The organism is Haematomicrobium sanguinis DSM 21259, assembly GCF_000688395.1.
GTDB lineage: Bacteria > Actinomycetota > Actinomycetes > Actinomycetales > Micrococcaceae > Haematomicrobium > Haematomicrobium sanguinis.
The window spans coordinates 1-56,510 of record NZ_JIAG01000003.1; the positions used below are offsets into that span (position 1 = coordinate 1).

Here is a 56,510-nt window from a genome sequence, read left to right on the forward strand (position 1 = left end):
CGGTTTGAAGAATGACTCGCTGCTCAAAACTCAACCGCGAATACGCCCTCCCCCGCGCCCTCACGCCCCCGCCGCTCTCCATCAACGCCGTGTCCGGTACACGAGGACCCGTCATGCCCCCGCGGGAGCCATACACCAGTTCCATACCAGCCAGTCTGGCAAACCTGTTCACACTCGTGCGCGCCACCCCGACACGCTCAGCCACCCGCACCGCGGAAACACCCCGAGCAAGCAAATCAAGGCACAACGAAACCTTCCACCACGGAATCACAGCAGGCACGACACACACTCCAAAAAACTCAGGTGTTGCACTAGCCCCTTGAAACCACTGACGTTGTTCGCGTTGCATGTGGCAACTCGCGCGTCGCGTGGTGGCAAGGTAGGTCAGGTCGCGTGTGCTGAGAGCAACCGCAACCCCGTTCCCCGGGTGCGCGTCGTCGCGCGAACTGGATACGCGGTTTCGAGAATCTTGGTGGGTGCCCCGACCTGATTGCCTCGTTGCCGAATGAGCGTCACGACAATCCCGCCTTCAATGCCGAGGAAATCCGTGTCGCCGAGGCTGTTCGTCCAGGGGTATCCCCGCTCCATGCCAAGCTGCGTTCCCGGTTTGGCACGTACCCAGGTGAGACACTCACGGTAGGTGTCCTCGCGTTGGTGACGCTCGAACAGTGGCGAGTTCGCTGCCGCCGAGAGTGCGTCGATTGTCGAAAGAAAGCCGACGTCCGTGTAGTCGACTCGGTCGTTGAGTAGAGCCGTGGCGCGGTCCAAGACCGCTTCGGCCAGGCCTGGCTCCGCCTCAAAAACGACGGTCCCATTGGTTTGGAAGGACGCCGCCGACATCGCCCCTGCGTCAGTGAACGCTTGTTCGAGGTCCCCTCGACGCGGCGACCCGCGATGCCCCAAATTCATGTTTCGGAAAAGCGCAACGTATTTGATGGCAGACTCCTTCACCGTGACGGTCCTCGCATCACACGCTACCTGCGCGAGTTGCCACGTCGAAAGGGTTTCGCCGCGCCATTCGCGTCGCAAGTGGCAAGTCGCGGTAGTCGCGGGGCGGCCTGTGGATAACGTCTGCGCGAAATTTTCGAACGCGCTTCAATGGGGTGATGAATCCACGCACACCACGGCCGCTTCCCGATGCGCTCTCCGGCTACGCGTTCAGAACGAAGAATGCCTTTGAACTCGGCGTCACCCCAGGCGAACTGCAACGCCAGGAGGTCAGCACCATCAGCCGAGGCGTTCGGGCGGTCCACAAGCATGAATCTTTGGAACTCGCGGAATACTTCGAGGTCGCGGCAAGTGTCGTTGGCGAAACTCTCCACGGAGTAGCAAGCCACATCACGGCAGCGAGGCTGCACGATATTCCCCTACCGTGGCGCCTACCAAGCGTCGAGAAGCTCATTTCGGGCCGGCGCGTTCGGTGTCTGGTCAGGAGCGTCATCCATGTTACGGTGCCCGCTGGACAGCGAACCCCACGACGCAGGGAAGCACTGGGGTACTCCAAAGCAATACAGCAATCAGAAATTGTTGACGCTTTCGGCATCCCCACCACCTCACTGCCGCGAACGTTGCTTGACCTCACTCGGTGGCTTGATGATCACAGCTTGGTGGTGGCACTCGATAGCTTGTTCTCAGGAGGCGCTCGCTCGCCGAAGCACAGCAAGATCGCCCGATTGACCCGAGCCGAAATGCAGGCATATCTCAAAGGAAAATCGGGCCAACGGGGGATCAAACGATTGCGCTTCACGATGGATCGAGCGGTCACCGGAGCCGATTCCCCGCCGGAAACCGAGCTGCGGCTGGCGCTGGAGGAGGCCGACCTTCCCCCGTTCCTCGCCAACGTCCCCGTTCTCGACGAAACGGGGTACCCGGTCATCTGGCCCGACCTGTCCAACGCGGAATTCCGAGTCTGCATTGAATACGAGGGTGCCGTGCACCTGACGCCAGAACAGCTTCATCGCGACACCAACCGAGATCTGCGGGTGCAAATGCACGGCTGGCTACAGGTTCGGATCACGAAGATCGACATGAAAAACCCGCACATCGCGGTTCTCAAGGTACGCTCGGCACTCCTCCGCAATGGCTGGAAACCGAATTAGCTCGCGACTTGCCACATCCAACGCGAAAGGCGCCGCGAAAACCGTCGCACGTGGCAACTCGCGGAAGAGGGGGGACTAGACGTCATGTTCGGCGTAGAAAATCGCCGCCTGTACCCGTGACTGCAGACCCAACTTCGTCAGGACGTTGGACACATGCGTTTTGACCGTCGTCTCCGCAATACCCAGCTGACGAGAAATCAACCTATTCGAAAGGCCCTCACCCAGAGCGCGCAACACCGCACGCTCGCGCGAGGTGAGGGAGGCAATCAGGTTGGCATCGCCGTCGTAATTCAGCTCAGGCTCCACGCGAGGCGGCGAAACGGACGCGAACTCGGCAATCAGCCGACGCGTCATTTCGGGGTCCACGGCACCGCGCCCGGCCGCGACATCCCGCACGGCGCGCACCAAATCCGCTGCGTCCGCGGACTTCAACACAAACCCCGCGGCACCGGCGCGCAAGGTCGCGAAGAGATATTCGTCCAGGTCGAAGGTTGTCAGGATCAGCACCGGGGCGAGGGATTCGGCCACGATCCGGCGGGTCGCTTCCACACCGTCAACACCGGGCATCCGCACGTCCATGAGCACCACGTCGGGGCGCAGCGAGCGGACCATGGACACGCCGCGTTCGCCTTCGGCCGCCTCGCCGATGACGCACACGCCGGCCGACTCGAGGATCATCCGCATTCCGGCCCGCACCGGCGCGTGATCATCGATGAGCACCACCTGAATCGCCGCGCTCACGCCACACCGCCGGGCACCACCAGTTGCACCCGCCAAGCATGCGGACCCTCCGGCCCCACGCTGAGCCGCGCCCCCAGTTGGTCTGCGCGCAACCGCATGTTGCCGAGCCCATGGCCACCGGCGTGCCCCTGCTCGGCGCCGGGCGGTACGGGATTGCGCACGTCCAGCTCCACGCGCTGGCCCTCGGAGCGCACCGACACCGAAATCGGCTCGCCCGGCGCGTGTTTCATGGCATTCGTTACCGCCTCGCTGGCAATCCGATACACCCCCGCGTCGGTCAGACGGGGAAGTTCAGGGACGTCGCCGATACTCAGCGACACCTCATGCCCGGCCGCCCGAGCCCGTGCCGCGAGAGTGCCCAGGTCCGCCAGTCCACCGACGGGGTCTGGCTGCGACCGCTCGGCCAATACCGTGACCATCGAGCGCATGTGCGCAAGCGCCTCCACCGACTCGCGCCGAATTTCGGCCAGAATTGCCGTCCGGGCGGGCCCATCGGGGGCGGCAAGCGCGGCCTGTGACTGCAGCGCGATCGCGGACAGGTTGCCCGAGACGGTGTCATGGAGTTCGGTGGCCATATGGTTGCGCTCCCGGTTCACCGCGAGCTCACGCTCTTGCTCGGCATTGTGAAGAACGACGGCGGTACGCGCCTTTTCGAGTTCGGCCAGTTCGCGTTCCTTACGGATATTGTCCGCCCACTCGATCGGGAGCCAATATGTCAGGGCGGACTGCATCGCCACGAGTAGGGCATACCGAAACTCTTGGCTGAGCGCCCAGGTGACGCCGGTGGTCGCGATGGACAGTGCCACGGCCACGATGTGCGCAATCTGGCGCACGCGGGGGCTTCCGCTCAAGGTCGCCACGAAGAACGCTTCAAACAGAAATACAAACATGGCTAGCGTGCCGCCAGTGGCCAGTCCCAGTAGTGCTCCAATGGTCAGGGACGGTAGCGCAACCTTTATATTCCGTTCCCGGAATAGAACGCCCACGAGTCCTATAGCCAACGAAGCATATAAGATGACCGGCGAATCCCAGAGCGGTGGCACCGTCCCGAGCCGCATCAAATCGGTGGCGATCAGCAAGACGAAAAGCACCAGGTACGCGCCGACCCAGTACATCGAGCTGCGCATTGTCACCGGGATCATGTGGCCATTCTTCCCGGTTATCCCCCCCAGTCCAAGAGCCAACGGCTGGTACTTAAGGATGACCAACAACCGGCACTTTCGCCCTAACCGTCACCGCGCGCGCCGGGACAGGCTGGACCCATGACACACGAACAACCTCCCGCCGGGCCTCCCACAAACGCCCCCGCCACCGCGAAACAACCCAAGACCGCAGGCGTCTACCTCCGCAATTTCGCGATTCACGCCGGCATTTTCGCCCTCGCCAATCTCGTCCTGAGCTTTTCCGGCAATTCCTGGATCTCAGGGGTCATCAGCGGCGAATGGCCTGTCAACACCCTGCTCGCCGGTGTCGACGGCCCATTCCTGGTCAACACGACCCGCATCTGGACAATCGTCCTGGCCGTGGACGCGATCTACGCTCTGGTCAAGGCCGGGAGCGCCGCCTCGCGCACCGGCGCCTAGACCGGCACGATCGTGAGCCTGGAAACCGCGCTGCAACTTGGCGTTCTCGCGCTTATCGACTCGACCAGCATCGGAACTCTGGTCATACCGCTGTGGCTGCTGCTCCGCCGGAACACCGATGCCATGGGCGGCAAGGTCATTGCCTATCTCGGGGTACTTGGCACCTTTTACTTCGGTGTGGGCATCGCTCTGCTGCTCGGCGCAACCGCACTCTGGGAATCCATGAGTAGCGGCGCCGAAAGCCTCGGCGACCTGCCGGCCGTGCGATGGGCCGCCACGGCGCTGGGGGTCGGGCTCATCATCTGGGGCTTTACGACCAGCAAGAACAAGCGCGCCGCCTCACCCGACGCCCGTTGGGGCACCCGCATCGACACCGCGCTGGCCAGCCCCGCAGGCCTGGTGAGCCTGGCGCTCGTGGCGGGCGCGCTGGAACTGCCAACAATGCTGCCCTACCTCGCAGCGGTGGGAATACTGACCAACGCGAGTATCGCCGTCGTACCTTCCATAGGCGTGCTGGCGCTCTACTGCCTCATTATGCTCGTCCCGGCGCTCGCGCTGACCGCCGCGCGCCTCGGGTTCAAAAACACGCTCGACCCGCTATTGACCGCGCTCTCCCAAAAGCTGAGCGCGTGGACCAAGGACGCTGCGAAATGGATCGCCGCGATTGTGGGCATCCTGGTTCTCCGCTGGGCCGCGTTCAGCGCGGGCAGCCCGCTGCTGGAGATCCTGCAACAGTGGGAGAGGCCGCGCTAGGTTTCGCCGACAGGCAAAACCTGCTTGGCCCGCCGCCATATTTGGGACAATTAAGGCATGACGAACCCCGTGAACCTCCCCGGCGCCGCGGCGCAAAAGCGGCCCGCGAGCCTGCGCATGTCCACTATCGGCATGGCCGTGATGGCCGTCGTGCTGTTGGTCGCGATCATTTTTGCGGCGAATCAGAATGATGTGATCGGCTGGCTTGTGGTGATCATTTCCGGCGGCTGGCTCGCCCTGTTCGCGTTCATTGTGTTCGGGGTCAAGCGCGCGGCCAAGAGCGCGAGCGCCAAGTTTGAGGCGGCGCAGGCCCAGTTTGCCGGGGGCATGAAGAACGACGGCGCGCCAAGCCCCGATCCCGTGCGTGACCAAAAATTGGGGCACAGTTTCAAGATTGTCCAGGTTCAGGAGCGGGTTATTCGCGAGGAACTAGCCAAGGGGGACGGCGGCGACGCCGACCAGGTGGCACGCGCGCTGGAGACCATCCAGATCACCTCGCACAACGCGATGGAAATGCTCAAAACCAAACCGAAAAGCGGTCCGGTCGAGGGTGAGGTTATCGACTAACCGGGCGCGCGCGGGTTCGGCTGAAGTGTTAGTTTAGGTGAGTGAGTTCCCAGGAGAGCGCAGTGCGCATTGCCAGTGTCAACGTCAACGGGCTTCGTGCCGCGTACCGTAAGGGCATGGCGGAGTGGCTGGCGCCGCGCGAGGTCGACATTTTGACCCTGCAAGAGGTGCGCGCACCGGACGAAATTGTGCACGAACTTTTGGGGCCGGATTGGGCCGTGGTGCACGCCGAGGCCGAGGCGAAAGGGCGTGCCGGCGTGGCTATTGCCGCACGCGTCGGTGCTGTCACCCCCACCGATACGCGCATCGGCATTGGTGAAGAATACTTTGCCACCTCCGGTCGCTGGGTCGAGGCCGATTTTGATGTCAACGGCAAGAAGTTGACCGTGGTGTCCGCATATGTGCACTCCGGTGAGGCCGATACGCCGAAACAGGTCGATAAATACCGCTTCCTGGACCGTATGATCGAGCGCTTGCCGGAATTGCGCGCGGGCGCCGACTACGCCCTTGTCACCGGCGACCTCAATGTGGGCCACCGCGAGCTCGACATTAAGAACTGGCGCGGAAACACCAAGAAGGCCGGGTTCCTCCCCGAAGAGCGCGCCTATTTTGATCGTTTCTTTGGCGAGGAGATCGGCTGGGTCGATGTTGCTCGCCGCCACGCGGGCGAGGTTGAAGGCCCGTACACCTGGTGGTCCATGCGGGGCCAGGCTTTTGATAATAACACCGGTTGGCGCATCGACTATCACATGGCCACCCCCGAGCTGGCCGATGTGTCCGGCAACCCCACGGTTGACCGCGCCGGCAGTTGGGACACCCGATGGTCCGATCACGCCCCGCTCGTTGTTGATTATCAGCTCTAGAACCCAAGGATTTACCCGCTCATGAACGCAAAACCTCGCGCGCTTTCTGGCGTCAAGCCCACCGCGTCCTCGCTCCACCTCGGCAACTACATCGGCGCGATTAAAAACTGGGTGAAAATGCAGGAGGACTATGACTCCTTCTACTTCATTCCGGATCTGCACGCCATCACCGTGGACTTCGACCCGGCCACGCTGGCCGAACGCACCCGCAATACGGTGGCTCAATACATTGCCGCCGGGGTGGATCCGAACGAGTCCACCCTGTACGTCCAGTCCCAAGTTCCCGAGCACGCGCAGCTTGCCTGGGTCCTCAACTGCATCACCAGTTTTGGCGAAGCCAGCCGCATGACGCAGTTCAAGGACAAGTCGCAAAAGGGCGGCGCCGATTCCTCCACCGTGGGGCTGTTCGCTTACCCAATGCTCATGGCCGCGGACATTCTGCTCTACAACGCCAACTTTGTCCCGGTCGGCGAGGACCAGCGCCAACACCTGGAGCTCACGCGCAACCTTGCGGGCCGGTTCAACAACCGGTTTGGCGAGGTATTCACCATGCCGGAGCCGCTGATCTTCAAGGAAACCGCGAAGATCTATGACCTGCAAGAGCCCACCAGCAAGATGTCCAAGACCGGGCTCTCACCCAACGGCGCGATCGATTTCAGTGACGAGCCCAAGGTCGTTGCGAAGAAAATCAAGTCCGCGGTGACCGATGACGGCTCGGAAATCGCCTTCGACCGGGACAACAAGCCCGGCGTGTCCAACCTGCTCACGATCTACTCGGCGCTGACCGACCGACCGATCGAGGCCATTGTCGAGGAGTACCGCGGCAAAATGTATGGGCACTTGAAGGTGGATCTGGCGGACATTGTGGTGGAAGCGATGACCCCGATCCGCGAGCGCGTCGCCGAGCTCAAGGCGGAGCCGGAGAAGCTGGATGAGATCATTGCGCACGGCGCCGAGAAGGCCCGCGCCATTGCGCAGGACACGCTCAGCAAGGTCTATGACAAGGTCGGATTCCTCGCTGCGGCGAAGTAACTGCCATGACTCCAATTGCCTCGACGTCGCCGACTCCGTCTATGGACGGGGCCGGGTCGATTGGTGTCATCATCGAGGTCCCGGAGCCTTTGCGCGCCACGATCCAACGCTGGCGGGAGCGGTACGGGAAGCACGACGGCGTTGCCCCCGTTCCACCGCACATCACCTTGATCACCGGTGCCCAAATACATGATTGGGCGCAGACCATTTCGCATATTCGCGAGGTTGTTGCCTCTTGGGGTTCGTTTAACGTGGGCTTGCGCGGGAGTGCGACGTTCCGGCCGGTCAGCCCGGTGGTGTACTTGAATATCACCGACGGCTTTGCCGAATGCGAGTCCTTGCACGCCGCATTGCGTACCGGGCCGTTGGGGCGGGAACTGGAGTTTCCCTATTACCCGCACGTGACGATTGCGCACCATGTGGGCGACGCCGATCACGAAACGTTGGACGCGGCGCAGGAAAAATTAGCCGATTTTGATGCAGAGTTTAAAGCAAGCACCGTTGGCGTCTATGAGTTGAACCCTGACGGTGGATGGAATTTGCGCGAGGAGATTGCGCTGGGGAACTAACGGAGGCAAAAATGGCGCGGCAGCGTAAGCCTGATAAGCCCGTGGCAATTGACCCGATCGATCGGCCCAAATTGATCTTGGCGAAGGTGGAGGCAAAGCGGGCGCTCGGCCGGGCGCGGTTGTCTGGGGCCAACGTCTTTGGGCTAATCGGCCCGCTCTTCGGTTATCTGATGGCGTGGCTCAACGCGACCAAACCGATGCGCGCGTTCACGGTGTACAACATGCGACACGGCCCGCTCATGGCCGCCGGTTGCGCTTACAACATGTTCTTTTCCATTGCCGCGCTCTTGGTTGCCGGGTTCTCGATCCTGGGCCTGGTGGTTTCAGGCAACACCGACCTACAAAACGCGGTGGTTAACGCCGTGGCCTCAACCACGCCCGGACTGATTGACACCGGCAACGGGGGACTCGCAACACCAGACCAGTTATTCAGCCAGCAACGCGGCTTCTCACTCGCGCTGATCATTTCCTTGGCGACCCTGCTATTCACTTCCCTCGGCTGGATCGCCGGTTTGCGCGAAGGCATCCGCGGGATATTTGCGCTGCCACCGGTATTCATGAACTTTGTGCTGCTGAAACTGCGCGACCTGGGCATCCTGCTCGTCTTGGGCGTCGCACTTGTCGTCACTACGGTCATAGCGGGTGTCGCAACGGCCGGCCTCGACTGGATACGCTCCACCTTCAATCTCTCCGGCCCGGTCGCGACTCTTCTGGCCGCCGGCGTGACCCCTCTGGTCTTGTTAGCACTGGACATGATTGTCGCCGTCGTTCTTTTTAAAGGTGCGTCCATGGTGAGCATGCCGGCTAAGGCGATGTGGCACACTGCCCTCATCGCCGGTGCCGGGAGCACCATCCTTCGCATGTTGAGCGGCGTGCTGTTGGCCAACGTCGGCAAGAATAATCCGGTGCTCGCCTCGTACGCGGTGGTCATTGCCCTGTTCGTGTGGTTCTTCTTCTTGTCGCAGGTGTACCTGATCGCGGCTGGCTGGGGGACAATCACCACCGCCGATGTCAAGGCTCGCGACCACAAGGACGTCCAGAGGCGCCGCGGGTCCCTGCGCCAGCGTGCCCGCCGACCGCGCGCGGCCCGGCAGGGTGCCGGCTAGGTCAATGACGACGGCGTTGCCTCCCTTGGCCTTCGCCGTCACCGCCTCCCCGTCCCCGTCTATGTAGCGCGACACGCCGAGGAAACCCGTGTTTCCTCGGCGTGTCGCGCTACATAGATGAGGAGGGCTAGGGGGCGTAGCGGACCGTAATGTCTCCCGTACTGCTATCAGCGCGGATCGAACGGTCCGCGTTCGGCTCATTGGTCACGCCGACGTTGACACTACCGACGGCCGTATCCGTTTGAACCCGATACGCGGCATTGGGCACCTCAAGAGTCACGTCACCCGTACTCGTTTCGGCGACAGCGCCTCGGAGCGAGCCAGTCACGGTTGCGTTGATCGACCCGGTGGACGTGCCGAGTTTGAGGTTGAGATTGTCTCCCGTGCCTCTCAGAGAGACGTCACCGGTGGAGGAGGCGACCTCCACATTGACCGGCAACGCACCAGCCCCGGACGCATCGAGCGTGATTGTTCCCGTGCCCGAACCTGCTTTGATGCGCTCCAAATCGTTGAGCGGGATTTCCACGCGCACCGTGCCGGAGTCGAAGCCACCGATCAGGGGATTGAGCTGAAAGAAGCTGAATCCGCCGCGGTAGCCGACCTTCAAGGTGCCGTTCTCCACGGCGGCGACAAACTCGCGGCCGCCCCAGGATGAGGTGACGCCCTTGCTGACAACCCGCGCGGTGCCATCCGGTGAGGCCACAATCTGTACATCCTCCGAGTTGACGGCAAGGTCCAACGCCGTGATGTTGTCGCTGAATTCTCGGGCGACATCGGTCTTGGTGGCCGCCAACGTATTGAAATTGGAGAGCGTCGATTGGGTCAGCAAGAGAAGCGCAATGAGCGCGCCGATCGATAGCAAGATCGTTGCCAGTGAAGTACTTCGTTCCGGCGGGGGCGGTTGTATTTCCCGGAAGTTGGGTGGTGTTGGTTGCGTGGGCTGTTGCGGTGTGTAGGTGCTCATGATTCTCCTTGTGAATGCTGACTGCTGCCTTCCAGATAGCGCAGCACGGCGAGGACGCGCCGGTTTTCGCCGGCAACGGGGACTAGGCCGAGCTTGGTGAAGACGGAGTTGACGTGTTTTTCCACCACGGACGCGGTGATGTAGAGCCGCTCGGCGATCGCGGAGTTCGCCAGGCCCTCCGCCATGAGTCCCAGCACTTCGCGTTCGCGCGGACTGAGCGAGGCCAATTGCTCGGCGCGCCGGGAACGGACCAAGATTTGCGCCACTACTTCGGGATCCAAGACGGTTTCTCCTTGTGCGATTCGGGCAATCGAGTCGAGGAACTGGGCCACGTGGGCTACCCGGTCTTTGAGGAGGTAGCCGAAGCCGCCGCCCCCATCGCGAATGAACTCGGACGCGTAACGTTCCTCCACGTATTGGCTAAAAATCAGCACCTTGAGTTCGGGGTACCGTGAACGCAACATGGCCGCTGCGCGAATCCCCTCGTCGGTGAAGGTCGGCGGCATTCGCACATCCATGAGCGCCAACGCGGGGGAGTGAGCCTCCACAATCTCGCTCAGACCCTCCACGGATGGGATGGAAGCGACTACCTCGTGACCGGCGTCGTCGAGAAGTCGCTCCAGACCGGCGCGAAGTATCTCGGAATCCTCAACGATTAGGATGCGCATGGAACCTCCACCGTCAATGTCGTGGGTCCACCCGTCGGGCTCACCAGAGCGATGGAGCCGCCCAAGGCTTCTACCCGATCCCGCACCCCATCGAGACCCGAGCGCCCAAGCCGCCGCGCGCCGTCGTTCATCTTTGTCGGGGACGAAAGCCGCGCGCCTCCGGTGCCACTGTCGAAAACGGACGCGGACAGCCGCCCCGGTGTGCCCGAGCAGACCACGCGGACCTCGCAGTTGGTAGCGCCGGCGTGCTTGGCGACGTTGGTGAGCGCCTCGGCGACGCTGTAATAGATCGCTTCCTCGCTTACCGGACTGCAGTGGCTGCTGACGCTAATGCTGAGCGTCACGGGCATGGGCATGGAGGCGACTAGCGCGGACAACGCCGCGTCGAGTCCGCGGTCGGTCAGCACGGCCGGCCGGATGCCGCGAGCAAGTTGGCGCAGTTCGGTGATCGCGTCGGTTGCGTCCTTGTGCGCGGCGTCCAGCAGTTCGGCTGCGCGTGCCGGGTCTTCAGCCAATTTTGTGCGCGCCATGTCCACGCCCATTGCCACCGACACGAGCCGCGGCTGCACGCCGTCATGCAGGTTGCGCTCAATCTGCGAGCGGTCCTGCGAAGCGACGTTGAGCGCGCTGGAGCGTTGGGCGCTCGCCGCATCGCGTTGCTCTGTCAACTCCTGCACCTGTAGCTTGCGAGAGGGGCCAAGCAGTGCACGGGCGAGTGCCGGTTCCACCTTGGAGTACATGAACAGCAACCCCAGCGCAGCCAAAAGTACCGCGATTCCGATCAGGACGAGCCCCCAGTTGGGCAGGTCCGCCCAGTACGCAGCCTGCGCTTGGTCCCGGTACAGCGGCGAAAAGAGCGCCGCAACGGACCAGGCGGTGCCGCCGTAGACCAGCACGATCAGCGCCGAGGTCAGCGCACAATTGGTGAGCACGTAGAGCAGTGTCTTCCACGTCGGCGCCTCGGTGAATCGTAGCCACAGGTTGTGTGCGAAACCCTTGAAACCGGGGTAAATGCTCACGCGCGTGGTTGGCGCCTCGATGATGTCGCCGTACACGGAGGGGATCCGCGTCCGGCCAACCCGCGCGATTGGTCCGACCAGCAGCAATGCGGCCGCGAGCGGGATCACGCCGAAGCCGAGCGCCACCAGGGTGGACACGCCGGTGGCAATGAGCACGGTCATGATGATGAATATTGCGAGAGAAATGACCCAGGTGATCGCGAGATCCGCCCCGGCCTTGGCGAAATTGAGTGCTGGATGTGTCTTCACACCACTCAATCTATCCGGCGCCGGCGCGGGACCGCTCTGGTGCACGCCCCTCTTTTTCACCGGGGGTTAACCCCCAGCCTCCCCGAATACCCTCGGCCCGTGAATGACGACGGCGTTGCTCGCCCCAAGCGTCTCGGTGCACCTTTGCGATTCGCGCACCCAGGCGAGGAGAAATAAAAGGAGGTTGCCTTAAGAAGGCAACCTCCCGCCGTCGTGCATTACCAAGGTGCGTCCGAACCCTGCCGCGACCCGCGCGAAATCTGCACACTCGAAATCCACTGTGCAGATAATGCACACTTTAACGGCGTGTCGCGCGCGTGTTTTGCACAGTCGATTGTGAGGAGTTAGACGGTGCGGTTGAGGATCGCGGCCTTGACCTCTTGGATCGCCTTGGTGACCTGGATGCCGCGCGGGCAGGCGTCGGTGCAGTTGAAGGTCGTGCGGCAGCGCCAGACGCCTTCCTTGTCATTCAAGATTTCCAGGCGCATGTCGCCGGCCGAGTCACGCGAATCGAAAATGAAGCGGTGCGCGTTCACGATCGCGGCCGGGCCGAAGTACTGGCCGTCGGTCCAGAACACCGGGCAGCTCGTGGTGCAGGCGGCGCACAGTATGCACTTGGTGGTGTCATCGAAGCGCTCGCGATCCTCGGGGGACTGCAGGCGTTCCTTGGTCGGCTCGTGTCCGCTGGGGATCAAGAACGGCATGATCTCGCGGTAGGACTGGAAGAACGGTTCCATGTCCACAATGAGATCTTTTTCAATCGGCAGGCCCTTGATCGGCTCCACCGTGATCGGCTTGGAGGTGTCCAGGTCCTTCAGCAACGTCTTGCAGGCGAGGCGGTTACGCGCGTTGATGCGCATCGCGTCCGAGCCGCACACCCCGTGCGCGCAGGAGCGGCGGAAGGAGAGCGAACCGTCGATGTCCCACTTGATCTTGTGTAGCGCATCCAGCACGCGGTCCGTGCCGTACATGGTGAGCTGGTAGTCCTCCCAGTGGGCCTCGTCGCTGACCTCGGGGTTGTAGCGGCGGACCTTCAGGGTGATGTCAAAGGACTCGATCGCGTTTGAGCTGGATTCGCCCAGATCGACCTTGGAGGCTGGTTCAACGGTTTCGGTAGCCATCAGTACTTACGCTCCATCGGCTGGTAACGGGTGAACACCACGGGCTTGGTCTCTAGCTTGATGCCCTTGATGCCGTCGGTTTCTGCGTTCGGGTCTTTGTACACCATGGAGTGCTCCATGAAGTTTTCGTCGTCACGCTCGGGGAAGTCTTCGCGGTAGTGTCCGCCGCGGGACTCTTCGCGGGAGAGGGCAGCCACGGTCATGACCTCGGCAATGTCCAGCAGGAAGCCGAGTTCCACGGCCTCGAGCAGGTCCAGGTTGAACCGCTTGCCCTTGTCCTCGATCGAAATGTTTTTGTACCGCTCGCGGAAGGACTCGATGTCATCCAACGCCTTCTGCATGGTCTCCTTGGACCGGAATACCTGCATGTTGGCGTCCATGGTGTCCTGTAGTTCCTTGCGGATTTGCGCGACGCGTTCGGTGCCGTCGGCGTTGAGCACGTGGTCCAGAAGACCCTTGGTGTAGGCCTCGGGGTCCTCGGGGAGTTCCACGAATTCGGCGTCCTTGGCGTATTCGGCGGCGGCGATACCGGCGCGCTTACCGAAGACGTTAATGTCCAGGAGCGAGTTGGTGCCCAGGCGGTTAGACCCGTGCACGCTCACACAAGCGACCTCGCCGGCGGCGTACAGGCCCGGAACAACGGTGTCATTGTCCTGCAACACCTCGGAGGAAATCTTGGTCGGGATGCCGCCCATCGCATAGTGCGCCGTGGGGAAGACCGGAACCGGCTCGGTGTAGGGCTCCACACCCAGGTAGGTGCGCGCAAACTCGGTAATATCCGGGAGCTTCGCGTCAATGTGCGCGGGCTCCAGGTGGGTCAGATCCAGCAGCACGTAATCCTTGTTCGGGCCTGCGCCGCGGCCCTCGCGAACCTCGTTGGCCATCGAGCGAGCCACAATGTCACGTGGAGCAAGGTCTTTAATGGTCGGCGCGTAGCGCTCCATGAATCGCTCGCCCTCGGCGTTACGCAAAATCGCGCCCTCGCCGCGGGCGGCCTCGGAAAGCAGAATGCCGAGCCCGGCAAGACCGGTCGGGTGGAACTGGAAGAACTCCATATCCTCCAGCGGCAGTCCGCGACGGAATGCGATGCCCATGCCGTCACCGGTCAAGGTGTGCGCATTGGAGGTGGTCTTGAAGACCTTGCCGACGCCGCCGGACGCGAACACCACGGACTTGGCTTGGAACACGTGCAGTTCACCGGTCGCGAGCTCATAGGCGACAACGCCGGCAGTGCGCTTGACCTTCTTGCCGTCAACTTCCTCTTCGGCCAAAAGCAGGTCCAGCACGTAGAACTCGTTGTAGAACTCCACGTTGTGCTTCACACAGTTTTGGTACAGCGTCTGCAAAATCATGTGGCCGGTGCGGTCCGCGGCGTAGCAGGCGCGGCGAACCGGGGCCTTGCCGTGGTCGCGGGTGTGGCCGCCGAAGCGACGCTGATCGATCTTGCCTTCGGGGGTGCGGTTGAACGGCAGGCCCATCTTTTCCAGGTCCAGCACCGCGTCGATGGCCTCCTTCGCCATGACCTCGGCGGCGTCCTGATCCACCAGGTAGTCGCCGCCCTTGACCGTGTCAAAGGTGTGCCACTCCCAGTTGTCCTCTTCCACGTTCGCCAACGCGGCGCACATACCGCCTTGCGCGGCGCCGGTGTGGGAGCGGGTGGGGTAGAGCTTGGTGAGCACGGCGGTCCGCGCGCGCTGCCCGGACTCGATGGCCGCGCGCATACCGGCGCCACCGGCGCCGACAATCACCACGTCGTACTTATGTACCTGCATACTTGCCGCTCTTTTCTCAATATTTCTGGTGCGTGAAGTTCAGGCGAGCCGACACGCTTAAAGGAGGCATCGCCGTCGTAGGTAATTAAGGTGCCGGACAGAAGCTCGGGAGCAGGCTCGGGTCGGCGCTTGGCGGGCACGGGTCGAAGGTGAAGATGACCAGCGTGCCGAGCACAATGATGGTCGCGGACGCCACGTACAGGATGCCCTTGAGCCAGGCGCGCAATGTGGTGCTTTCCGCGTAATCATTAATAATCGTGCGCAGACCGTTGGTGCCGTGCAGCATGGCGAGCCACAACAAAACCAGGTCCCAAATTTGCCAGAACGGGCCCGCCCATTTACCGGCAACAAAACCGAAATCAATTTGCTTGACGCCCTCGCCCGCAACCAGGTTGGAGAACAAGTGCGCGAAAATCAGGACAACCAAAACCACGCCGGAAATGCGCATGAACAGCCAGGCGATCATTTCAAAGTTCGGGCGAAGTCCGGGGATGCCGGCGTTAGTGCGCTTGTACTCGCTCGGGATTTTTCCGCCGGATCCGGAGGCGCTGCGCGGTGCTTCAATGGTGCTCATGTGCCTACTCCCCGAAAATCACGAACATTTGACGGATGGCGAAAGGAATCATGACCAGCGCCCAGGCGATCATGACGCCCCAGAACATTTGACGCTGATACTTGGGGCCCTTCTTCCAGAAATCCACGGCCACCAAACGCAGGCCGTTGAATGCGTGGAACACGATCGCGGCAACCAATCCCAATTCACCGAAACCCATGAGCGGGTTCTTATAGGTGGAAATGACCGCGTTATACGCCTCGGGGGAAACTCGCACGAGGGCCGTATCAAGAACGTGAACCAGCAGGAAGAAGAAAATAACTACACCAGTAATACGGTGAGCCACCCAGGACCACATGCCGTCGCGGCCGCGGTAGAGTGTGCCGACCTTCGTGTCGATCACGGTAAATCCTCTCTGCGAAGCATGAGGCGAGCGCCCGAAATCCCGCACAGATTCAGCATCGTCGCAACTGCTTAAACTCAAGAATAATCTAGGCTTGGCGCGTGCACTGCTTCAATTTAGGCTCGCCTACCTTTTCCCATTGAAGCACGACGGCGTTGCTCGCCTTGGCCGCGTTGCGCGCCGGGTTTTTGGGCTGAGCTAGTGCCAGGGGTGGGCGCCAGTATTGCTAATGTCACCCATGTGAATGAGGGCGGAGTTGCCCGCGGTGCACTATCGTTTAGCGGGATGGAACCTACAACGAGCGCGCAAACTGGGTCTTCCCAGTCAGCGGGGGCGCAGCGCAATGACGAGATTCTGGACCGTTTCTATGGGGTGATTCCGGCCGGGGGCGTGGGCACCCGGCTGTGGCCCTTATCACGTGCCGCGGCGCCAAAGTTCCTGCATGATCTGACCGGATCCGGCTCCACCATGATTCGGGCCACTTATGATCGCCTGTGCCCGCTGGCCGGAGATCGCATCATGGTGGTGACCGGGAAGGTGCACCGACACGCGGTGTTGGCGCAGCTGCCCGAGCTGCAGGACGAGAACCTGGTTTTGGAGTCTGAACCCAAAGACTCGGGGGCGGCGATTGGTTTGGCCGCCGCAATTCTGCACGAGCGGGACCCCAATATCATCATGGGTTCTTTTGCGGCCGACCATGTCATTGCCCCGATCGAGGCGTTTCAGGAAGCGGTGCGCGAGGCCATTTTTACGGCGGCGACCGGGAAGATCGTGACGATCGGCATTGAGCCGACGCACCCGTCGACCGGGTTCGGCTACATCAAGTCCAACGGGGCGCTGTCCGTGCCCGGGGCCCCGCACGCGCGTGCGGTCGAAGAGTTTGTGGAAAAGCCGTCCGAGGCGGTGGCTAAGGAGTATGTTGCGAGCGGGCAATACAGCTGGAACGCCGGCATGTTTGTGGCGCCGGTTGCGCTGATGCTCAAGCACTTGGAGGCGAATCAGCCGGAACTCTACGCCGGGCTCATGGAGATCGCCCAGGCGTGGGATACCCCGCAGCGGGTGGAAGTGGCTAAGCGCGTGTGGCCGAGCTTGCCGAAGATTGCGATCGACTACGCGGTGGCCGAACCAGCGGCGGCGGTCGGTGACGTGGCGGTGATCCCGGGGACGTTCACCTGGGATGATGTGGGGGACTTTGCCGCGATTGGGCGGCTCAACCGTGCCACCGAGACCGATGGCATTTCGGTCATTGGCGACGGTAACCGGGTTTTCGCCGAGGACGCCACCGGTGTGGTGGTGGCAGACACCAAGCGCCTGATTGCGCTGATCGGTATCGAAGATGTGGTCATTGTGGACACCCCGGACGCGCTGCTGGTCACCACGACCGAGCATGCACAGCGGGTTAAACAGACCGTCGAGTCGCTCAAGGCGAGCGGGGAGACCGAGGTTCTCTAGCCGCACCTGCGCCCGTTCATCCGCTAATTGCGTTTTCATCCCGCAATTGCGTCATGAAAACGCAATTAGCGGATGAACGGCAGGATGGGTTGGCTGTCATGGGGTGACATATGGCATGACTCGCCTGCCGGAGAGCGCTAGTGTTGTGGGGTGGAAAGTTCGACGTTGACGACGCACCAAACAGGCGATCGGCCTGAGAACCGGTCAGAGAATCAGCCCGGCACCGTGGCCGCCCTCGTAGCGCCGCTGCTCGACCAATTGCGTGCATTCCGGCGCCAGATGCACCAGGATCCAGAACTTTCCCGCCACGAAGAGCGCACCACCGACCGCATTGTCGAAACCTTGGAGTCCGCGGGCCTGGCGCCGCAGCGGCTGGCCGAGACCGGCGCTTTTGTGGACATTGGAAACGGGCCTATAGCCATTGCCTTGCGCGCCGATATCGATGCGCTCCCCGTCCTGGAAGAGACGGGACTCGAGTATGCCTCGCAGAACCGCGGCATCACCCACGCCTGCGGCCACGATATCCACACCACGTCCATGCTCGGCGCGGCGCTCGCCCTGCACCGTTACCACCAAGAGTTCGGCCTCGGGGCCACCGTTCGGGTGATTTTCCAACCCGCCGAGGAGACCATGCCAGGCGGCGCGCTGGACGTCATCGAGCAGGGGGTCTTGGATGAGGTGCCACGGGTATTGGCACTACATTGCGATCCGCGCATCGATGTGGGTCAGGTGGGAACCCGAATCGGGGCAATCACCAGTGCCTCGGACACCATTCGGGTGGAACTCTCCGGGCACGGCGGCCACACCTCGCGCCCGCACCTGACCGAGGACCTGGTTTTTGCTCTCGCCCAGATTGCTACTAACGCCCCTGCCGTGCTCTCCCGCCGCATCGATGTGCGTTCGGGTGTGTCTGTGGTGTGGGGACACATCAACGCTGGGAGCGCTCCCAACGCCATCCCGGGCACCGGCTTTATCGCCGGAACCATGCGCTGCCTCGACGCCGAAGCCTGGACCAGCGCGGGCGACCTGCTGGACGAGGTCGTCAAGGACATCGCCGCACCCTATGGAGTCGACGTCAAACTCCAGCACGTGCGCGGTGTGCCGCCGGTGGTGAACCGCGAGGAAGAAACCGCGCTGATTGAAACCGCCGCCCGCGCGGAAATTGGACCACACGCCGTCGTACTCACTCCGCAGTCGATGGGTGGCGAGGATTTCGCGTGGATGACCCACAAGGTGCCCGGCGCCATGATGCGCCTGGGCACCCGGACGCCGGGCGGGGAAACCTATGACCTGCACCGCGGCGACTACATCCCGGACGAGGGCGCCATCGAGGTCGGCGTCAAGGTCATGACCGGGGCCGCTTTGCGCGCCGCGGCCGAGCTCGTGGACGCCAAGCGCGCACAGTGATGCCGAACCGTTAGCGTTTCGGCGACGGTGTGCGCCAGGTCACCCGGTATGGTTATGCTTATACGCCTGAGGCATTACGAAACCAGAACGCCGACACGCGGCGTGCGGACAACGCGGTCCGCGCGACTGCGCACCAGAGTCGCAGCGAAGTCATTCCACTGACGCCTTGGGGAAACCACTCGAATCATCAACGGAGGCCATCTTGACTACCTCTTTCGTGCCCAAGAAAAAGTGGGGCATTGCATCTCTTTCGCTGATCGCCGCCTCGGCACTTGTCCTGTCCGGTTGCGGTGCGCCCCCAGGTGAAGGCGGGGACGGCGGATCCACGGCCGCGGCCACCCAGTATGGCGATTTCCTGGGGTGCATCGTTTCCGACTCCGGCGGATTCAATGACCAGTCCTTCAACCAGTCCTCTTATGAGGGTCTGGAGCAGGCTAAAGCCGAGTTCGGCATCAACGTCAAGGAAGCTCAGTCCAAGGCCGACTCGGACTACGCGCCCAACATGAATCAGATGATGCAGGCCGGATGCGACTTGACGCTCTCCGTTGGGTTCAAGCTGGCCGACGCCACCAAGGCCGCAGCAACTGAGAATCCCGATGCCAAGTTCGCGATCATCGACTTTGGCGACCTCGGCGTTCCCAACGTGAAGCCGATCCAATACGACACCGCGCAAGCAGCATTCCTGGCCGGGTACTTGGCTGCCGGGCAAACGAAGACCGGCAAGGTTGGCACCTTTGGAGGTATCAAACTTCCCACCGTGACCATCTTTATGGACGGCTTCTATGACGGCGTGCAGTACTACAACGAGCAAAAGGGGAAGAACGTCGAGGTGCTCGGCTGGAACAAGGACACCCAAGAAGGCGCCTTTGCCAACACATTTGAAATCATCCAGGAAGGCACAAAGGCCGCCCAAAACCTGATCAACGAGGGCGCCGACATCGTTCTTCCGGTCGCTGGACCGCTCGGCTCCGGTGCAGGTGACGCGGTTCTTGCCGCTAACGACGCCGGCAAGGACGTGTCTCTCATCTGGGTTGACTCCGATGGATACGAATCGGCACCGAAATACAAGAGCATCATCCTGACCTCGGTCATGAAGCAGATGAAGAAGTCCGCATACGAGGTCACGAAGGAAACCGCAGAGGGCAACTTCTCCGCCGAGCCCTATATCGGCACGCTGGAGAATGATGGCGTGGGCCTTGCCGAGTTCCACGACTTCGACTCCAAGGTCAGCGACGAAATGAAGAAGGAGCTTGAGGACATCAAGGCCGGAATCATCGATGGCTCGATCAAGGTCGAATCGGCGGCCAGCCCTAAATAGTTGGAATCATGTCACCGTGAGCGTCCCGTCCGGACGCTCGCGGTGACATGTGTTTTCACCGCAAAGATTGCTCAACCATGAAACTTGAACTTCAAAAAATCACCAAGAAATTTGGTGATTTCACCGCCAATGATGCTATTGACCTGGTGGTGCAACCACGCCAAGTCCACGCGCTTCTGGGAGAGAACGGTGCCGGGAAATCTACCCTCATGAACGTGCTCTACGGCATCTATGAGCCGACCAGCGGGGACATCCTCATCGACGACAAACCGGTCACCTTTGCAGGTCCGCGCGAGGCGATGAAGGCGGGCATTGGCATGGTGCACCAGCACTTTATGCTGGTCGAACCATTCACTGTTGCCGAGAACGTGGCACTGGGCAATGAAAGCACCGGATTTGCTGGCGCTTTGGACCTGGAATCCACCAGAAAGCGGATTCGCGATATTTCGGACCGATACGGGTTCAACGTTGACCCGGACGCTGTGGTGGAGGATTTGCCCGTCGGCGTTCAGCAGCGGGTGGAAATCATTAAGGCGCTGGTGCGGGACGCCGACATTCTCATCCTGGACGAGCCCACCGCCGTGCTCACCCCGCAAGAAACCGACGAGCTCATCGAGATCATCAAGCAGCTCAAGGACAGTGGCAAGGGCATTGTCTTCATTTCGCACAAACTGCGCGAGGTCAAGGCGCTTGCCGACGTCATCACCGTGATCCGCCGTGGCAAGGTGGTGGGCCAGGCATCTCCCGACGCGAGCCCCACCGAACTCGCTGAAATGATGGTTGGACGAGCAGTCAGCCTCACCTTGGAAAAGGATGCTCCGAAGCGCGGCGAGGTGAACTTCGTCGTCGAAGGACTCACTGTCGCCAACAACGCGGGCACCACTGTCCTCGACAATGTGTCCTTCGACATTGCCGACGGTGAGGTTCTCGCGGTCGCCGGAGTACAAGGTAACGGACAGACCGAACTCACCGAAGCCATCATGGGCATGCAATCAAACGTCTTCGGTTCCGTGAAACTGCACGGCAAAGAACTCATCCACCAAAGCGTCCGCAAGACCTTGCGCCAAGGAGTCGGCTTTGTGCCCGAAGACCGGTCCGTGGAAGGTCTCGTCGGGCCGTTCAGCATTGCTGACAACCTGGTCCTGGATCTTTACCAGAATCCCGAATTCTCTCACCTGGGCACCATGAAGCGACCGGAAATCGATCGCAACGCCACAGAAAAAGTCGCCGAATTCGATATTCGCGCTCAGAGCCCGCAAGACCCGGTGGCCTCGCTCTCTGGCGGAAATCAGCAAAAGGTCGTCATGGCGCGTGAACTCTCCCGGGACTTGAAACTCTTCATCGCATCCCAGCCCACGCGCGGCGTGGACGTGGGATCTATCGAATTTCTACACAAACGAATCATTGCCGAACGCGACAAGGGTGTGCCGGTCTTGATCGTTTCCACCGAACTAGAGGAAGTCAGCGAACTCGCCGACCGCATCGCCGTGCTCTACGCAGGGCGGCTCATGGGCATTGTCCCCGGCGACACCCCGCGCGAAGTTTTGGGTCTCATGATGGCCGGAATGAGCGCCGACGAAGCCTTGGAGGCACACCGTGTCTGAGACTGTCATGACGCCGCAAGTGGCACCGGAAACCGCGCCGAAAGCGCCCAAAGAGTTTTCCTGGCACAAGGTTTTCCAACAAATCGTGGCCGGACCCGTGCTCGTGTCCTTTTTCGCTGTGGTTGTTGCGCTGGTGATCGGAGCGCTGCTGATCGCGGTCACCGATGAACAGGTCGCGCGTGCGGCGGGCTACTTTTTCTCGCGGCCCGGGGACACCTTTGCCGCCGCGTTCAAAGCGATTGGTAACGCCTACGGCGCCCTTTTCCAAGGGGCCACCTATTACCCGAGTGCGAGAACCATTGGCGGACAACTCGCCTTCATGGAAACCCTGACCCAGGCAACCCCGCTGATCCTTGCGGGCCTTTCGGTGGCCGTCGCTTTCCGTGCGGGTCTCTTCAACATTGGCGCCCAGGGCCAGATCATTCTCGGCGCGATCTTCGGCGGCGCCGTCGGTTTTGGCACGAACCTGCCGCCGGTTATCCACCTGCTTCTGGTGATTATTGCAGGCGCACTGGGCGGCGCCATCTGGGGCGGTATTGCTGGACTGCTCAAGGCCCGCACCGGCGCCCATGAGGTCATCGTGACCATCATGCTCAACTACATTGCGGTTTCACTCCTCGCCTACATGCTCAACAACCCGTTCAAGGCCGAAGGGGGAGTTGAACCTATTTCAGAGCCGATGGGCCCGAACGCCATGTTCCCGGCGCTCTTCGGTAGCGAATTCCGGCTCAACTGGTCCTTCGTGCTCGCGATCCTGGCCGTGATCGGCACGGCATGGTTCTTGAACCGCTCCACTTACGGCTTTGAATTGCGCGCCATTGGCACCAACCCGCACGCCGCCCGCACCGCCGGCATGAACGTTCCCTTAGGCTTCACGCTCGCCATGGTGATCGCGGGTGCGCTCGCCGGCGTCGCCGGAGCCTCTCAACTGGCCGGGACGGAAAGCCGGCTCACCGGCGGCATCGCCGGCAGTATCGGTTTCGACGCGATTACCGTGGCGCTCCTTGGCCGATCCAAACCATGGGGCACCTTCTTCGCGGCGCTGCTTTTTGGCGCGTTCAAGGCCGGCGGTCAAACGATGGAAGTTCAGGCAGGTGTCTCCAGCGACATTGTGCTGGTTGTCCAGTCGCTCATTGTGCTCTTCATTGCAGCCCCGCCTCTCATCCGCGGACTTTTCGGTATGAACCGGGCGGCTCGAAAGCAGGCGAGAAGACTCGCTGTAGAGCGCGCCGACGAGGCCGAGAGCCAAGCCGCAACAGTCGCGGCCGACAGCGCGCTCGCCACCACCGAAGCCGCCCAGGCCGCAGATACCGCAGCGCCGGCACCGGACCCCCACACGAACAACCGCTCCGGCAAGGAGGCCGGCAAATGAGCCACGTAGCCACCACGCCGGAGAACCCCGGCACCCCTGACAACCCCGGCACCCCGGACGCCACGACAAAAACCGCGCCACAAGGCGTCCCCCTGGTGCGCCACTGGAAGGCGCCGATTGGCTTCGCGGTGCTCACCGCCGTCGCACTTCTCTTCTTTGCGATCCTCGGCCCGGACGGAACCGCAACCTTCCGCCTCAGCCGTGACCAGGACGCGGTCCAGCTTCCCGCGCTAGTCATCCCGGCGAAGGCCGCCGGGTACGTCATCGCGGTCATTTGCGCGCTCATCACGGTGCTCGCGTACCGCAAGGTCCGACAGACCGGCAAGACGCCCGGCTGGATGAGCGCGGTCATTGCCACCGTCTTTGTCGCCGGGTTTTTGATTTGGCTCGTCGGCGGCACAAACTCGACCACGATCTCCTTGGTTGGCCTTTTGACCGGCGCCATGCTGATCGTGGTGCCGATCGCGTACGGCGCGCTCTCCGGGATCATGAGCGAGCGCGCGGGCGTGGTCAACATTGCGATCGAGGGGCAGCTGCTCGGCGGCGCGTTCACCGCGGCGCTGGTCGGCTCGATGACCGGAAACGCGTTCGCGGGGCTCGTCGCGGCCGCGCTCGCCGGGGTCCTCGTGTCACTGGTGCTGGCAAGTTTCGCAATCAAATACCTGGTGAATCAGATCATTGTCGGCGTGGTGCTCAACGTGCTCGTGTCCGGACTGACCGGCTTCTTCTACGAAAAATTCATGGCGAGCCCCACCTCACCGCTCAACCAGCCGCCGCGCATGCCCGCGATCAAGATCCCGGTGTTGGGCGACATCCCGGTCATCGGCCCGCTGTTCTTCGACCAATCGATCCTGGGGTACCTGTTGCTGGTGCTGGTGGTCGGCATGTGGTGGGCGCTCTTCCGCTCCAAGTGGGGTCTGCGCGTGCGCGCGGTCGGCGAACACCCGCAGGCGGCCGACACGCTCGGCATTAACGTCAACCGCACCCGCTTCTGGAACGTGGTCCTTGGCGGGGCGATCGCGGGTATCGGCGGCGCATATTTCACGCTCGTGGCGACCAGCGCGTTTTCCAAGGACATGTCTGGCGGGCTCGGCTTCATTGCGCTTGCCGCGATGATCTTTGGGCGCTGGAATCCGATCGGCGCGTTCCTGGCGGCCATGCTTTTCGGTGTGGCGCGCAACCTCGAGTCCAACCTGTCCGTGGCCGGTTCCGCGGTGCCGGGCGAGTTCCTCAACATGCTGCCCTACGCGCTCACCATTCTCGCGGTGTCCGGGCTCGTGGGCCGGGCGCGTCCACCGGCTGCCAGCGGCGTCCCATATGTGAAAGGCTAGGGGCATGAGTACGACGGCGAGTGGTCGCCCAGGCGAGGAGGCCCAGGTGGATTGGGGTGCTTTGCGCGCCCTGGCCCAAGAGGCGATGGGCAAGGCCTATGTGCCGTATTCGAAGTACCCGGTAGGTGCGGCAGCGCTGTTGGACAATGGGCGTACCGTGTCCGGTTGCAACGTGGAAAATGCGTCCTATGGGTTGACGCTGTGCGCCGAATGCTCGCTGGTGTCCGCGATCCACATGGGCGGGGGCGGGCGTATTGTCGCGTTCACCTGCGTGGATGGGGCGGGCGAAATTTTGATGCCGTGCGGACGCTGCCGTCAGCTCCTGTATGAACACCGTGCACCGGGGATGGTGCTGGAAACGGTGTCCGGTCTGCGCACCATGGACCAAGTGCTCCCGGACGCGTTTGGGCCCGAGGATTTAGAAAAGTAGAAACGCGTTCCGGCCTCAGACGGGTTGGCGCGTGGGAGTTGAACTCAAGGAGAGATAAATGGCCGAGCAATTCGACACCGTAGACATCATCCGCACCAAGCGCGACAAGCACACCCTCACCCCGGAGCAGATCAAGTGGACCATTGACGCCTACACGCGCGGAGTCATTGCCGAGGAGCAAATGAGCGCGTTGGCGATGGCGATCTTCCTCAATGGCATGAATGACGAGGAAATCCTGGAGTGGACCCAGGCCATGATCGCCACCGGTGAGCGCATGGACTTTTCCGGGCTCACCTTGCCTAATGGCGCACAAAAACCGACCAGCGACAAGCACTCCACCGGCGGCGTTGGGGACAAGATCACCCTGCCCTTGGCGCCCCTTGTTGCCGTGTATGGCGTTGCGGTTCCGCAGTTGTCCGGGCGCGGGCTCGGGCACACCGGCGGCACCCTGGACAAGCTCGAATCCATTCCGGGCTGGCGCGCGAACCTCTCTAACGAAGAAATCATGAACCAGCTGCAGGACGTCGGTGCCGTGATTTGCGCGGCAGGCACCGGCCTGGCCCCGGCGGACAAGAAACTTTATGCACTCCGCGACGTCACCGCGACGGTGGAGTCCATCCCGCTGATTTCTTCCTCCATCATGAGCAAGAAAATCGCCGAGGGGACCGGCTCCTTGGTGCTAGATGTGAAGGTTGGCTCCGGCGCGTTCATGAAGGACGAGGAGCAGGCCCGCAAACTCGCCGAAACCATGGTGGCCCTTGGCAAAAACGCCGGCGTTCACACGGTGGCACTGCTGACAAATATGAGTACCCCGCTCGGCTTGACTGCCGGTAATGCGATCGAGGTGGAGGAGTCCGTCGAGGTGCTCTCCGGCGGCGGGCCCGAGGATGTCGTGGAATTGACCGTTGCGCTGGCGAAGGAAATGCTCGCTGGAGCCGGCATCACCGACGAGGATCCCCGGGAGGCGCTCAAGGACGGACGGGCGATGGATGTCTGGAACAAGATGATCCGCGCCCAAGGCGGCGACCCGGAAGCACCGCTACCGCAAGCAAAGTATTCCGAGGACATTCTCGCTCCGGCCGACGGTGTCATGACGAAACTGGACGCCCTGGACGTGGGTGTCGCCGCGTGGCGTCTCGGTGCTGGACGCGCCCGCAAGGAGGACGAGGTCCAGGCCGCCGCGGGCGTGCGTATGTACGCGAAACCCGGGGCAACGGTGAAGGCAGGGGAGCGCATCATGACCCTGTTGACCGACAAGGAAGACACTCTCCCGCGTGCCAAAGAAGTGCTGGAGAATGCGGTGGAGATCGCGCCGGAGGGCACGCGCGTCGATCAGCGCCTCATCCTGGGGCGGGTGGACTAAGCCGCATCTGGTTCCCCACGTCCAAGGAGGGGACGGTAGGGAAGGCGAGTATCGCCGTCGTGCTTCAGCCTTTGTAGGGTTGTTTCGACAAAGTAGGGCCGTATACGCCCCTGCAATGTCAAAACAACCCTACAAACTCGCCCCGCAACGAAGCCCAGACGCGCCGACCCTGGTCCCGCGGATGGAGACCCGCCCCGCCAATCTCCGGCAAAAGGATGAGGGCGCGGCCAGCATGCACATGGCTACCATGGAATAACCCCGTATTCGCGGGGGAAATCAACGCTGAAAGTACCCGCTCCGCATGCAATGGCTCAACGATTTCTTCGGCTCCATCTCCGGTGCCTTCTCCTGGCTCGGCGACACGATGGACACGCTGAACAACGTCGTGATCGAGTACTCGGGCGCGTGGTGGGTGCTGCTCGCGGTGTTCCTCTTCTGCGCGATCGACGGCTTCTTCCCGCCGGTCCCGAGCGAATCCGTGGTGGTCGGTCTCGGCGCGATCGCGGTCTCCAGCGGCAACCCGAATATTCTGCTGCTGATCCTGGCCGCGGCCGGCGGCGCGTGGGTCGGCGACAATACCGCCTACCTCATCGGCAGGGCAATCGGCACCGACAGGTTCAAGTGGATGCGCCGGGAACGAGTGCAAAAGTCCTTCACCTGGGCCGGCGAGGAGTTGCGTAAGCGCGCGGTCTCGCTCATTTTGGTGGCCCGGTTCATCCCGGGCGGCCGTGTGGCAGTGAACTTCACCGCGGGCGCCACGAGCTTCTCGCACCGAGCGTTCATGCTGCTCACCGTGCTTTCCGGCGTCTGCTGGGCCGGGTATTCGGTCGCGATCGGCGCGTTTGCCGGCGCCTGGATGCATGACAATCCGCTCCTCGGCGCGCTCATCGCCATCATCCTGGCGATCATTCTCGGCGTCGCTTTGGACCGCATCATCATGCGCATCCACAACCGCCGGGCCGCCCGCCATGACGCGTACCTCGCCTCCCGCGCACGTGCGGCGCAGAAGAACGACGGCGATGCCTCCAATAGCGTGCTGCGCACCGATGCGCGGGGTGACTCGGATGCGCTCGACGAAACACGTGCGGGGGCCAAGTCCGCTCACGTAGAGTAGGGATCGTGAACGAAGAAATTGAAGCCATTGACTCTGCCCTGAACGTCGATTTTGATATCCGTTCGCTGCCCAAGGTGTCGCTCCACGACCACCTCGACGGCGGGCTGCGCCCGGCGACGATCATCGAACTGGCGGCCGAGATCGGGCACGAGTTGCCCTCAACCGATCCGGTGGCCCTCGGCGAGTGGTTCCGCACGGCGGCAAGTTCGGGGACATTGGAGCTGTATCTGGAAACCTTCGATCACACCATTGCCGTGATGCAGAGCGCGGCGAATCTGTCTCGTGTGGCGCAAGAGTTTGTTGAAGATCTCGCCGCCGACGGCGTGGTCTATGGCGAGGTTCGGTGGGCGCCCGAGCAACACTTGGCTGGCGGTCTGACTCTGGATGAGGCGGTGGACGCGGTGCAGGCCGGGCTGGAGGCCGGAGTCGCCGCGGTTGAGGCCGCAGGCGGGGTCATCCAGGTGGGGCAGTTGATTACCGCGATGCGTCATGCCGATCGCAGCATGGAAATCGCGGAGCTGGCTGTGCGTCATCGCGGCCGCGGCGTGGTCGGTTTCGACATTGCTGGCGCCGAAGCCGGTTTTTCCCCTTCGCGTTTTGCTGAGGCGTTCACCTATCTGGCCGAGAATATGATGCCCTGCACCGTGCACGCGGGCGAAGCCGCCGGTTTGGACAGCATCCGTGACGCGATTGTTGACGGGCGAGCCTTGCGCCTGGGCCACGGTGTACGGATCATTGAAGACTTTGAGATCGAAACGGTTCCCGCCGATGAGGTGGATGCCGCGGACGGGGCTAGTGGCAGTGCCGATGAGCCGGTAGAAATGGTGACGTTGGGGCCGATAGCCTCCTGGGTCCGCGACCGCGGAATCGCGCTGGAAGTGGCACCGTCCTCCAACCTGCAAACCTTGGCCGCGACCGGCCCGGGAGAGGGAATCGAGAAGCACCCCATCGACATGCTCTACCGCACCGGGTTCAAAGTGACGGTCAACCCGGATAATCGGTTGATGTCGGATGTGAGCCTGACGAGCGAGTTCGAATTGCTGGTCGACGCCTTTGGGTTTGACCTGGATGACGTGCTGTACCTGACCTTGAACGCGGTCGAGGCGGCGTTCTTGCCGCTGGACGAGCGTGAAGCCCTGGCCGATTACATTGTCGAAGCGTTCAACGCCGCCCGGGCCTAGCGGGCCGAGCGGGCCTAGCGAGCCGAGCGAGCCCGATCAACTCAGCGGCCCAGACGCCGCGGCGATTCGGGACTTCACGCAAACAATCGCGCTTTTGCGCGAGCGGTGCCCCTGGATGGGCCGGCTGAGCGCCGAAACGCTGGTGCCGTACTTGCGCGAAGAAACAGAGGAACTGGCCGAGGCCATCGAAGAGGGCCACCCGGATTCAGAACTCATGGGCGAACTCGGTGACGTTTTATTGCAGGTCGTGCTGCACGCGCGCCTGGCCGAGGAACGCGGCGCCTTTACTTTCGCGGATGTCGTGAACACGATCGACGCGAAAATGAAGCGCCGCAACCCGCACGTCTTCCATGCCGATGGGACTGCGCGCCCCGCCGACGATCCGATCCCGAGCATCGCCGAGATCGAAGTGGCCTGGGACCGCATTAAGGCCCAAGAGCGCTAATCCCTCCGCCGAGTCGGCACGTTTTCCGCTATAAGGAGTGCCAATAGCGGAAAACGTGCCGACTCGGCGTGCGGGGACCGCGTGGAAGGCGTGCGGGGACCGCGAGAGGTGGCGCGCGGGCAGACGTACTAGGCTAGACGTGGACGGCGTTGTCCTGAGATTTCCACCGAAAAACACCACGCTCAAGCGAACAGGAGCTACCCATGGCCATTATCGACGCCTTGCACGCCCGCGAGATTCTCGACTCCCGCGGTAACCCGACGGTGGAGGTTGAAGTCCTCCTCGACGATGACTCCTTTGGCCGCGCCATGGTGCCCTCCGGCGCCTCCACCGGCGCTTTCGAAGCCAACGAACGCCGTGACGGCGACAAAAACCGGTACGGCGGCAAGGGCGTCCTCGACGCCGTGCAGGCCGTGATCGACCAGATCCAGCCCGCCATTATCGGCTTCGATGCCGCCGATCAGCGCAGCATCGACCTCGCCATGATCGAGTTGGACGGCACCGACAACAAGTCCAACTTGGGTGCAAACGCGATCCTCGGCGTCTCCCTCGCCGTGGCCCGCGCCGCCGCCGAATCCGCCGGCCTCCCGCTCTACAAGTACCTTGGCGGCCCCAACGCCCACGTGCTTCCAGTCCCGCTCATGAACATCCTGAACGGTGGTGCGCACGCGGATTCGGACGTGGACATCCAAGAATTCATGATCGCCCCGATCGGCGCATCCACCTACAGCGAGGGCCTGCGCTGGGGCGTCGAGGTGTACCACCAGCTCAAGTCGGTGCTCAAGGAGCAGGGCCTGTCCACCGGCCTCGGCGACGAGGGCGGCTTCGCCCCGAACCTGCCTTCCAACCGCGCGGCCCTGGACCTTATCCTGGACGCCATCACCCAGGCCGGCTACGTTCCCGGCGAGCAGATCGCTTTGGCTTTGGACGTCGCCTCCAGCGAGTTCTACCAGGACGGCACCTACCTGTTTGAAGGCGAAAAGAAGACCGCCGAGGAAATGTCCGCCTACTACGCCGACCTGGTGGCCAACTACCCGCTCGTGTCCATCGAGGACCCGCTGGATGAGAACGACTGGGACGGCTGGCGCCAACTCACCGAACTGCTCGGTGACAAGGTGCAACTGGTTGGCGACGATCTCTTCGTCACCAACCCGGACCGCCTGCAAGAAGGCATCGACCGCGCCGTCGGCAACTCGCTCTTGGTGAAGGTCAACCAAATCGGCACCCTCTCCGAGACCCTGGACGCCATCTCGATCGCCCAGCGCGCCGCGTACACGACCATCACCTCGCACCGTAGCGGCGAAACCGAGGACACCACCATCGCCGACATTTGCGTCGCCACCAACGCCGGACAAATCAAAACCGGCGCCCCGGCCCGCAGCGAACGCGTCGCCAAGTACAACCAGCTGTTGCGCATCGAGGAAGAGCTCGAGGACGCCGCCACCTACGCAGGAAAGAACGCCTTCCCGCGTTTCACTGCCTAAAAACCGCCGACGCTCCCGGTAACCTCAAGGAAGAATCTTCCCCACCCCAGGAGCACACGTTGAGTAGCCGTCGCCCGAACGTCCCGCGCGCCACCGAGAGCGGTAGCGCGCGCGGCCGGGCGGCGGCCTCTTCGTTTAAGCACGACGGCGATGCCTCCTCCCAGCACCACTCGCCTTCCGCGCCGGCCGGCACTTCCACGCCCCGCACGGCTAAGGTCACCCTCCTGGAGGACGCGTCAGCCTCGACGGCCAAACACACCCGGTCCGAGCAAAAAAAGTCTGGGCTGAGCAAAGTCGTGACCGGTGTGAAGAGCGCCGCCGGTACTAACGCGAAAAAGGATAATCGCGCGGCCAAGAGTGCACAGTCCCCGGAAAAGTCTGCCCAGAGCGCGGCCCGTGCCGGCGCGATACGCGACAAGATTGCCGCCAACGCCGGGCCAAAAGCGGCTACCGGTTCCCGCCAGATGACCTCCGGCGAAGCGAAGAGCTCCAGCCCTACCCGATCATCCGCGGAAACCTCCTCCGCTAGGACCCAGCGCACTTCTGCGACGCGGACTAAACCCAAGGGGCGCTCCCCGAGAGCCACCGACTCGCGCGAGTCCCGCGCCGAGCAGCGCTCGACTTACTCCCGGGGCATCCGCAAGGCGGCTCCCGCACGGCCATCCACGGCACCCGCGAGTGCCCGCAACCGGAGCACCGCAAAGAGGACAGAAACGGCGCCGGTCCCGGCCCGCACCTTTTCTGGCCGCATGATCGCGGTGGTTCTGGTGCTCATCACCGCCGTCGTTTTTGTGGCACCGGCCTTCCGGGTGTACATGGAGCAACAAGGCGAAATTGCGGCCGTCAACCAGTCCATTGCGGAGCAGCAGCGCCGTCAAGATGAACTCAACGCCGAAATTAAACGCTGGCAAGACCAGGACTTTGTGGTGCAACAGGCACGTGACAGCTTGAACATGGTGAACCCTGGGGAGCGGCAATACATTGTCAAAGGAACCGAAGGCATCACCGACGGCGCTCCACCGCCAGCCTTCGACGGCCCCACGGATTTGCCCTGGGCGGATGCATTCTGGGAATCTGTAAAGCGGGCCGCGACCGCCCCTTAGCTCTACTTTCCCCACCCCACGTGCTCAACTTTGCGTGTCGCGGCCTGTGAAAGGCACTATGGATCCGCGCATTCCCACCCAGCAAGACCTCGATACCGTGAGTCTGCAGCTGGGCCGACCCGTTCGCGACGTCGTGGAAATTGGGGCGCGTTGCATCTGCGGGAACCCCTTTGTCGCCACCACCGCTCCCAGGCTTTCCAGCGGAATCCCCTTTCCCACCACCTTTTACCTGACCCATCCGGTCATCACCCAAGCCGTCTCGCGGCTTGAGGCCGGAGGAGTCATGACCGAAATGAACCAACAACTCGCCGAGGACGAAGCCTTGCGCGAGCGGTACCGGAGCGCGCACGAATCCTATCTGGCTGCTCGCGAAGAGATACGGGCGCGCCGAAATCTGGGCGAGGTCCCCGAAATCGCCGGTGTCAGCGCCGGCGGCATGCCCGAGCGCGTCAAATGTTTGCATGTGGCCGTCGGGCACGCCCTGGCGGTGGGTCCCGGCGTGAATCCCATCGGCGATAAGGCCTTGGAAATGATTCGCCCATGGTTCACGCTGGATAAGTGCTACTGCGAAGGCGCCTGGGACCCAGATGCGCCGGTTCCCACCAAAGACCTCAGCAGGCACGTGAAGACCCAGGAACGGAGGGGTTCATGAGGGTTGCCGCCATCGATTGTGGAACAAACTCGATCCGCCTGCTCATTGCCGAGCTCACCGAAGAGGGGCTCACCGATATTGTGCGCCTCATGAAGGTTGTGCGTCTGGGCGAAGGAGTGGATGAAACCGGGGAACTGTCCGCCGCCGCCCTGGAACGCACATTTGCCGCGACCCGCGAATACGCCGAACTGATTGCCGAGCACGGCGCCGAACGCGTTCGTTTCGTCGCGACCTCGGCCACGCGCGATGCCCGTAATCGCGCCCACTTCGCCAACGGCATCCAGAAAATACTCGGCGTTGAGCCCGAGGTTATCAGCGGCCAAGAAGAGGCTGCGCTCTCCTTCACCGGGGCTCTCAGCGCACTGCGCCCCGGGGCTGCCGAGCCGGTCCTGGTGGTCGACCTTGGCGGCGGAAGCACCGAATTTGTTCTCGGGGGTGCCGCCAAGGGTGTGGAGCAGTCGCAAAGCCTGGATATGGGATGCGTGCGCTTTACCGAAAGATTCCTGTTTTCCGACCCGCCCACCGATCAAGAAATTGAGAAGGCGAGAGGCGCCATCGACCTCCTGCTCTCCGATGTCGATGTCGACCTGGATTCGGTGCGCACCATTGTCGGTGTCGCCGGAACCATCACCACGGTCGCAGCTCACAGCCTGAACTTAGAGGCGTACCTGCCCGAAGCGATCAACGGTGCCGAACTCCCCATTGACACGGTGCAGGAGTCGTGCAAGCAGCTGTTGCACTCCTCGCGTGCGGCACGGGCGGCCCTCCCGTTCATGCACCCCGGACGCGTGGATGTCATTGGCGCCGGGGCGCTCATTTGGTGCCAGATTCTGCAGGCCGTCGTGAACGCGACCGACGGCAACGTCACCACGGTCACCACGAGCGAGCACGATATTCTTGATGGAATTGCGCTCAGCATCGCCGGCACTGACGCGACGGCAACCGAAACCACACGCTAAACCCAACCCCCCGAGGAAAAAGTGACCCAACTTCACTCCGATACTTCTCGCGCCCGTTTATGGGCGAGATGCGCGGCCGTGGTGATGGGCGTCGTCGTACTTTCCGTGAATCTGTGGGCGCCGGTAGGTGCCTATGCCGACGACGTGCGCGACCGCGAGTACTGGCTCGACGCCTCGAATATTCGCAAGGCTTGGGAAATTTCCCAAGGCGAGGGCGTCAAGGTCGCGGTCATCGACACCGGCATTAATGGCGACGTCGACGTCCTCAAGGGCGCCGTGGTGGGCGGTACCGACGTGTCTGGCGCGGGCGCACCGAATGGGCAGGAACCGCTTGGGCCCGGGGAAGAACAAAAGCAGCACGGCACCATGGTGGCCTCGCTGCTGGCCGGGCGCGGCGTCGACAAGAATCCGCCAACCGACGCGTCCGCGACACCGGACCCCAACCAGGTCGGTGCCGGGCCCGATGGCGTGATCGGAGTGGCGCCAAAGGCCGAATTGCTGAGCATTTCGCTGTGGGTGGGCCCGAACAATCCCGGTGGGCTGAGCATTGAGGAGCAGATCCCGGTCGCCGTGAAGTACGCGGTGGATCAGGGTGCCAAGGTCATCAATATGTCGCTGGGGTCGAACTCGACCACGTGGCCGCAAAGCTGGGACGAGGCATTCAAATACGCCGAAGACAATGACGTGGTGATTGTCGCTGCCGCCGGAAACCGTGATTCGGGCATTACCCAGGTAGGGGCACCCGCGACGATTCCCGGCGTGCTCGCGGTGGGCGGCCTGGATAAGAACGGTAAGGCGAGCGAGGGATCCAGCTCGCAAGGTATCTCCATCTCGATCACCGCGCCCGCCGAAGAGTTGGTGGGCGTTGCCCCGAACGGGATCACCGTGAATTGGCAGGGGACCTCCGGGGCGGCACCGCTCGTGTCCGGGGCCGCGGCGCTCATCCGCAGCAAGTACCCGGACATGTCCGCGGCGCAAGTCATTCAGCAGCTCATTTGCGGCGCCAAAGACGGGGTAGGGTGCCAATCCGGCAAACCGGACCCGATATACGGGTACGGGAAGCTGGATGTGTATCAGGCGTTGACCATGGATGCGCCGAAGGTGGACGCGAACCCGATCGGGTCCATGAGCGAGTGGATCCGGTTGCACCGCCGCAACGATACGCCGCCGCCCACCGATGGCAACGCGACGCCCAACCCGGGCGAGTCCAGCGCGGAGATACCGCAGGCGCAGGTGCCGACGGCCATTGAGCCGGAGTCGGTCAGCGGAGTGGTACCTGGGGCAGTTGTGATTGGATTCGGGGCGCTGGTTTTCCTGGTGTTGGTGGGCGGCACTTGGCACATTGTCGCGACGCGGAAAAAGCTCGCCGCCGCCGGCGCCGATTCAGGCGCCCCCGACGGCGCGGGACATGGCGCGCATGTTGCCGGGGAGCGCGGGGAAACGCCCGAAAATCCGGGCGATTCGTCACAAACCCCCACTTAGTGAAAGTTTTCACAAATAGGACTAGACTGGTGTTATGAGCTCAGCACCAGAACTTCTTGACCGTCCTCGCATCCTGGTAGTTGGCGGCGGTTACGTCGGCCTCTACGTTGCCATGAAGTTGCAGAAGAAGGTTCGCGCGCGCGGTGGCATCGTCACCGTGGTGGACCCGCTGCCTTACATGACCTATCAGCCGTTCCTCCCCGAAGTGTCCGCCGGCAGCATTGAGCCGCGGCACGCCATCGTCTCGCACCGCATGCACTTGAAGCACTCGGAACTGGTGTCCGGACGCGTGACCTCTATCGACAACGCCAAAAAGGTTGCGACCGTGGCACCGGTGGGTGGCGGCGAATCTTTCGAGATCCCCTACGATGACGTTGTCCTGGCAGCCGGTGCCATCACCCGCACCTTCCCGATTCCAGGCCTAAATGAAGCCGGGATCGGCTTGAAGACCATCGAAGAAGCCGTCGCGATTAGGGACAAGGTCTTGGAGCGCATCGAGACCGCCTCACTCATGCCCCAGGGCGAAGAGCGCACGCAGGCCCTCACCTTTGTGGTGGTGGGCGGCGGCTTTGCCGGTATCGAAGCCATTTCCGAGATGGAAGACATGATTCGCCGTGCGGTGAAGCTTAACGAGCGCGTGGATCAGTCCGAGATTCGCATTGTGCTGGTCGAGGCCATGGGTCGGATCATGCCCGAGGTCACCCAGTCTCAGGCCGAGTGGGTCGTGGAGCACTTGCGTTCCCGCGGGGTCGAGGTGTTGCTGAACACCTCGCTCGCCAACGCCGAGGACCGCAACATCGAACTCATTTCCATGCCGGATAAGGCGCCCGCCGGTTCCTTCAAGGCGGACACGCTGCTGTGGACTGCGGGTGTCCAGGCCAACCCGGTTAACCGCGCCACCGATTTCCCGGTAGACGAGCGTGGCCGCGTCAAGGTGAACGCCTCGCTGGAGATCGCCGACGGCGACACCGTGATCGAGCACGCGTGGGCTGCTGGCGACGTTGCTGCCGTTCCGGATCTTTCCGGCGGCGGACTTCCCGATGGCACCTGCGTCCCCAACGCGCAGCACGCCGTGCGCCAGGCGAAGCGCTTGGCAAAGAACCTGTACGCCAAGAGCTACGGCGTGGGTTCGATGAAGCAGTACAAGCACAAGAGCCTGGGTGCGGTTGCCGGGTTTGGGCTCTACAAGGGCGTAGCGAACATCATGGGTCTGCCGCTCAAGGGCTTCCTGGCGTGGCTCGCGCACCGCGGTTACCACGGCCTCGCGATGCCGACCTTCGAGCGCAAGTTCCGCGTCATCGCGATCTGGTTCTGGAACCTGGTGCTCGGCCGCGACACGACCCCGCTCTATGATCTGCAAACCCCGTCCCGCGCGTTCTACGTCGCTGCGACGCCGAAGCGACCGGCGGTGTCGCTGCCGTTCGTGGCGGAGAGCTCGATGTTGGATGCGGCCGCGAACCGTGCGGCAAATGAGCGGGTGGATCAGGCCGCTGAGGCGACGCCCGGTCAAGACACCAAGACGGCCGACGCCGCCAAGGAGCCGCAGGCCGCGAAGTAACACGGGCCAAGCGTTTGGTGGGTACTGTCACGGGTCGTGACGGTGCCCACCGACGTTTTCCGGTACCCTTATTCAGTTGCCCCAGTAGCCCAATCGGCAGAGGCAGTCGACTTAAAATCGACACAGTATGGGTTCGAGTCCCATCTGGGGCACCGTCTCCTTTGGTCCTACACCCCTGTATTTGTAGGGAAGTACTGGGCTGATGGGAATCCCTTAGGTCGCTTTTGACCACATTTTGACCACAACCTCTTGGGAATGTGCATGATCAAGGGCGTCTGCTACGAGATCCACATCATTATCGAAGAGGTCTGCGTATCGGTCCAGCGTCATAGCGGCAGAGGCGTGGCCGAGCATCTTTTGCACGGCTTTGACGTTTGCTTGGGAACGTACAGCGAGGCTTGCAGCGGTGGCTCTTAGGTCGTGTGGTGTAATCCGGGGAATCTTTGCGTCCTGTACGGCAGAGTCAAACCATGAGTATCTTGTGCCCTTGACTACGGGATGCCGCAGGAAGCCACCACGCTCGTTAGGAAAGATGAGGTCGCCGCGCGATCTGCCCTCGCAGAGGCGCGAGATTCGTGGGATAAGGAACTTGGGCACTCCTACCGAGCGGATCTCATGAGTCTTAGGTGTTCCGATTTCAAGTGCTGAGTTGACCTTAGTCACTGTCCTGTTGACGTTTATGCGCAGCCGCAAAGGATCGAAGTCTTGCACCCTTAGCGCGACGGCTTCTCCCCAGCGCAGACCGCAGTACGCAAGTACAAAAATCAGCTCGGGGTACTTGGAGCATTCAGCGAGGCGCGTCACCTGTTCGTGAGTGAGGTAGGTGTGCGTGGGTTTAGGCTTGCGCTTGGTCTTGATGCCCTCTGCTGGATTCGCGCTCAAGAGGCGGTCTTTCACTGCATCCGCAAGTATTCCTGAGAGTATTCCAAGGCAGCGCCTCTGCATGGTAGCGCTGAGTTCTTTGCCTGATGATGATGTGAGCCCAGCTATCCAAGATTGAATTTCTGAGTGGCGTACGTCGCCGATGCGCGTGACGTCCCAGCGAGGTTTCACGTGGTTGCGCCAAGCGGACTCTAAGGGCACTTTGGCGGATGCCTTGAGCTGGGTCTGTCTCGCTAGCCATGCGTCCCCAAGCGCGCCGACAGTGGTCTTGGAGAGTGCTGGTGCAATGTAGTCGCCCCGTGCCTTACTTACCTCTATGTTTGCTAGAAAGAGTTCAGCATCTCTCTTGGTTGTAAAGCCCCGCTTAGTGGTCTGCCGGCGGTTCGGCGTGCGGTAACGCACTCTGTACCGCTTACCGTTAGCAGTAGGGTATGACTCAATCGACGCCATCTTTATGACTGTCTCTTAGTTGGTTTCCAAGTTCGGCCGTGTAGTCAGGCATGAATCGTTCGCCGTCGTAGAGCTCGAGTAGGGATGTTTGTTGCTTGCCGTATCCCTTTGTGTCTATGGGTCCCGTAAGCCTTAAGCGGTGGCGCAACGTGCTGATAGAAGTCTTTGCAAGCGAAGTGTCAATTACTGACTGGTCCACGGATGAGGGATCTTCATCGATGAACTGAGCAATATGATTCTGAATGTCAAAGAACTTGTTATGAGCACTCCATAGTGCGCTCTGTGCCTCAAGGAGTTCATTCATGAGGTAGGAGAGTCTGTCGTTTACGGGAGGCGCCAAGAGGGCGTCTAACTCGGGAAGATTCAATGCCTTCGAGATCGCGAGTGCTTCTCTGAGGCTTACGCCGCGTGTACCTTGCTCAATCTTTTGAATCGTTTGCTGTCTAAATGAAAACCCAATATCACTGAGCCGTTGGGCGAGTTGCTCTTGAGTGAGATGTGCCCGCTCTCGATATCCCTTGAGGTTGGAGCGAAAGTAGGCGTCAATGTCTGGGAGTTCGTTACTGGGAGAGTCGGGCATAGTGTGATGCTACATGAATTCAGTGTGTAGCCCCCGCTAACACTACAGTAGTGTTATTGTGAATAAGTCACACTAATTCAGAACATCAAGGAGCTCTCGTGGACAAATTGCTAACCCCGAGCACACTCGCAGAATATGCGGGGTACTCAGTAGCTGGTCTTGCTCAAATGCGGTACATGGGCACGGGCCCGAAGTTCATCAAGATGGGCCGACAAGTTCGCTATCGACTATCTGACGTTGAGGCATGGCTTGATCAACAAACCCGACAGTCTACTGCGGACGGCCCGGACGCGGCATGAGCACGGCAATGCCGCTTGAGGGCGACCTTGTGTTCATGAAGCGCTGCAAGTATTGCGGGCACGCGCTACTCTCCGCAGAGTCACGCAACAGTGAGGCGGGACCAAAGTGCCGTGCCAAAGCAAAGAGATCAAAGAGAAACGGCCCCAACCATTCCACCAAGAATCACGCTGGGACCGCAAAAACCAACAGCCAGAAAGGACGCTAGTTCAATGAACAAGCTTACCCCTGATGCACACGAATACGCATCGGAATTCAACTTCACAGAGGATGAGGATGCGGCGCTCGCAAGCGTGGCATACGCGGGCGAGCGCCGCAGACTTGAAGCCACGATCTTGCACGCAAAGACCTTTGAGGCACCTACAGGATTCACGTTCGACGCAATGGCGGCCGCTCAAGATCCGCGAGTGTTCATCTGGGAAGGTCCGCAACACTACATCTCGAACGGTGAGCACAAAACAGGAGTACATACCTGCTGGGACCCAGATCAAGGGGTGCGCTTACTTCTCGATCACCGTTTCCAGGGCGACTTTCCCACGGTATCGCTGATTGAAGCCTTGGAATTGCAAAAGCAACTCACCGCAGTGCTTGAAGCTATGAAGGCACTCTGATGAGGAGCGCGACCCAACATGCCCCACTCTCGCCCACCGAACGGCTACGCGAGTTGATCGAGGATGTGCGAAACGGCTTGGCCACAGCTGATGACCTATTGGCCGAGGTGAACCGCTTGGAGTGTGACAATCGAGTTCCGCACATGCCAGCGCAGTCCTGCGAGCGCATCAGCTACAAGGGAGTACGTTCTACCGTGGCGCCGACATCATCCAGTTATTGAGTTCAGTAGAGAAGCACCACGGCGGAGAAAGCGAACTAAGAGGCAAGTTGAAAGCATGAGCAACGAGAATCACCACCAGGCAAACGCAACCGACCCCGCGCAAGCGCTCAACGATGTCGAGGATTTCATTAGGCGGTTTGTAGCGTTTCCCAGCGATCACGCGCTTGTTGCCGCGGCGCTTTGGGCTGCACATTGCCACGTGCTCGATGCCTTTGATACAACTCCGCGGCTTGCTTTCTTGTCCCCTGAACCGGGTTCTGGAAAGACGAGGGCGATTGAGATACTTAATTTGCTAGTTCCGTGGCCGATTCTTGCGGCTAATGCTTCGTTTGCCGCGCTGTCCCGTGCGGTGGCGCAGACAAACTCACGCCCCACGATCCTGTTCGATGAAATAGATACCGTATTCGGTAGGAACGCTAAGCCGAATGAGGATTTGCGCGCCCTGATCAATGCTGGCTACCGCAAATCTGGAACATCCCTTAGGTGTGTGGGTCCGAATTTCGAGCCAACACAGTTTCCCGCTTATTCGGCTTTGGCGGTGGCCGGCTTGGGTTATCTACCCGAGACGATTGCGGATCGTGCCATCGTGGTGAAGATGCGCAGGCGGGGACCGAACGAATCCATTGACTCTTTTAGAGTGCGTGACCACACTCCATTGGGGCATGCTTTGCGCGATGCTTTGTCCGAAGCTTTTCCCCCACATGAACGAGCTCTTTCCGAGCGTCGCCCTGAGCTGCCAGATGGTGTGAGTGATCGGTCTGCGGACATTTGGGAGCCGTTGCTGGCGATAGCTGAAGTCGCTGGCAGCGATTGGCCCCGGCGTGCACGCGACGCGTGCGTGCATTTTGTGCGCGCCGCGAAGCCGCGTGTGAGCTTAGGCATGCAGTTACTTTCTGACATTCGCACGGTGTTCAGTGCGGCTAATCGCATGTCCTCAAGTGACTTGGTACAGAAGTTGTGCAACATGGAAGATGCCCCTTGGGCAGACCTAAAAGGCAAAGGGCTCGACCAGCGTGGGCTGGCGTCCATGCTCAAGCCGTACGAAGTCAAGCCGGGCACGATTCGCGAAAGGGAAGACGTCTACAGGGGGTACCTCAGGGCAGACTTTCACGATGCTTGGCAACGATACCTGCCACATACCTCTGAAAACCCGTTACATCCGTTACAACCGTTACAACCCAGTAATGACGCGGGTTTTTCTGTAACGGATAAAAACCCTGTAACGGCCACACCCGTTACAAGCGACACCAAAGAAGCCCGGAAACAAGCCGATGTAACGGATGTAGCGGATGTAACGGCAAATAAAGGTGCGGGTGGTGAAGAGCAGTCCAATGCCACACTATTCAGCACCCGTGATCCCATGCTGGACGTGCCAATGCCCGATGATCCAATGCCCGATGATCCCATCCTGGGCTTGCCAATGCCCGATGATCCATCGCGTGCTCAGTGGTGGTCGATCTACCGTGGCGCATCTAGAAGTGGGCGTAGCCGTGCCAAGCTTTCGGGACCAGGCAAGCCCCTCACTCAAACACAGTGGCGTTGGTGTCACCACTACCAAAAGGAACAGCTAGGCGAGGCGGCATGATGCAAGAGACGTTCACATTCGGCGGGAAAACCTATGAGGAAGCGGACTTACTTGAGGTTGGCATGCGAGTGTCTCCGTGGGCGATCCGTGTGGGGTACATGAAAGAAATACCGATCAGGCTCAACGGTGAACTGCGGTATCTGCCGTTGTTGACGCGCAAGGGCGTTGAGTACGCGTCACGGAAGATAAGAGAAGAGATTACTAATGGAACGTTTGGGAATTACGTGGAGGCAGAGGATGAACGCTAGGAACATGGGCATTAAGACGGCGGCGGACGCGCTTGCCGTGATCGGCCGGCTACGGGGCGAGCCGTTGGAGGATCGTCACGCGACCCTGAGGACGTTTGAACTCATGCTGAAACGTGTCAGGCCCGATCCGACTAATAAGGATGATGAATTGCTACGAGAGCGACTCGCGATCTTTCTTGAGGGCGCACGGTTTGGCGGTTGGTCCACCCGTGCGCGTGAGGATGGCGGCGCGGGGGAGTAGGTCACTTTCAATGCAACTCGGACAGTTTGCGGACGGAATGAGTTGGTTGACGTCTGATTGATTCTATTTTCATCATCATCGACTACCCCACTTGATATAAAGGGTTCACTTTATATATACTAGGCGTATGGAAAGAATGGCTGCCCCCACCAAAGTGATCGGCTACGTTCGCGTCTCAACCAACAAGCAAGAAGTTGGCCCGGAGGTGCAGATAGCCGCACTCGAGGCTGAAGCGAAGCGCAACGGTTGGGAGCTCACCATTGCACGCGAAGACGCAGCGAGCGCTAAAAGCCTTAAGAATCGCCCGGTACTAGCCCAAGCGCTCAAAGACCTAAAAGGCGGTAGTGCCGATGCGCTCGCAGTCGCCAAGCTCGACCGACTCTCTCGCTCTGTCGCTGACTTTGCGGGCATTCTGGAAATGGCCGGGCGCCAACGATGGGCACTCATTTGTTTAGACCTCAACATTGATACCTCCACAATCACGGGCGCTGCTATGGCGCAGGTAACAGTGACGTTCGCAGAGATGGAGCGCAAGAAGATCAGCGAGCGCACGCGTGACGCTATGGCCAAGATCAAGCGCGACACCGGTAAACACATGGGGCGCAGAAGCGTTCTGCCTACCGAAACTATTGACCTCATCGACCGATTGCATGCAGAGGGCAAGAGCATGAACGGCATCGCCACGTACCTCACGGCGGAAGGAGTGCCAACGGCTACCGGAGGAAAGTGGTACGCAGCAACAATCAAACAAGTGCTGACTCGGGCGGAAACACAAGTAGCCTAATCCGGTGTGGGTGCACGCGTTGTGTACAACCTCGGAGGGTGTCTTGCGTCCAGTGTTGTGTTGATTGTATTGGCTCGCGGCGTAATAGTTGCTTTGGGTAAGTAACTATTTGTAGGTGTTCTCATCGATGCAGTACGAACGCTTGCAGGGGACGCTCGTGGCCGCGAGGTTGGCGAGGATCGCCTGCGAAGTTGACCACCTATATTGCCCCAACTGGGCGGTGCATCCTCCTATGTTGTGTTGATTGTACGCGGACGGACCGGGGGAACGTGACGTCGGTGGCCACAATTTGACCACACTTTGACCACATTCCGATTGAACTGGGATGAATTACCGTGATGTAGTTCGGCTTGTTTGCAGGATTGTAGCGGTTCGTAGAAGGCGTGAGAGGGTTTCGAGTCCCATCTGGGGCACTCCCTCATCTGTGCAACATTTTCAGCGGCAACGAGCCGGATTCCGGAGCGCTCCCTTCACATCTTTCATGAGGTACGACGGCGTTGGTCGCCTAGGCCAGTTTGGGTCACCTGGTACGCGGGTCGCCAAGAGAATACCGAGCGCGTGTGGAACAAGCGTGGAGACACGTTCGTTGTGATTGGTAGGCTTAAATAACAGACTTAGAAACCTTTGGGAGGGTTCCATGGCATTCGGCGGAAATCCGGTGTTCGGAAGTAAAAATACCAAGGCCCAATTCTCGGGCAATCCTGCCGGTGCGGCGACGCTGGGCGCCACCGACGCAATGAGCGCGCAACAGCTCCAGGACATCTACAACAGCCCCTCGGCAACCCCAGCCGAGACTAACCGGATGACCTATGACGACGTCATCATGAAGACCCTGCTCTCCATTGGCGTTGTTATTCTCGGTGCCTTGGTGCCGCTGTTCGTCGTGCCGCAGTACGCGGGCCCGCTCATGTGGATCGGCGTCCTCGGCGGGCTCGCCCTCGGACTGGTGAATTCTTTCAAGCGCGAGCCGGTCCCGGCGCTGATCCTGGCGTACTCCTTCCTGGAGGGCCTGTTCTTGGGTGCGATCACCCTCGTGTTGGATACCCGCTTCCCGGGTGTGGGCATTCAGGCCGTTGTCGGCACGCTCTGCGTGTTCGTGGTGGCGCTTTTGCTCTTCCGCAGCGGCAAGGTTCGTGCCACTCCAAAGGCCATGAAGTTCTTCATGATCGCCGTCGCCGGTTACGCGCTCTTCTCTCTCGTGAACCTCTTCATGATGCTCTTTGGCGTTACCAACTCCATGTTCGGTATGCGCTCGGGCTGGATTGGCGTGGTTATCGGGCTTATTGCTATTGGCTTGGCGGCCTTCAGCCTCATCGTGGACTTCACCATGATTGAAGCCGGCGTCAGGAACGGCGCCCCCGCCCGCTACTCGTGGACCGGCGCCTTTGGTCTCACCGTGACCTTGGTGTGGCTGTACGTGGAGATCCTGCGCCTACTCGCGATACTCCAAAGCAACGACTAGTCGACCTTGCGGGCGCCCGATGCGGGCGTGACGCTAAAGAGACCCGGTTCGCCATAACCCGCAGCTTGGAAGGCTGCGAGGATGGCGGACCGGGTCTCTTCTTCTTTTACCGAGTCAATCAACGCTATTGCCGAGCCGCCGAAGCCGCCGCCGGTCATGCGCGCACCGATGGCGCCGTGTGCTTGCGCGGTTTCCACGGCCAGGTCGAGTTCCGGCGCGGAAATCTCGAAGTCGTCCCGCATGGATTCGTGGCTCGCGTCCAAGAGCGGGCCAATGGCGCGCGGGCCGTCCGCCTCAAGGGTCGCCACGGTGTCCAGCACCCGTTGGTTCTCAGTGACAACGTGCTTGACCCGCCGGTACGTCACCTCATCCAAAATCTCTTCAGCCCGGTCCAGATCGGGGATACCGAGGTCTCGCAGCGACTCAACCCCCATGAGTCGAGCGCCCAGTTCGCAACTCGCGCGGCGCTCGGCATAGCCGCCGTCGGCGTGTGAGTGCGAGACGCGGGTATCAATCACCAGCAAGGTCAGGCCGTTCTGTGCCAATTCCAAGGGGACGAGTTCGTTCTCCAGGGAACGGCAATCCAAGAAAAGCGCCGCATTCTCGGCACCAAGGAGAGATGCGGCCTGATCCATAATGCCGGTCGGCGCACCGACCACCTCGTTCTCGGCGCGCTGAGCGAGTTTCGCGATGTCCAGCAAGTCTTGATTGGTGCGCTCGGCGAAGGCTCCGGTCAGATCCGCGATCGCAAGAGCGACGGCGCACTCGAGCGCCGCCGATGAGGAGAGTCCGGAACCGACTGGGACGGTGGACTCGATCATGACATCCACGCCGGGAACATCGATGCCCGCCTCGCGCATGGCCCACAAGACACCCATGGGGTATCTCGCCCACTGTTGCTCCTTCCCAGCCAAACCCCCGGGATGAAAGCGAGTAACGTCGTCGACCATCACTTCTTGAATATCCCGGCCGCCAAAGGCGGACGCAAAGCGGGCCGCCCCATCTTCGCGGCGGCGCACCGCTACCTGGGTGGCCGCGTCGATGGCGAAGGGGAGCACAAAACCGAGGTTGTAGTCGGTGTGCTCGCCGATGAGGTTAACCCGGCCCGGGCCGGACCACACGCCCTCGGGTTCGGTGCGGTACCAGGCGCGGAAGGATTCGGCGGTGTTCATTTAAGCTCCTAATGGTTTTTCGTCCAGGCGCAGCATCGCGGCGATGCGCTCGGGCAGCATGTCATTGATGAAGGCGCTCATGGCGGCCTCGGATCCGGCAAGGTACTTGAGTTTGTCGGCGGCGCGGCGCGGGGAAGTGACCTGCAGGTGGAAGGTCGAGGACTCTCGGTACCGCTCATCGAGCGGGGCCTGCATCCACGCGGCGATGTACGGGGTGGGGGAGTCGTAGAGCTGGTCGAAGCGGGCGAGGAGATCGCGGGTCATGAGTGCCAGCTCGGCGCGCTCGGCGTCGCTCAGGTCGGTGAAATCGCGGACGTGGCGGTGCGGCACGAGGTGTGCTTCCAGCGGCCAATGCGCGGCAAAGGGGACGTAGCTCGTGAAGTGTTCGCCGGTTTGAATGATGCGGGAGCCGTCCTCGCGCTCCTTCTTGAGGGTGTTGGCCAGGAGGGTTTCGGTGCCGCCGTTGTTCTGGAAAAATCGGAGCGATTCTTCGGCGAGGCGCTGGGCCCGAGCCGGAATATAGGAGTAGGCATAGATTTGGCCGTGCGGGTGTTGGAGGGTCACCCCAATATCCTTGCCGCGGTTTTCGAAGGGGAAGACCTGGCGGATGCCTTCCATCCCGGAGAGTTCGCGGGTGCGTTCGGTCCACGCATCAACGACGAGCTTGGCTTGATCATCGCTGAGCTCGCCGAATGAGCCCTCATGCTTCGGGGTGTAGGTGATGACCTCGCAACGCCCGTAAGCCGGGTAAATCTTGCCCCATTCGCCGCGCTCGGGAAGGACGCCAAGGTCCGGGCCAAGCGAGGGAAAACGGTTTTCAAAGACCGCAACCTCATACCGGTCAGGGATTTCGGAGTGCCGCTCCTCGGTGCTGGGGCAGAGTGGGCACTGGTCGGCCGGAGGCATGTAGGTTCGGGTCTGGCGATGCGCGGCAACGGCAACCCAGTCCCCGCCTTCCACGTCAAAGCGTGCCTGGCCCACCGGGGGCCGCGGGTCGAGCGGGCGGTGATCGTGGCGGCGCTCTGGTGGTGTCGTTTCGTCGAAGTAGATGATCTCGCGGCCGTCGGCCAGGTGGTCACGGGTGATGACGGTCATGGGGTGCCTTTGGTGGGTGTGCTGGGTACATTTGCGGGGGTCTTTGCGTACACGATGGTGTCGGGGCCGAGCTGACGTGCGGTGGCTTCGCTTTCCGGGGTGGAGGTGTCGGTGATGACGGTGGCGATCTCGTCCAGGTCCGCGATCTTGGCGAGCGCCCGGACAACGAATTTGTGCGAATCCGCGAGGACGATCACACGCTCGGCATGGGCGGCAAACATTTTGTTGGTCGCGGCCTCTTGCAGGTTGGGTGTGCTCAATCCCGCATCCGGATGGATGCCGTGCACGCCCATGAAACACAGGTCCAGGCTCAGGTTTGCGAGCGATTGTTCGGCGACCGGGCCCACGAGTGCTTCGGACGGGGTGAGTTCGCCCCCGGTCAGGATGAGAGTCACGGTGCTTTCGCCGGTGCCGCCTGCGGGATGGCGAGCCGGGTCGGTTGCCCCCAAGGCATAGAGGCGGGCGGCAAAGGGAAAGGAATTCGTCACCACGGTGAGTGGACCGCGCGCGGCGAGTCCCTCGGCTAGCTGGTAGGTGGTACTTCCGGCAGTGACGCCGATGGTCATTCCGGGGCGGACGAAGGTGAGCGCGTGAGCTGCGATCGCTTGCTTGGCTGCGAGGTGGGTTTCCACGTTGGCCTTGAAGCCCGGTTCAAAGGTGAGCCCGGTTTCCGGACTGACCGCGCCGCCATGGACCTTGCGGACGCGGCCGGTTTCGCTGAGCACATCGATGTCGCGGCGAATGGTCATCTCGGACACGCCAAGCTCCTGTGCAAGATCATTGACCTTGGCGACGCCGCGGGCGGCCACGGATTTGGCGATAAGGCGCTGGCGTTCGGCGGCGAGCATAATACCTTTCGGACAAGAAATGACGTTTTCAAACATTATCAAACAATCGGGGTGCTTGGTAGCGTTTTGGCGGCAGGGGCCGGCGGCGGCCGGCGAGGGGCGCCGGCGGGCGTCGGTGGGTAGGTGTGGTGCGCGGTGGGAAGTCATCGGCTATCGGTGCGAAGTGGTCACTGAGTAACATCGACATCATGAGTGAGCACGAGCAGCAAACCAGCGGACCAGACACCAGCAGCTCGGGTGTGCCCGATTCCGGCGCCGCCCCGGCAACCGGCGCCCAGTTTGAAATCATCCGCGGGCGCGCCCGGGTAGGAGTGTGTGCGCTGGCTGCGGGGTTGCGCTCTTTTCGAGTTGACGGGGTACCGGTCGTCACCGAGTACGCCGACGACTCGATTGCCCCGGGAGGGGCCGGAATTACGCTAGCGCCCTGGCCCAACCGCGTAGCCGGCGGAAAGTGGCGGTATCAGGGCAAAGAGATGCAACTGGACATCACCGAGCCCGCACTCGGCAACGCTATCCACGGCTTGTTGCGCAATACCGGGTACACGCTGGCCGATCTTGGCCCCTTTCACGTCTCACTCACCGCGACAATTTACCCGCAACACGGATACCCGTTCCACTTGGAGCACACGGTCACCTATCGGCTGCTGGAGGATGAATCGCTGCAGGTGACTCAAGCGTTGCGCAACCTGGGCCCCGCCGGTGCCGGCACAGCGCCGGTTGCCCTCGGTGCACACCCTTACCTGTGCCTGGGGGACACCGCACCCGAGGATCTCACCTTGCGTTTTCAAGCCAGCGGAATGATAGAAAACGACGCTCGAAACATTCCGGTGCGCACGGTTGACGCGGGACCCGAGATTGACATCAACGTGGGGATAGACAATCCCGACAATTGTTACGTGGGGGTAGGCGGGGATGCCGATCGCCACGAGTTGCGGCTGGAAAGCGCGGAGGGCCAACAGGTGACCCTGTGGGCGAATGCGCCACTCGATTACTTCCAAATTTATGTGAACAGTAGCTATCCCGGCCGCGGGCGGGCCATTGCGGTGGAGCCCATGAGCGCACCGGCGAATGCCTATAACTCGGGGGAGGGGCTCGCGTGGCTGGAACCCGGGGGCACGTTCGCCGTGCACTGGGGAATCAGCACCGACATATAACTAATTTGGAATACTTAGATGACCGGTGACATATGGAACTATGGAACCAACGTTTTGAGCGGAAAGGACAGTCATGAATCGGGACGGAGGCAAGGAAATCGCCGACAATCAAGCGTTGACGCGTGAAGAAGTGATTACCACCGTTCCGAACGGTATCCGCATTGCCGCCGCCTGGTCCTGGCGGGTTGGTGCCATCCTGGTTTTGGCCGGGATGCTGGTGTGGCTTTTTGCCCCGCTTCGCGTGCTCATCATCCCGCTCCTGATTGCCATCCTGCTCACTGCACTCTTGCTCCCTGCGAAGACATTCCTCATTCGGCATAAAATGCCCAACGGGCTGGCGACGGCCATCCTCATCCTGGCCCTCATTGCCTTTGTCGGCGGCGCGCTCGCGCTGGTTGGCAGGCAACTCTACGTGGGTTTCCGCGAATTGTGGGACAAAGCGCTCGAGGGCCTGACGCAAATCCAACAGTGGCTGGAGTCCGGCCCGCTCCAACTGAGCGCCGATGAACTCGGCCGCATCATCGACAATGTTCAAGGCCAACTCGAAAGCAATAGTTCCAGTATTGTCTCCGGGGCGCTCAACGTTGGTTCTACCGCGGGAGAAGTCGGCGCCGGACTGCTCCTAACCATTTTTGCCCTGATCTTCATCCTCCTGGAGGGGGAGAAGATTTGGAACTGGATCGTGAAACTGGCGCCGGTCCGGGCACGCACCGCCGTGGACGGAGCTGCCCGCAAGGGCTGGAAATCGCTGACCACCTATGTGCGTGTGCAGGTCTTCGTGGCCGCGGTGGACGCCGTGGGTATTGCCGGTCTCGGCGCGCTGATCGGCGTGCCACTCGCACTCCCGCTGGGCGTCCTGATTTTTATCGGCTCCTTCATCCCGATCGTCGGTGCCCTCTTCACCGGCTTCATTGCCGTACTTTTGGCACTGGTCGCCAACGATTTCTGGAACGCCATCGCCATGCTCGCCATTGTGCTGGCCGTGCAACAGTTGGAGAGTCACGTCCTGCAACCGCTGGTGATGGGCAAGGCTGTGAACCTGCACCCCCTCGCCGTGGTGCTCGCCGTCAGCGGCGGCACCCTCGTCGCCGGCATCGCCGGCGCACTCTTTGCCGTCCCCTTGATGGCATTCCTCAACACGACCGTGCGCTACTTGGGCCACAAGCCCTGGCGCACCGAAAGTTCAGCTGAACCGGACGATCTCCAGGACAGTGATACCGACACAACGCCCACGGGCGTGCACGATCGATCCGCAGAAAGTCCCCACAGTGGCACAGACAACTCCCATGAGCGTCCAGACCGTCAGTCTTAGTAAAATCCTGGATGCACAACAACTCCTGGACGGGGTCGTTGAACTCACCCCGGTAGAAACCTCCCGCGCCCTCGGCCGACAAATCGGCTCCGACGTGTACCTCAAATGCGAAAACCTGCAACGCGCCGGCTCCTTCAAGGTACGCGGCGCCTACGTCCGCATGGCGGGTTTAACCGACGCCGAAAAGGCGAAGGGCGTCGTAGCCGCCTCGGCCGGAAACCACGCCCAAGGCGTCGCGGTGGCCGCGGCGAAGCTCGGCATTAAGGCCCGCATCTACATGCCCGTCGGCGTCGCCCTGCCCAAACTCGCAGCCACCCGCGGCCACGGCGCCGAAGTCATCCTGCACGGCAACAACGTCGATGAGGCGCTCGCCGAAGCCGAGCGGTTCGCCGAAGAGACCGGCGCCGTCTTCGTCCATCCCTTTGACAACGCGGACGTCATTGCCGGTCAAGGCACCATTGGCCTGGAAATCCTCGATCAGATTCCGGACGTCGACACGATTGTCATGGGCGTCGGCGGCGGCGGTCTCCTCGCCGGGGTCGCCACCGCGGTCAAGGCCCGCGCCAAAGAACTCGGCCGCGACATTAAGATCATCGGCGTCCAAGCCGAAAACGCCGCCGCCTACCCGCCCTCGCTCGCCGCGGACGCGCTTGTCCCGCTGCAAAGGGTCACCACCATGGCGGACGGCATCGCGGTCGGCCGCCCCGGCCAACTCCCGTTCCAAATCATCCGCGAACTCGTCGATGACGTGGTCACCGTCAGCGAAAACTCGCTCGCCCAGGCTCTCGTGTTCCTCCTGGAACGCTCCAAAATGGTCGTGGAACCCGCCGGCGCGGTCGGCGTCGCGGCCCTCCTCGACGGCACCATCCAAAACTCGGGCACCACCGCGGTCATCCTCTCCGGCGGCAACATCGACCCGATGCTCATGCTCAAGGTCATCCAGCGCGGTCTCGCCGCCGCCGGACGTTACCTCGTGGTCCGCATGCTGCTCCGCGACCTCCCCGGTTCGCTCGCCACCATTTCCCGCATCATCGCCGAATCGGACGCGAACGTCACCGGCGTCGACCACACACGTGTGGGCGGATCAATCTCCATGGGGGACGTCGCCATCACGATCAACATGGAAACCAAGGGCCACGAGCACTGCGAACTCGTGCTCGGCAACCTGCGCGCCGAAGGCTTCCAACCGATCGTCATCGACGGATAGAGCACAACCATGAGCACCCAGGACATCGAGAGAGCCCCGTGGTTCCGCGGGCGCGCGGCGCTTATCGGTTCCGGTGTCGCGGCGCTCGTGATGACCGTCCTGCTCCTGATAGACACCATCTGGCCGCGCTCGCTCTCGGCCCGCTTCGGCATCCTCCCGCGCAATGTGGACGGGCTCGACGGCATCCTCTTCGCCCCGCTGCTCCATGCCAACTTCTCGCACCTGATCTCCAACGCCATCCCGCTTGCGGTGCTGTGTTTCCTGGTCGCCATGGAGGGCTGGCGTCAGCTCGTCACGGTCATCGCGTTCTCATGGCTCGGCTCCGGACTAGTCGTGTGGCTGGTCGGCGCAGGCAACACGATCGGCGCCTCCGGAGTCGTCTTCGGGCTCTTCGGCTACCTGCTCACCCGCGGCATCTACACGAAAAACTGGCGGCACTGGCTGCTCGCGGCCGTCCTCTTCCTCATTTACGGCTCCATCCTCTGGGGCCTCACACCGCTCGCCGGCCCGGGCATCTCCTGGCAGGGCCACGCCGCGGGCTTCGCGTCGGGCGTCCTCGCCGCGCTCTTCCTCAGCCGCCGCCGCGCCTCCCGGTGACCGCGATCGAGGCGTGGTGGTCACCCATGCGCGCGGGTGACCGCGATCGCGCAAGTACAGTCACCCTGACGCCCACGCAACCACAAAGAACGACGGCGATGCCCACCTAGGTGGGCATCGCCGTCGTACATTGGGGTACTTGGTGAGCTAGCCGGTGAATGGTTTGGCGGAAAGAATTTCCACCTTGATTTGTTTGCCGTTGGGCGCTTCGTAGCTGGTCTTGTCGCCGGCCTTGAGCCCGTGAATCGCGGCGCCGAGCGGGGACTTTTCGGAGTAGACATCCAGGTCCGAGTCTCCGGCAACCTCGCGCGAGCCGAGGAGGAACTTCTCCTTGGTTCCGGCGACCTTCGCCTCGATGAGCATGCCGGGGCCGACCTCGCCATTATCCTCGGGCGCCTGGCCGACCTCCGCGGTCTCCAGGAGCTGGGTGAGCTGGCGGATGCGCGCCTCGGTCTTGCCCTGCTCTTCCTTGGCCGCGTGGTAGCCGCCGTTTTCCTTGAGGTCGCCCTCGGAGCGTGCTTGCTCAATACGTGCCACAATCTCGGCACGGCCGGGACCGGAAAGGTACTCCAATTCCTCTTTGAGGCGGTCGTACGCTTCTTGGGTCAACCAGGCTACTGGTTCGCTGCTCGTTGACACGTGTCACTCCTTGGTTTTGTTGTCCGCGCGAGGTTGCGCGAACTTCTCTGCCGCCGGTTTGCTCCAGCGCAATGACAAGCAAACACCCCGCCTGTCACATGCCTCAAACCGTGGCCTGCGCGTCAAACGGGGCGAAGTTATTGAAATAGCATACGGAGTTGGCGCGCCGAATGCGAACACCGCGCGGGGTTTGTGTCCAGATTGAGACCTATTGGGCGATCCAGCAGGAGTTGACGTTGCCGGTCGCGCCGGGGGCGTCGGTGCGCAAAGAGACCGTGTACATGGTGGTGCGGCCGTTGTTTTCGCCCTCGCTTGGCGCGTTCGGCGGGATTTCGATGACCTTCCAACCGGTGACGGCCTTGCTTTCCTCCATCGCCTGAACCGCGCAATATGCGGTGTCGGCCGGGTTTTTCGTGACCCTGAATGTGACGTCGACGCGGGTGTTGTCGATGACTTGGAAACCGACGTCCTGGGCCGATACTTGGCCGGCCGGTTTGATGTTGAACAGTGCCACGATTCCGACCATGACCACCAGCGCACCGCCGATCAGCCACCAGCGTAGCTTTGCGGACAGGCGAGGCTTTTCGCTCTGCCCGTACCTGTTGGCTAGTCTGGTTTCTGGTGTTGACACCCCAATAGTTTATGGCGCGCAGGCGCTCTTTACAGAATCGAAGGATGCCCCATGGATTCCAGCAGCGACGCGCTTTCCGCACCGGGCCGCGAACCATTGCGGCTGTTGACCGTGCACGCGCACCCGGATGACGAAGCAAGTAAGGGCTCGGCAACCATGGCCAAATACGTGGCCGAGGGCGATGAGGTCATGGTGGTCACCTGCACCGGCGGTGAACGCGGCGACATTCTGAACCCTGCGGTCAACGCCGTGCCACAGGCGCACTGGGATTTGCCGGGGCTGCGCCGGGTGGAAATGGCTCGTTCTCAGGCCGCGCTTGGCGTCCAACACGTATGGCTCGGTTTTATGGACTCGGGATTGCCCGAGGACCCGGAAAAGGAGCCGCTCCCCTTTGGTTCCTTCGGCACCCTTCCGCTCAGCATCGCCTCGCGCCCCTTGGTGCGGCTCATCCGCCGGTTCAAGCCGCATGTGGTGGTCTCCTATGACGAAAACGGCGGCTACCCGCACCCCGATCACATCATGGCGCACCGGGTGGCGGTTGAAGCGTTTCGCGCCGCCGCCGATCCCTCCCTATACCCGGAGGCGGGCGAGGCGTGGGCTCCGGCCAAGCTTTACTATGACCGCGCCTTCAACCCGGAGCGCTTCCGCGCGATTCACCAGGCGTTTGAAGACGAGGGCGTCCCCTCGCCCTACGCGGAGTGGATTGCCAAGCGCTTCGACGAAAATACCGAGGGCCAGGATCCGGCGGCGCCGGTTCACGAAACAACCACCCAGGTTAATATCGGCGATTACATCGGTGCCCGCGAAGATGCCTTGCGGGCGCACGCCTCGCAAGTGGACCCGAACGGCTTTTTCTTCGCGGTGTCCCCGGATATGCAACGCCGTGCCTGGCCGTGGGATGATTACACTCTGATCTCATCTTCGGTTGAGACTCAGGTTCCCGAGTCAGACTTGTTTGCAGGCCTGCGCGCGGGCCATACCGCAACCCCCTAGGAAACGAGCACCGTTGTATTCCGCCCTGTCCCTGTTCCTCTCTGCCACCGGCACGCCCGAACCGCAACCGACGCTCAATCCGAGCATCGACCCAAACGACGTCACCCCCGGCGCCATCGGCTTCTTTGTGACCGCGGCCGTGGTGATCATCGCGATCCTGCTCATGTTGGACATGGTTCGACGTATCCGCCGTATCCGCTACCGAGAAATGGCCGAGCAGAAGCTCCTGGCGCAGCAGGAGGCAAAGAACGACGGCGATGCCTCCAACCAGCCCACCTCACCCGAGCCTTCCCCACCAGCAAAAAAGTAGGCGCAGATTAACAAACTTGTGCGGAATTCCGTACAACTTCGGTGATCTGCGCCAACTTTTCCGTTCGGGACGTTCGGGATGGGAGAGCCGGGCGGACGGGGGCCTCAGTGATTGGACAGGACCGCGAACATCACCGCAATGTAGTGGCAGACAAACCCGCCAACGGTGAAGGCGTGGAACAGTTCGTGGAAACCAAACCAGGTGGGGGAGAAGTTCGGCCGCTTGAGCGCATAAAAGACCGCCCCCGCGATGTACATGGCCCCGCCGACGCAAATCAAGATCGCGGCCGGGATGCTCGCGGCAAAAAAGTCGGGTATGAACAGGAGCGCCGCGCAGCCGAGCATGACATAGATCGGGACGTAGAGCCAGCGCGGCGCGTGATGCCACAAGAGGCGGAACGTGATTCCGGCAATGGTCGCGGACCAAATCACCCACAGTAGTATGCTCGCCTTATCTGAGGGCAATAACGTCACCGACAGCGGTGTGTAGGTGCCAGCAATGAGCAACAAAATGTTGGTGTGGTCTAGACGTTTAAGGACCGCCTTGACCTTGGGCGACCAGTTCCAACGGTGGTAGGTCGCGCTGATGCTAAAAAGCAGGACGGCGGTGAGAGCGTATACGGCAGAGGTCACCTTGTCGATGCCGGTTGGCGCCAGACAAATCAGCACAATGCCGCCCGCAATCGCAAAGGGCACCATGACCAGGTGTATCCAGCCGCGCCACTTGGGTTTCAGCTCGGCAAGAACGTCCGAGGCGTGCGGATGTGTGTCCTCACGGGCGGCCTCGAGCGGCGCAGAGGAGGGTTCGGTGGAAGCAACTGGCATGGCAAGAAGTTTAGCCTACCGGCCAGTCAACTAACTGGGAGTTCACTCAACCTGCGAGCGTTGACGCGGTAAGGTGCTTAGTGGCGGTAAACCGCGAATGCGGCACCGGCCGCAGCATGCGAATCCAGCGGAAAGGACGTGCCAGATGCTCAGCCTGCCATCCTTTCTCTACCGATTTTATGAGCGCCGCTTGGCCCGCGGGCTCGTCCCGGAGCGTATCCCACAGCACATCGGGGTCACCGTTGACGGCAATCGCCGTTGGGCAAAACAAATGGGCGCGTCCACCGGGCACGGCCACCAAGCCGGAGCCGATAAGATTCTCGAATTTCTGGGCTGGTGCCATGAACTCGGCGTCAAGGTTGTGACGCTCTACATGCTTTCCACCGACAATTTGAACCGCTCGGCCGAAGAGCTCGAGCAACTTCTGGGCATCATTTCTAATACCTTGGAGCGCCTCGATGAGGACGAACGCATCAACGTGCATGCCGTCGGCGCCCCAGAAACACTGCCCGCACCGCTTGCCGAACAACTCGCCCGCCTCGCCGAAAAAACCCATGAAGCAAACCTATTGCACGTCAATGTGGCCGTGGGCTACGGCGGCCGGCGCGAGATCGTGGACGCGGTCAAGGAACTCCTGGAAGACTCCGCGGCGAAGGGCAAGGACGTCACCCAAATTGCCGCCGAGCTCTCCGACACCCAAATCTCCGATTACCTCTACACCCGCGGCCAACCAGACCCCGATCTCATCATCCGCACCTCCGGCGAACTCCGGCTCTCCGGTTTCCTCATGTGGCAAAGCGCCTACAGCGAGTTCTACTTTTGCGAAGCGTTGTGGCCAGCCTTCCGGCGCGTCGACTTCTTGCGTGCGCTCCGCGACTACGCCAATCGCCAGCGTCGCTTTGGCGCGTAGCCGCGCCGGGCACAGCCGGCATCGCCGGCGACAGCCTGGCACCACCTGGCCCGCACGTTCAACCTGAACCTCAATTCACCAAGAGTTAATGTGCGACACACGCGAATACGGGGGTACGGTCAGTCACCCGAGGCGTAGTGTCTGTGTCATCGGCCGGTAATTCCGCCGGCAGATCGGGAGGCCACACGATGGATCACGGTGCACAGCATCGATTCAGCACAGGGGCCGGCACCGGCCCGCGTGGCCTCGCCGTCCACCGCACATTTCGAGGCGGGGCCCTGCGCCCCGGTCTGGAGCAATAGTGGCTGCACCAACCGACACCACCGTCATGGACACCACCGAAGAATCACAAGCCAGGATCGCACACCAACGCGAGCCTGGCTTGAGTGTTTCCGGCGCGGAATCCACCGGCACTAAGACCTTCGTCATCGACACCTCCGTCCTGCTCTCCGACCCGCGCGCCATCATGCGCTTCGCCGAGCATGAGGTCGTCTTGCCGATCGTGGTCATCACCGAACTGGAGAAGAAACGGCATGACCCCGAACTCGGCTACTTCGCCCGCAAAGCGCTGCGGCTCCTCGACGATCTGCGGATCGAACACGGCGGTCTCAACCAGTTCATCCCGATCGGCACCGACGGCGGCTCGCTGCGAGTAGAACTCAACCACATTTCCACCGAGGTGCTCCCGGTCGGATTCCGCGGTACCGACAATGACTCGCGCATCCTGGCGGTTGCCAAGAATTTCTCTGACGAGGGTCGGGACGTCACGGTCGTCTCCAAGGACCTGCCCATGCGCGTCAAGGCGTCGGCGATGGGCCTGGACGCGGATGAGTACCGCAACGAATTCGTCAAGGATTCGGGGTGGACAGGGGTCGCCGAGTTGGAGGTGGGCGAGGAAATCGTCAACGCGCTGTATGAAAACCAAGCAGTGGAGTACGACGACGCCACTCGCCTCCCAGCCAACACCTCCTTAATCTTGACGAGCGTGCGCGGCTCCGCGCTCGCCCGCGTCGGCGCCGACGGCAAGATGCGGCTTGTCCGGGGCGACAAAGACGTTTTCGGGCTCCATGGACGCAGCGCGGAACAGCGCCTCGCGATTGACCTGTTGAGCGACCCGGAGGTCGGGATCGTCTCGCTCGG

Annotated in this window: 59 protein-coding genes and 1 tRNA gene (1 of these 60 running past the window's edge); 42 read left to right on the plus strand and 18 right to left on the minus strand. The window is 61.8% G+C overall.

Annotated features, from left to right (window positions below; all coding sequences use genetic code 11):
* Positions 1–384: 384 nt before the first annotated feature.
* Entirely contained in the window at positions 385–951 is a 567-nt protein-coding gene (locus O148_RS0102965) for a DUF1697 domain-containing protein (protein ID WP_035744681.1), read from the minus strand.
* A 155-nt stretch (positions 952–1,106) separates the two neighbouring features.
* On the opposite strand from O148_RS0102965, the gene O148_RS17495 reads away from it, so the two are divergent.
* Entirely contained in the window at positions 1,107–2,099 is a 993-nt protein-coding gene (locus tag O148_RS17495) for a hypothetical protein (RefSeq protein WP_051619758.1), read from the plus strand.
* 75 nt (positions 2,100–2,174) lie between these two features.
* On the opposite strand, the gene O148_RS0102975 is transcribed toward O148_RS17495, so the two are convergent.
* Both O148_RS0102975 and O148_RS0102980 read right to left on the minus strand, forming a co-directional pair.
* On the minus strand, positions 2,175–2,840 hold the full coding sequence (locus O148_RS0102975) for a response regulator (RefSeq protein WP_026529734.1): 666 nt from the start codon (positions 2,838–2,840) through the stop codon (positions 2,175–2,177).
* Positions 2,837–3,982, minus strand: coding sequence for a sensor histidine kinase (locus O148_RS0102980; protein WP_026529735.1), 1,146 nt, complete (start codon positions 3,980–3,982; stop codon positions 2,837–2,839). Before O148_RS0102980 ends, O148_RS0102975 begins: the two co-directional genes overlap by 4 nt.
* A gap of 120 nt (positions 3,983–4,102) precedes the next feature.
* On the opposite strand from O148_RS0102980, the gene O148_RS0102985 reads away from it, so the two are divergent.
* The 7 genes from O148_RS0102985 to O148_RS14455 are packed head-to-tail and all read left to right on the plus strand — an operon-like array spanning position 4,103 to position 9,313.
* Complete coding sequence (locus tag O148_RS0102985; RefSeq protein ID WP_026529736.1) at positions 4,103–4,423, plus strand: hypothetical protein; 321 nt, start codon at positions 4,103–4,105, stop codon at positions 4,421–4,423.
* Positions 4,424–4,435: 12 nt separating this feature from the next.
* On the plus strand, positions 4,436–5,176 hold the full coding sequence (locus O148_RS14445; protein ID WP_051619759.1) for a GAP family protein: 741 nt from the start codon (positions 4,436–4,438) through the stop codon (positions 5,174–5,176).
* Between the two features lie 57 nt (positions 5,177–5,233).
* Positions 5,234–5,743: a hypothetical protein gene (locus O148_RS0102995; RefSeq protein WP_026529737.1), complete on the plus strand. Its 510-nt coding sequence runs from the start codon at positions 5,234–5,236 to the stop codon at positions 5,741–5,743.
* Between the two features lie 41 nt (positions 5,744–5,784).
* The gene (locus O148_RS0103000) at positions 5,785–6,606 is read left to right on the plus strand and encodes an exodeoxyribonuclease III (RefSeq protein ID WP_026529738.1); all 822 of its coding nucleotides are present in this window, start codon (positions 5,785–5,787) and stop codon (positions 6,604–6,606) included.
* Between the two features lie 21 nt (positions 6,607–6,627).
* Positions 6,628–7,638 carry a tryptophan--tRNA ligase gene (gene trpS, locus O148_RS0103005; RefSeq protein ID WP_035744685.1) on the plus strand — a complete coding sequence of 337 codons (1,011 nt, stop codon included), beginning with the start codon at positions 6,628–6,630 and terminating at the stop codon, positions 7,636–7,638.
* A gap of 5 nt (positions 7,639–7,643) precedes the next feature.
* The gene (locus O148_RS14450) at positions 7,644–8,207 is read left to right on the plus strand and encodes a 2'-5' RNA ligase family protein (protein WP_084157005.1); all 564 of its coding nucleotides are present in this window, start codon (positions 7,644–7,646) and stop codon (positions 8,205–8,207) included.
* 11 nt (positions 8,208–8,218) lie between these two features.
* The gene (locus O148_RS14455; RefSeq protein ID WP_051619760.1) at positions 8,219–9,313 is read left to right on the plus strand and encodes a YihY/virulence factor BrkB family protein; all 1,095 of its coding nucleotides are present in this window, start codon (positions 8,219–8,221) and stop codon (positions 9,311–9,313) included.
* Between the two features lie 127 nt (positions 9,314–9,440).
* On the opposite strand, the gene O148_RS0103020 is transcribed toward O148_RS14455, so the two are convergent.
* The 7 genes from O148_RS0103020 to sdhC form a co-directional block, all read right to left on the minus strand.
* On the minus strand, positions 9,441–10,277 hold the full coding sequence (locus O148_RS0103020) for a DUF4097 family beta strand repeat-containing protein (RefSeq protein WP_026529740.1): 837 nt from the start codon (positions 10,275–10,277) through the stop codon (positions 9,441–9,443).
* Positions 10,274–10,945, minus strand: a complete 672-nt coding sequence (locus O148_RS0103025; RefSeq protein ID WP_026529741.1) for a response regulator — start codon at positions 10,943–10,945, stop codon at positions 10,274–10,276. The genes O148_RS0103020 and O148_RS0103025 overlap by 4 nt, the downstream gene beginning before the upstream one ends.
* Positions 10,933–12,213: a sensor histidine kinase gene (locus tag O148_RS0103030; protein WP_051619761.1), complete on the minus strand. Its 1,281-nt coding sequence runs from the start codon at positions 12,211–12,213 to the stop codon at positions 10,933–10,935. The genes O148_RS0103025 and O148_RS0103030 overlap by 13 nt, the downstream gene beginning before the upstream one ends.
* Before the next feature lie 344 nt (positions 12,214–12,557).
* The gene (locus O148_RS0103035) at positions 12,558–13,334 is read right to left on the minus strand and encodes a succinate dehydrogenase iron-sulfur subunit (RefSeq protein ID WP_026529743.1); all 777 of its coding nucleotides are present in this window, start codon (positions 13,332–13,334) and stop codon (positions 12,558–12,560) included.
* On the minus strand, positions 13,334–15,106 hold the full coding sequence (gene sdhA / locus O148_RS0103040) for a succinate dehydrogenase flavoprotein subunit (protein WP_026529744.1): 1,773 nt from the start codon (positions 15,104–15,106) through the stop codon (positions 13,334–13,336). The genes O148_RS0103035 and sdhA overlap by 1 nt, the downstream gene beginning before the upstream one ends.
* A gap of 85 nt (positions 15,107–15,191) precedes the next feature.
* Positions 15,192–15,680 carry a succinate dehydrogenase hydrophobic membrane anchor subunit gene (locus O148_RS0103045; RefSeq protein ID WP_026529745.1) on the minus strand — a complete coding sequence of 163 codons (489 nt, stop codon included), beginning with the start codon at positions 15,678–15,680 and terminating at the stop codon, positions 15,192–15,194.
* A gap of 4 nt (positions 15,681–15,684) precedes the next feature.
* Positions 15,685–16,062 carry a succinate dehydrogenase, cytochrome b556 subunit gene (sdhC, locus tag O148_RS0103050; RefSeq protein WP_026529746.1) on the minus strand — a complete coding sequence of 126 codons (378 nt, stop codon included), beginning with the start codon at positions 16,060–16,062 and terminating at the stop codon, positions 15,685–15,687.
* A 285-nt stretch (positions 16,063–16,347) separates the two neighbouring features.
* Between sdhC and O148_RS0103055 the strand changes: the two genes are divergently transcribed.
* The 19 genes from O148_RS0103055 (at position 16,348) to O148_RS0103145 (ending at position 36,469) form a co-directional block, all read left to right on the plus strand.
* Complete coding sequence (locus tag O148_RS0103055; RefSeq protein WP_084157009.1) at positions 16,348–17,514, plus strand: mannose-1-phosphate guanylyltransferase; 1,167 nt, start codon at positions 16,348–16,350, stop codon at positions 17,512–17,514.
* Between the two features lie 225 nt (positions 17,515–17,739).
* On the plus strand, positions 17,740–18,921 hold the full coding sequence (locus tag O148_RS14460) for an amidohydrolase (protein ID WP_035744691.1): 1,182 nt from the start codon (positions 17,740–17,742) through the stop codon (positions 18,919–18,921).
* A 202-nt stretch (positions 18,922–19,123) separates the two neighbouring features.
* Positions 19,124–20,239 carry a BMP family lipoprotein gene (locus tag O148_RS0103065; RefSeq protein ID WP_240470776.1) on the plus strand — a complete coding sequence of 372 codons (1,116 nt, stop codon included), beginning with the start codon at positions 19,124–19,126 and terminating at the stop codon, positions 20,237–20,239.
* Between the two features lie 77 nt (positions 20,240–20,316).
* Positions 20,317–21,843, plus strand: a complete 1,527-nt coding sequence (locus O148_RS0103070; protein WP_026529749.1) for an ABC transporter ATP-binding protein — start codon at positions 20,317–20,319, stop codon at positions 21,841–21,843.
* A complete protein-coding gene (locus O148_RS14465) occupies positions 21,836–23,215 on the plus strand; it encodes an ABC transporter permease (protein ID WP_075204261.1) in 1,380 nt (459 codons plus the stop codon). Before O148_RS0103070 ends, O148_RS14465 begins: the two co-directional genes overlap by 8 nt.
* Positions 23,212–24,546, plus strand: coding sequence for an ABC transporter permease (locus tag O148_RS0103080; protein WP_026529750.1), 1,335 nt, complete (start codon positions 23,212–23,214; stop codon positions 24,544–24,546). Before O148_RS14465 ends, O148_RS0103080 begins: the two co-directional genes overlap by 4 nt.
* A gap of 4 nt (positions 24,547–24,550) precedes the next feature.
* Positions 24,551–24,976 (plus strand): cytidine deaminase, encoded by a 426-nt coding sequence (locus O148_RS0103085; RefSeq protein ID WP_035744694.1) that lies wholly within the window; start codon positions 24,551–24,553, stop codon positions 24,974–24,976.
* Between the two features lie 58 nt (positions 24,977–25,034).
* Positions 25,035–26,339: a thymidine phosphorylase gene (locus tag O148_RS0103090; protein ID WP_026529752.1), complete on the plus strand. Its 1,305-nt coding sequence runs from the start codon at positions 25,035–25,037 to the stop codon at positions 26,337–26,339.
* A 115-nt stretch (positions 26,340–26,454) separates the two neighbouring features.
* Positions 26,455–26,595: a hypothetical protein gene (locus tag O148_RS17700; RefSeq protein ID WP_157374470.1), complete on the plus strand. Its 141-nt coding sequence runs from the start codon at positions 26,455–26,457 to the stop codon at positions 26,593–26,595.
* Positions 26,596–26,640: 45 nt separating this feature from the next.
* A complete protein-coding gene (locus O148_RS14470) occupies positions 26,641–27,453 on the plus strand; it encodes a DedA family protein (RefSeq protein WP_075204262.1) in 813 nt (270 codons plus the stop codon).
* Between the two features lie 5 nt (positions 27,454–27,458).
* Positions 27,459–28,634 carry an adenosine deaminase gene (locus O148_RS0103105; RefSeq protein ID WP_026529753.1) on the plus strand — a complete coding sequence of 392 codons (1,176 nt, stop codon included), beginning with the start codon at positions 27,459–27,461 and terminating at the stop codon, positions 28,632–28,634.
* The gene (locus O148_RS14475; protein WP_240470777.1) at positions 28,603–29,079 is read left to right on the plus strand and encodes a MazG nucleotide pyrophosphohydrolase domain-containing protein; all 477 of its coding nucleotides are present in this window, start codon (positions 28,603–28,605) and stop codon (positions 29,077–29,079) included. Before O148_RS0103105 ends, O148_RS14475 begins: the two co-directional genes overlap by 32 nt.
* Before the next feature lie 203 nt (positions 29,080–29,282).
* A complete protein-coding gene (eno, locus tag O148_RS0103115; protein ID WP_026529754.1) occupies positions 29,283–30,563 on the plus strand; it encodes a phosphopyruvate hydratase in 1,281 nt (426 codons plus the stop codon).
* A 59-nt stretch (positions 30,564–30,622) separates the two neighbouring features.
* Complete coding sequence (locus O148_RS16915; RefSeq protein WP_051619762.1) at positions 30,623–31,666, plus strand: septum formation initiator family protein; 1,044 nt, start codon at positions 30,623–30,625, stop codon at positions 31,664–31,666.
* Positions 31,667–31,724: 58 nt separating this feature from the next.
* Positions 31,725–32,318, plus strand: coding sequence for a DUF501 domain-containing protein (locus O148_RS14480; protein ID WP_051619763.1), 594 nt, complete (start codon positions 31,725–31,727; stop codon positions 32,316–32,318).
* Positions 32,315–33,277, plus strand: a complete 963-nt coding sequence (locus O148_RS14485) for a Ppx/GppA phosphatase family protein (protein ID WP_051619764.1) — start codon at positions 32,315–32,317, stop codon at positions 33,275–33,277. The genes O148_RS14480 and O148_RS14485 overlap by 4 nt, the downstream gene beginning before the upstream one ends.
* 21 nt (positions 33,278–33,298) lie before the next feature.
* Positions 33,299–34,759, plus strand: coding sequence for a S8 family serine peptidase (locus O148_RS14490; RefSeq protein ID WP_240470778.1), 1,461 nt, complete (start codon positions 33,299–33,301; stop codon positions 34,757–34,759).
* Positions 34,760–34,793: 34 nt separating this feature from the next.
* Positions 34,794–36,317 carry an NAD(P)/FAD-dependent oxidoreductase gene (locus O148_RS14495; RefSeq protein ID WP_075204263.1) on the plus strand — a complete coding sequence of 508 codons (1,524 nt, stop codon included), beginning with the start codon at positions 34,794–34,796 and terminating at the stop codon, positions 36,315–36,317.
* A 78-nt stretch (positions 36,318–36,395) separates the two neighbouring features.
* A tRNA-Leu gene (locus O148_RS0103145) sits at positions 36,396–36,469 on the plus strand.
* A 61-nt stretch (positions 36,470–36,530) separates the two neighbouring features.
* On the opposite strand, the gene O148_RS0103150 is transcribed toward O148_RS0103145, so the two are convergent.
* Positions 36,531–37,649: a site-specific integrase gene (locus O148_RS0103150; RefSeq protein WP_026529756.1), complete on the minus strand. Its 1,119-nt coding sequence runs from the start codon at positions 37,647–37,649 to the stop codon at positions 36,531–36,533.
* Entirely contained in the window at positions 37,636–38,229 is a 594-nt protein-coding gene (locus tag O148_RS14500; RefSeq protein WP_035744701.1) for a helix-turn-helix transcriptional regulator, read from the minus strand. The genes O148_RS0103150 and O148_RS14500 overlap by 14 nt, the downstream gene beginning before the upstream one ends.
* Positions 38,230–38,327: 98 nt before the next feature.
* On the opposite strand from O148_RS14500, the gene O148_RS0103160 reads away from it, so the two are divergent.
* From O148_RS0103160 to O148_RS0103190, 7 genes are all read left to right on the plus strand, one after another.
* Entirely contained in the window at positions 38,328–38,528 is a 201-nt protein-coding gene (locus tag O148_RS0103160; protein ID WP_026529757.1) for a helix-turn-helix transcriptional regulator, read from the plus strand.
* A 210-nt stretch (positions 38,529–38,738) separates the two neighbouring features.
* On the plus strand, positions 38,739–39,137 hold the full coding sequence (locus O148_RS0103165) for a hypothetical protein (RefSeq protein WP_026529758.1): 399 nt from the start codon (positions 38,739–38,741) through the stop codon (positions 39,135–39,137).
* 276 nt (positions 39,138–39,413) lie between these two features.
* Entirely contained in the window at positions 39,414–40,943 is a 1,530-nt protein-coding gene (locus tag O148_RS14505; protein WP_075204264.1) for a DUF3631 domain-containing protein, read from the plus strand.
* Positions 40,940–41,191 carry a hypothetical protein gene (locus O148_RS0103175; protein ID WP_026529759.1) on the plus strand — a complete coding sequence of 84 codons (252 nt, stop codon included), beginning with the start codon at positions 40,940–40,942 and terminating at the stop codon, positions 41,189–41,191. The genes O148_RS14505 and O148_RS0103175 overlap by 4 nt, the downstream gene beginning before the upstream one ends.
* Positions 41,181–41,432: a hypothetical protein gene (locus tag O148_RS0103180; RefSeq protein ID WP_026529760.1), complete on the plus strand. Its 252-nt coding sequence runs from the start codon at positions 41,181–41,183 to the stop codon at positions 41,430–41,432. Before O148_RS0103175 ends, O148_RS0103180 begins: the two co-directional genes overlap by 11 nt.
* 127 nt (positions 41,433–41,559) lie before the next feature.
* Positions 41,560–42,216 (plus strand): recombinase family protein, encoded by a 657-nt coding sequence (locus O148_RS0103185; protein WP_240470779.1) that lies wholly within the window; start codon positions 41,560–41,562, stop codon positions 42,214–42,216.
* Positions 42,217–42,853: 637 nt separating this feature from the next.
* Positions 42,854–43,678, plus strand: a complete 825-nt coding sequence (locus tag O148_RS0103190; RefSeq protein WP_026529762.1) for a Bax inhibitor-1/YccA family protein — start codon at positions 42,854–42,856, stop codon at positions 43,676–43,678.
* Here O148_RS0103190 and galK read toward each other — a convergent pair.
* From galK to O148_RS14520, 3 genes are read right to left on the minus strand one after another with little or no spacing between them, the layout of a single operon-like run.
* On the minus strand, positions 43,675–44,850 hold the full coding sequence (galK, locus tag O148_RS14510) for a galactokinase (RefSeq protein WP_051619765.1): 1,176 nt from the start codon (positions 44,848–44,850) through the stop codon (positions 43,675–43,677). The genes O148_RS0103190 and galK overlap by 4 nt on opposite strands.
* On the minus strand, positions 44,851–45,945 hold the full coding sequence (gene galT / locus O148_RS14515; RefSeq protein WP_035744707.1) for a galactose-1-phosphate uridylyltransferase: 1,095 nt from the start codon (positions 45,943–45,945) through the stop codon (positions 44,851–44,853).
* Positions 45,942–46,793 carry a DeoR/GlpR family DNA-binding transcription regulator gene (locus O148_RS14520; protein WP_051619766.1) on the minus strand — a complete coding sequence of 284 codons (852 nt, stop codon included), beginning with the start codon at positions 46,791–46,793 and terminating at the stop codon, positions 45,942–45,944. Before O148_RS14520 ends, galT begins: the two co-directional genes overlap by 4 nt.
* A gap of 188 nt (positions 46,794–46,981) precedes the next feature.
* Between O148_RS14520 and O148_RS0103210 the strand changes: the two genes are divergently transcribed.
* The 4 genes from O148_RS0103210 to O148_RS0103225 all read left to right on the plus strand — a co-directional run bounded on the left by O148_RS0103210 (position 46,982) and on the right by O148_RS0103225 (position 51,063).
* Positions 46,982–47,947: an aldose 1-epimerase family protein gene (locus O148_RS0103210; protein WP_075204276.1), complete on the plus strand. Its 966-nt coding sequence runs from the start codon at positions 46,982–46,984 to the stop codon at positions 47,945–47,947.
* 73 nt (positions 47,948–48,020) lie between these two features.
* Positions 48,021–49,259, plus strand: coding sequence for an AI-2E family transporter (locus O148_RS14525; protein ID WP_051619768.1), 1,239 nt, complete (start codon positions 48,021–48,023; stop codon positions 49,257–49,259).
* Positions 49,234–50,466, plus strand: a complete 1,233-nt coding sequence (gene ilvA / locus O148_RS0103220) for a threonine ammonia-lyase (protein WP_035744710.1) — start codon at positions 49,234–49,236, stop codon at positions 50,464–50,466. The genes O148_RS14525 and ilvA overlap by 26 nt, the downstream gene beginning before the upstream one ends.
* 9 nt (positions 50,467–50,475) lie before the next feature.
* Positions 50,476–51,063 carry a rhomboid family intramembrane serine protease gene (locus O148_RS0103225; protein ID WP_026529765.1) on the plus strand — a complete coding sequence of 196 codons (588 nt, stop codon included), beginning with the start codon at positions 50,476–50,478 and terminating at the stop codon, positions 51,061–51,063.
* Between the two features lie 147 nt (positions 51,064–51,210).
* Here O148_RS0103225 and greA read toward each other — a convergent pair whose 3' ends face one another.
* Positions 51,211–51,702, minus strand: a complete 492-nt coding sequence (gene greA / locus O148_RS0103230; RefSeq protein ID WP_026529766.1) for a transcription elongation factor GreA — start codon at positions 51,700–51,702, stop codon at positions 51,211–51,213.
* Between the two features lie 208 nt (positions 51,703–51,910).
* A complete protein-coding gene (locus tag O148_RS0103235; protein WP_051619769.1) occupies positions 51,911–52,333 on the minus strand; it encodes a DUF4307 domain-containing protein in 423 nt (140 codons plus the stop codon).
* Positions 52,334–52,384: 51 nt separating this feature from the next.
* Here O148_RS0103235 and mca point away from each other — a divergent pair, with 51 nt between their 5' ends.
* On the plus strand, positions 52,385–53,326 hold the full coding sequence (gene mca, locus O148_RS0103240) for a mycothiol conjugate amidase Mca (RefSeq protein WP_026529768.1): 942 nt from the start codon (positions 52,385–52,387) through the stop codon (positions 53,324–53,326).
* Positions 53,327–53,339: 13 nt separating this feature from the next.
* Positions 53,340–53,636 carry a hypothetical protein gene (locus O148_RS14530; RefSeq protein WP_051619770.1) on the plus strand — a complete coding sequence of 99 codons (297 nt, stop codon included), beginning with the start codon at positions 53,340–53,342 and terminating at the stop codon, positions 53,634–53,636.
* Between the two features lie 104 nt (positions 53,637–53,740).
* Here O148_RS14530 and trhA read toward each other — a convergent pair whose 3' ends face one another.
* Positions 53,741–54,460: a PAQR family membrane homeostasis protein TrhA gene (gene trhA, locus O148_RS0103250; RefSeq protein ID WP_075204265.1), complete on the minus strand. Its 720-nt coding sequence runs from the start codon at positions 54,458–54,460 to the stop codon at positions 53,741–53,743.
* A gap of 145 nt (positions 54,461–54,605) precedes the next feature.
* On the opposite strand from trhA, the gene O148_RS0103255 reads away from it, so the two are divergent.
* Positions 54,606–55,370: an isoprenyl transferase gene (locus O148_RS0103255; RefSeq protein ID WP_026529770.1), complete on the plus strand. Its 765-nt coding sequence runs from the start codon at positions 54,606–54,608 to the stop codon at positions 55,368–55,370.
* A gap of 328 nt (positions 55,371–55,698) precedes the next feature.
* On the plus strand, positions 55,699–56,510 hold the 5' portion of the coding sequence (locus O148_RS14535) for a PhoH family protein (protein ID WP_035744798.1). 559 nt of this gene lie beyond the right edge of the window; 812 of the gene's 1,371 nt are visible here — the first part of the coding sequence; the start codon lies at positions 55,699–55,701; its stop codon lies beyond the right edge, outside the window.

Excerpts from the sequence above, each read along its gene's own strand:
- O148_RS0102985 (WP_026529736.1), top strand. The coding sequence starts at position 4,103 with ATGACACACGAACAACCTCCCGCCGGGCCTCCCACAAACGCCCCCGCC.
- O148_RS14480 (WP_051619763.1), top strand. The coding sequence starts at position 31,725 with ATGGATCCGCGCATTCCCACCCAGCAAGACCTCGATACCGTGAGTCTG.
- O148_RS14455 (WP_051619760.1), top strand. The coding sequence starts at position 8,219 with ATGGCGCGGCAGCGTAAGCCTGATAAGCCCGTGGCAATTGACCCGATC.
- O148_RS0103210 (WP_075204276.1), top strand. The coding sequence starts at position 46,982 with ATGAGTGAGCACGAGCAGCAAACCAGCGGACCAGACACCAGCAGCTCG.
- O148_RS0103180 (WP_026529760.1), top strand. The coding sequence starts at position 41,181 with ATGAACGCTAGGAACATGGGCATTAAGACGGCGGCGGACGCGCTTGCC.
- O148_RS0103090 (WP_026529752.1), top strand. The coding sequence starts at position 25,035 with ATGGCCGAGCAATTCGACACCGTAGACATCATCCGCACCAAGCGCGAC.
- O148_RS0103020 (WP_026529740.1), bottom strand. The coding sequence starts at position 10,277 with ATGAGCACCTACACACCGCAACAGCCCACGCAACCAACACCACCCAAC.
- O148_RS0103025 (WP_026529741.1), bottom strand. The coding sequence starts at position 10,945 with ATGCGCATCCTAATCGTTGAGGATTCCGAGATACTTCGCGCCGGTCTG.
- O148_RS0103085 (WP_035744694.1), top strand. The coding sequence starts at position 24,551 with ATGAGTACGACGGCGAGTGGTCGCCCAGGCGAGGAGGCCCAGGTGGAT.
- O148_RS0103070 (WP_026529749.1), top strand. The coding sequence starts at position 20,317 with ATGAAACTTGAACTTCAAAAAATCACCAAGAAATTTGGTGATTTCACC.
- O148_RS14450 (WP_084157005.1), top strand. The coding sequence starts at position 7,644 with ATGACTCCAATTGCCTCGACGTCGCCGACTCCGTCTATGGACGGGGCC.
- O148_RS14505 (WP_075204264.1), top strand. The coding sequence starts at position 39,414 with ATGAGCAACGAGAATCACCACCAGGCAAACGCAACCGACCCCGCGCAA.
- O148_RS14495 (WP_075204263.1), top strand. The coding sequence starts at position 34,794 with ATGAGCTCAGCACCAGAACTTCTTGACCGTCCTCGCATCCTGGTAGTT.
- O148_RS17495 (WP_051619758.1), top strand. The coding sequence starts at position 1,107 with ATGAATCCACGCACACCACGGCCGCTTCCCGATGCGCTCTCCGGCTAC.
- O148_RS0102980 (WP_026529735.1), bottom strand. The coding sequence starts at position 3,982 with ATGATCCCGGTGACAATGCGCAGCTCGATGTACTGGGTCGGCGCGTAC.
- galT (WP_035744707.1), bottom strand. The coding sequence starts at position 45,945 with ATGACCGTCATCACCCGTGACCACCTGGCCGACGGCCGCGAGATCATC.
- mca (WP_026529768.1), top strand. The coding sequence starts at position 52,385 with ATGGATTCCAGCAGCGACGCGCTTTCCGCACCGGGCCGCGAACCATTG.
- O148_RS0103190 (WP_026529762.1), top strand. The coding sequence starts at position 42,854 with ATGGCATTCGGCGGAAATCCGGTGTTCGGAAGTAAAAATACCAAGGCC.
- sdhA (WP_026529744.1), bottom strand. The coding sequence starts at position 15,106 with ATGCAGGTACATAAGTACGACGTGGTGATTGTCGGCGCCGGTGGCGCC.
- ilvA (WP_035744710.1), top strand. The coding sequence starts at position 49,234 with ATGAGCGTCCAGACCGTCAGTCTTAGTAAAATCCTGGATGCACAACAA.
- trhA (WP_075204265.1), bottom strand. The coding sequence starts at position 54,460 with ATGCCAGTTGCTTCCACCGAACCCTCCTCTGCGCCGCTCGAGGCCGCC.
- galK (WP_051619765.1), bottom strand. The coding sequence starts at position 44,850 with ATGAACACCGCCGAATCCTTCCGCGCCTGGTACCGCACCGAACCCGAG.
- trpS (WP_035744685.1), top strand. The coding sequence starts at position 6,628 with ATGAACGCAAAACCTCGCGCGCTTTCTGGCGTCAAGCCCACCGCGTCC.
- O148_RS0103055 (WP_084157009.1), top strand. The coding sequence starts at position 16,348 with ATGGAACCTACAACGAGCGCGCAAACTGGGTCTTCCCAGTCAGCGGGG.
- O148_RS14500 (WP_035744701.1), bottom strand. The coding sequence starts at position 38,229 with ATGCCCGACTCTCCCAGTAACGAACTCCCAGACATTGACGCCTACTTT.
- O148_RS0102995 (WP_026529737.1), top strand. The coding sequence starts at position 5,234 with ATGACGAACCCCGTGAACCTCCCCGGCGCCGCGGCGCAAAAGCGGCCC.
- O148_RS14520 (WP_051619766.1), bottom strand. The coding sequence starts at position 46,793 with ATGCTCGCCGCCGAACGCCAGCGCCTTATCGCCAAATCCGTGGCCGCC.
- O148_RS14485 (WP_051619764.1), top strand. The coding sequence starts at position 32,315 with ATGAGGGTTGCCGCCATCGATTGTGGAACAAACTCGATCCGCCTGCTC.
- O148_RS0103035 (WP_026529743.1), bottom strand. The coding sequence starts at position 13,334 with ATGGCTACCGAAACCGTTGAACCAGCCTCCAAGGTCGATCTGGGCGAA.
- O148_RS0103225 (WP_026529765.1), top strand. The coding sequence starts at position 50,476 with ATGAGCACCCAGGACATCGAGAGAGCCCCGTGGTTCCGCGGGCGCGCG.
- O148_RS14525 (WP_051619768.1), top strand. The coding sequence starts at position 48,021 with ATGAATCGGGACGGAGGCAAGGAAATCGCCGACAATCAAGCGTTGACG.
- O148_RS14470 (WP_075204262.1), top strand. The coding sequence starts at position 26,641 with ATGCAATGGCTCAACGATTTCTTCGGCTCCATCTCCGGTGCCTTCTCC.
- O148_RS0103175 (WP_026529759.1), top strand. The coding sequence starts at position 40,940 with ATGATGCAAGAGACGTTCACATTCGGCGGGAAAACCTATGAGGAAGCG.
- O148_RS17700 (WP_157374470.1), top strand. The coding sequence starts at position 26,455 with ATGTCAAAACAACCCTACAAACTCGCCCCGCAACGAAGCCCAGACGCG.
- O148_RS0103150 (WP_026529756.1), bottom strand. The coding sequence starts at position 37,649 with ATGGCGTCGATTGAGTCATACCCTACTGCTAACGGTAAGCGGTACAGA.
- O148_RS0103165 (WP_026529758.1), top strand. The coding sequence starts at position 38,739 with ATGAACAAGCTTACCCCTGATGCACACGAATACGCATCGGAATTCAAC.
- O148_RS0103255 (WP_026529770.1), top strand. The coding sequence starts at position 54,606 with ATGCTCAGCCTGCCATCCTTTCTCTACCGATTTTATGAGCGCCGCTTG.
- O148_RS0103080 (WP_026529750.1), top strand. The coding sequence starts at position 23,212 with ATGAGCCACGTAGCCACCACGCCGGAGAACCCCGGCACCCCTGACAAC.
- eno (WP_026529754.1), top strand. The coding sequence starts at position 29,283 with ATGGCCATTATCGACGCCTTGCACGCCCGCGAGATTCTCGACTCCCGC.
- O148_RS0103045 (WP_026529745.1), bottom strand. The coding sequence starts at position 15,680 with ATGAGCACCATTGAAGCACCGCGCAGCGCCTCCGGATCCGGCGGAAAA.
- O148_RS0103185 (WP_240470779.1), top strand. The coding sequence starts at position 41,560 with ATGGAAAGAATGGCTGCCCCCACCAAAGTGATCGGCTACGTTCGCGTC.